The sequence below is a fragment of the Streptomyces sp. NPDC028298 genome, from assembly GCF_055565895.1.
In genome coordinates this window covers 207,240-264,910 of record NZ_JBVHTL010000005.1, presented here as the reverse complement: position 1 = coordinate 264,910, position 57,671 = coordinate 207,240, and the positions used below count along the sequence as shown (strand labels likewise).

Here is a 57,671-nt window from a genome sequence, read left to right as displayed (position 1 = left end):
AGATCCCCGGGATCACGGTGGGCGGCAAGACCGGTACCGCCCAGCACGGTGTCGCCAACAGTGAGAAGCCTTACGCGTGGTTCATCTCCTACGCGAAGCTCCCCGACGGCAGCTCCCCGGTCGCCGTGGCGGTCGTCGTCGAGGACGGCAGCGCCAGCCGCGACGACATCACCGGTGGCGGTCTGGCCGCCCCCATCGCAAGGGACGTGATGAAGGCAGTCATCGACAGCAAGAAGTGACCCCGCTCACGTCCCCATCACATCGGTGCACGTTGCGATACCGGTCCTGTCACGGGTGACGGTCTAGGCCAGGTCACAGAAGCCGATCCGGGTACGGTATGCCCGGACAGCACACCGCCGGACCACACAAAGGTGCGGTCGGGACCGACGGAGAGGGCTGGTAGGTAGCTATGGAAGAGCCGCGTCGCCTCGGCGGCCGGTACGAGCTGGGCCACGTGCTCGGCCGTGGTGGCATGGCCGAGGTCTACCTCGCGCATGACACCCGGCTCGGCCGTACCGTGGCGGTGAAGACGCTGCGGGCCGACCTCGCACGCGATCCGTCGTTCCAGGCCCGGTTCCGCCGGGAGGCCCAGTCGGCCGCCTCGCTCAACCATCCCGCGATCGTCGCCGTCTACGACACGGGTGAGGACTACATCGACAACACCTCCATCCCGTACATCGTGATGGAGTACGTCGACGGATCCACGCTGCGCGAGCTGCTGCACTCGGGACGCAGACTGCTGCCCGAGCGGTCCATGGAGATGACCATCGGCATCCTCCAGGCCCTGGAGTACTCGCACCGCGCCGGCATCGTCCACCGCGACATCAAGCCCGCCAACGTCATGCTCACGCGCAACGGCCAGGTCAAGGTCATGGACTTCGGCATCGCCCGCGCCATGGGCGACGCCGGCATGACGATGACGCAGACCGCCGCGGTCATCGGCACGGCCCAGTACCTCTCTCCCGAGCAGGCGAAGGGCGAACAGGTCGACGCCCGCTCGGACCTCTACTCCACCGGCTGCCTGCTCTACGAGCTGTTGACCGTGCGGCCGCCGTTCGTGGGCGACTCCCCGGTCGCCGTCGCGTACCAGCACGTCCGCGAGGAGCCCCAGCCCCCGTCGGTCTTCGACCCCGAGATCACGCCCGAGATGGACGCGATCGTGCTGCGGGCCCTCGTGAAGGACCCGGACTACCGCTACCAGTCCGCCGACGAGATGCGCGCCGACATCGAGGCATGCCTCGACGGCCAGCCCGTCGCGGCCAGCGCCGCCATGGGCTCGGTCGGTTACGGCGGCTACGGCGACGACCAGCCGACCACGGCCCTGCGCTCCACGGACGCCCAGGCCACGTCGATGCTGCCGCCCATGAACCCGGACGACGGCGGCTACGGCTACGACGACCGCCCCGACCGGCGCCGCCAGAAGAAGAACAACACCTCGACGATCCTCCTGGTCGTCGCGGGCGTCCTGGTGCTCATCGGCGCGATCCTGATCGGGAAGTACGCCTTCTCGGGCAAGGGAACGGCCAGCGACTCGTTCAAGGTGCCCAACTTCGTGAGCCAGACGTACAAAGACGCTCAGAAGATGGCGGACAACCGCGAGCTGAAGCTCGCCCCCACCCGCAAGCCGTGCGACGAGGAGCCCAAGGGCAACGTCTGCTCGCAGGACCCGGCCTTCGGCTCGACGGTGAAGAAGGGCGACACGATCAACATCGTCGTGTCCACGGGCGCGCCGAAGGTGGCGGTGCCCGACGTGACGGGCCTCACCTTCGAGAAGGCCAAGTCCCAGCTCGAGGCCAAGGGATTCACGGTCGAGAAGAAGACCGAGGAATCCGACCAGAAGCCGGGCGTGGTCATCTCCCAGGACCCCACGGGCGACACGGACGCGGAGAAGAAGTCGACCGTCACCCTGACCGTGGCCGCGGAGAAGAAGCAGTCCACCGTCCCGGACGTCACCGGGAAGAGCTGTGACGAGGCCAAGGCGCAGATGCAGGCCAACAACCTCGTCGGTGAGTGCGTCGACACGGAGACCGACGACCAGAACCTGGTCGGCAAGGTCATCAAGACGACCCCGGCGGCCAACACGCAGGCGGACCCCGGCTCCACGGTGCAGATCCAGATCGGCAAGGCCAAGCAGCAGGCGACGGTGCCGAACGTCTTCGGCAAGACCGTGGCCGAGGCGAGGCAGATCCTGCAGGGCGCCGGCTTCAACAACATCCAGTTCGCCCAGGGCAGCGACGCAAGCGACGACGCCAAGGTCATCGGCCAGGACCCGCAGGCCAACAGCCCGGCCAACGGCAGCCCGGACAACACCACCGTCACGCTGACGACGATCAAGATCGGCGGCAACAACAACGGCGGTAACAACAACGGTGGCGGCGGCCTCTTCGGTGGCAACAACGGATAGGCCCCACCGGTAGCCGTACTCGGGCGACCGAACGGAAAGGGCCCCCGCACTCTCGAGTGCGGGGGCCCTTTCCGTCGTCTCGCCGTCACCCCGGTGCGGAGCGACGGTGCGGAGCGACGGTGTGGCGCGACGGTGTGGCGCGACGGCGGCTACGACGTCAGCGCGGTTCTGTCGGCGACGTCAGCGCAGTTCCTTCGGCGGGGTGCGGGCGTTGTCGACCTTCTCCACTCGCTCCAGTTCGCCCCACACCACGTAGCGGTAGCGGGAGGTGTACACCGGGGTGCAGGTCGTCAGGGTGATGTAGTGGCCCGGCTTCGTCTTGCCGGACTGCTTCGGGACCGTCTGGAGAACCTTGACGTTGTACTTCGAGGTCTGCGGAAGGATGTCGAAGACCTTGTAGACGTACCACTTGTCCCGGGTCTCGAAGACGATCGCGTCGCCCTTGGCGATCTTGTCGATGTTGTGGAACTTGGCGCCGTGGCCGTCCCGGTGGGCGGCGAGCGTGAAGTTGCCGTCCTTGCCGGTCATCGGCAGGGACGACTTGACGGGTTCCGTGTAGTAGCCGGCGACACCGTCGTTGAGGATCTTCGTCGCCGTGCCCTTCTCGACCAGGACCTCGCCGTTCTTCATCGCCGGGACGTGCAGGAAGCCGATGCCGTCCTTGGTGTCCAGAGCGCCGGGACCGCTCGGCGACTGCGCCCAGTGGTCGCGGACCTTGTCGCCCTGCTTGTGCGCCTCGCGGTCGGCCACGACGTTCGTCCACCACAACGAGTAGACGACGAACAGGCCCAGCACCAGCCCCACCGTGATGAGGAGTTCGCCGAAGAAGCTGACCGTCGTCGCGAACCATCCCATGGGCCGGCGCCCGCCGCGCGCGTCACCGGAGACCGCGAATCCGGCGTCCGATCCGGCGCGTTCGTCGTGGTCGATCCTCGCTGCCACTGTTCATCTGCCCCGTCTGGTCTGTCTCAGGTTGTCTCTCGTGCACGTCCCGCCCGCGCGGGTCCGCCCCCGTGCGTACCGGGCGCCGGCGTCCGGACTCAGTCCATCAGCGCGTCGGGCTTGCCCTTGCTGCGCGGCCGGTCCTCGACCATCTTGCCCCAGACGATCATCCGGTACTTACTGGTGAACTCCGGTGTGCAGGTGGTCAGCGTGATGTAGCGACCGGGTCCGGTGAACCCCGAGCCCTTGGGGATCGGGTCGAGCACGCTCGTGTTGCTCGGACTCGTCACCGGCAGGATCGACGCCATCTTGTAGACGTAGTAGTCGTCCTGCGTCTCGACGACGATCTCGTCGCCCGGCTTGAGGCGGTTGATGTAGCGGAACGGTTCGCCGTGGGTGTTGCGGTGCCCGGCGAGCGCGAAGTTGCCGGTCTTGGCGTCCGGCATCGCCGTCTTGAGCGGCGCCTCGCCGTAGTGGCCGACCATGCCGCGGTCCAGCACCTTCGTCTTGCTGATGCCCTCCGCGATCGGCGCGACCACGTCCAGCTTCGGGATGTGCAGGATGGCGAAGCCCTGCCCGGGCGAGAACGTCCCCGGATTGCGCTTGCCGTTCGCCCAGTCCTGCTGAAGGCTGCTCGCCTCGCTGCCCGCCTGCTGGTGCGCCCGCACGTTCGACCACCAGAGCTGGTACGTCACGAACAGCAGCATCAGCACGCCGGTGGTGATGAACACCTCGCCGACCATCCGGCTCACGAGAACCGCCGCGCCCGGTTTCGAGGCCCGTGCCGCGCGCCGGGCGTCCATCCGGCTCCGCGGGGTCCCAGCGGCCTCCTGAGCCGTCTCCTGGGGCTCGTGGGGGTCCTGTGGCCCTCCGGGCCGCCCGTGGCGTCTGGCGGCCTTACGGCGGGCCGCACGCCCCCCGACGGCGGAGCCGGTGCCACCGTCGGCCGCACGCGCGCGGCGCTCCGCCCGCGCCGGCGAGCCGGGAAGGCGCAACGCGACCGTCTCGTCGTCGAACGGCAGGCCCGGCGCGACCGGGTCCGGCGCGGGAGCCGCGACGGGCGCGGCCACCGGTCCACGCGTGTGGGGCACCGCGGGCTCCTGGTACGGCGGGGCGTACTCCCGCTCGTACTCGTCCGCGTACGAGGGTGCCGCCGCCGGGGCGGAAGGCATCGCCTGCGTCTGCGTCTGTGCCCGGACCGCCTGCGCTCGGGCCTGAGCTGCCTGAGCCTGGGCGTGCGCCTGGGCCTGGGCCTGGGCCGCCTGAGCCTGCGCCGCCTGTGCTTGGGCCGCCTGGGCTTGGGCATGCGCCTGGGCCTGGGCCTGGGCCTGAGCGGCGTACGCCTGCGCCGCCTGGGCCTGCGCCGCCTGGGCCTGAGCCGCCTGCAGGTGAGCCGCCTGCATCCGTGCGGCCTGCTCCTGCTGCTGCGCCGCGTACCAATCGGGGCCGTACCCGCCCTGGCCGTAGCCCTGCTGCGGGACTCCCTGCTGCGGGACTCCCTGCTGCTGTACGCCCTGTTCCTGGCCGGGGAGCGGATCCGTCAGGGGGTCCGCGAGACCTCCGACCGCCGCCTCGAACGCGCCGGCGCCCCCGTACGCGGCCTCGCCGCCGTAGGGGGAGCTGTCGCGCTCGGGGCGCAGCGCGGTCACGCCGTGGCCCTGCCCACCACCGGGGCGAGCCCCGCCGACCTCGCCACGGCCACCTTGTCACCGCACTCGAGCAGCCAGTTGGCGAGCATCCGGTGGCCGTGCTCGGTCAGCACCGACTCCGGGTGGAACTGCACGCCCTCGACCGGCAGTTCACGGTGTCTCAGCCCCATGATGATCCCGTCGTGGGTGCGGGCCGTGACCTCCAGCTCGGCCGGAACGGTCTCCGGCTCGGCCGCCAGCGAGTGGTAGCGGGTCGCCGTGAAGGGCGACGGCAGTCCGGCGAAGACGCCCTTGCCCTGGTGCTCCACGAGCGAGGTCTTGCCGTGCAGCAGCTCGGGCGCCCGGTCGACCACGCCTCCGTACGCCACCTGCATCGACTGCATCCCGAGGCACACACCGAAGACGGGGACCCCGGTCGCGGCGCAGTGGCGGACCATGTCGATGCAGACACCGGCCTGTTCGGGAGCACCGGGCCCCGGGGACAGGAGCACACCGTCGAAGCCGTCCTGGGCGTGCGCCGTCGACACCTCGTCGTTGCGCAGCACCTCGCACTCCGCGCCCAACTGGTAGAGGTACTGGACCAGGTTGAAGACGAAGCTGTCGTAGTTGTCCACGACGAGGATGCGCGTGCTCACTGGCTGTCCACCGTCACATCGTTGAAGGGCAGCAGTGGTTCGGCCCACGGGAAGACGTACTGGAAGAGCACGTAGACCACCGCCAGGACGAGGACGAGTGCGATCAGCGCCCTCACCCATACGCTCCCCGGCAGATGCCGCCAGATCCAGCCGTACATGCCGTCCCTTCCGTCGCCGTACGCCAACAGACTAACGGCGCAGAGCCGCCGGTTTCCCTGCCTCCACAGGCTGTGTGGAATCAAGATGTGCCCAGACGATCAACCGATGGCTGTGCCCCCACTCCGGATCGCACGTGGTCAGCGTGAGATAGCGTCCCGGACGCGTATACCCGGACTTACGTGGCACAGGGTCGATCACCTCAACGTCGGAGGGCACTGTTTTGTAAGGGCCTTTGTCGATCCGATACGTGAACCAGGTCGTCCCGTCCGTCAGCACCACCGCGTCACCCCGCCGGAGCTCGGGAAAGTCCTTGAACGGATCGCCGTACGTACGCCGGTGGCCCGCGACCGAGAAGTTGCCCTCCTGGCCGAGCTGCGCGGTCCCGCGGTAGTGACCGAGCCCCTTCTTCAGGACCTGCGTGGCCGTGCCTTCGAGCACGGGCTTGTTCCACGTGAAACCAAGACGCGGGATGTACATGACCGCGAACGGGCCGCCGTACTTGTAGGGACCCGGCGCCTTCGGGCTTCCGGCGGCGGTCCCGCCGCCGCTGCCGGCGCCCCCCGACGCGTCCGGGCCGGACTCCGGCGACCGGGCAGCCGCACCCTTCGACCACTGTTTCTGGAGCACTTCGATCTGGTGGTCCATCGCGCTGTCGGCCTTGACCCCCGTCCAGAACAGCACGTAGACCACGAAGAGCACGATCAGGGTGCCGACGGTCAGGCACAGCTCACTGATCGTCCTGACGAACACTCGCACCGACACAAGGCCCCCCGGCGGCAGTTCGCTCCACGGGCTTCGCCCCCTGCTCCGCGAGGTCCGGGCGCCTACTCCACGGGCTTCGCGTAGTGGAGATCCACTGTGCCCGAGTAGCCGGGAAGAGTCACCGTCCCGTTCTCCTCGACTTTCCAGCCGAGCCCGTAGACGTTGACGTACACCATGTAGTTCTGGATCGCCGGGGAGGCGGCGAGCGACTTCTGGAGCTTCGCCGGGTCCCCGATGGCGGTGATCTTGTAGGGGGGCGAGTAGACGCGGCCCTGGAGGATCAGGGTGTTGCCGACGCAGCGCACGGCGCTGGTGGAGATCAGCCGCTGGTCCATCACCTTGATGCCCTTGGCGCCGCCCTGCCACAGGGCGTTCACCACGGCCTGGAGGTCCTGCTGGTGGATGACGAGGTAGTCGGGCTGCGGCTCGGGATAGCCGGGAAGCTTGGCCGTCGCGTTCGGCGGGGCGTCGTTGAGCGTGACCGTGACGGCCTCGCCCTTGAGCTTCTGGGTGCCCGCGTTCTTCTCCAGCGCCGCGAGCCGGGCGTCGCCGGCCGCGCTGCTGCCGTCCTCGCTGCCGGCGAGGGTGTCCACGTCCCGGCGCAGGGCGCCGTTGGACTCGTCCAGCGTCGCGTTCTTGTGGCTGCGCTCCTGGATCAGGTCGGACAGCTTCAGCATCGACGAGTCCGTACGGATGTTCGTACCCTTGGCCGTGTCGAAGCTCGTGAAGAAGATGAGGCCCGCGAGGGCGAAGACGGCCACCGTGAGCACACGTACAGGCCGAAAACGGTGAGTACCGCCAGGACTGGAATTCGTCCCGGGGGAGTCGGCAGAATTGCTCAACGTACCCTTATCTCCTTCGGCGCCGCGGAAGCACTACGCTAACGGACGCCCGGGGGAGCGCTCAGTGTCCCCTTGTACGCTGCCCCGGAGCCCGCCCCAGTTCCCTGCGCGGCCACGCAGCGCATCGACAGGAGAGACCCTCGTGCCGAAGTCACGTATCCGCAAGAAGGCCGACTACACGCCGCCCCCGGCGAAGCAGGCGACCAACATCAAGCTGACCAGCAACACCTGGGTCGCACCGGCCATGCTGGCCATGTTCCTCATCGGCCTCGCCTGGATCGTCGTCTTCTACGTGACGGACGGCACCCTGCCGATCGACGCGCTCGACAACTGGAACATCGTGGTCGGCTTCGGCTTCATCGCGGCCGGGTTCGGCGTCTCCACGCAGTGGAAGTGACGGTCTTCCGGCACCCGGAAGCGCCGCGGGCACGAGCTCTGCCCACAGCTCTCCACTGAGTTATCCACAAGAGTTGTCCACAGGTGGAAAAGAAAGACGATCTGTGGATAACTAATGGGCGGTTGACGCCGGTGTGACTGGTCCACCAGCCCCCGCAAACCTGTTCGCCCCCTGTCCGACCTGGGAAAACCCGGGTCAGTGACAGGGGGCACAGCTGTTCCCGCAGCGCATGCACAAGATCCACCGTGATCTGTGGACAACATCACTTCTCAGGTGAGCCCGGCGCTCTCTCAGGTGAGCTGAGCCGTCCTGAGCAGGGTCGTGACGACCACCGCGGCCAGCATCAGCCCGGCCACCCCGTACTGGACGAGGTTCCTCCGCTCGCGCGGGGCGTGGACCATGGCGTAGCCGACGACCACACCGCCGATCAGCCCGCCGACGTGCGCCTGCCAGGCGATGTTGAAGCCGGGCGAGAAGCTGATGATCAGGTTGACCACCAGCAGGCCGATGACCGGGCGCATGTCGTAGTTGAGCCGGCGCATCAGCACCGCGGTGGCGCCGAACAGCCCGAAGATCGCCCCGGAGGCGCCGAGCGACGGCTGCTGGGGGCCGGCGAGCAGATAGCTGAGCGCGCTGCCCGCGAGGCCGGAGACGAAGTACAGGGTGATGTACCGGGCGCGGCCGAGCGCGGCTTCCAGGGGACCGCCGATCCACCACAGGCTGACCATGTTGAACAGGATGTGCATGACGCCGCCGTGCAGGAACATCGACGTCACCATGCGGTACCACTGGCCTTCGGCCACGCCCTGGACCTCGCCGGAGAGCCAGGCACGGCCGAAGAGGTCGAAGCTGTTGGTGAAGGCGTCCCCCACCGCGACCTGGACGAGGTAGAGGGCCAGGTTGAGGCCGATCAGCACCTTGGTGACGAGCCGGGGGTCGGACGCGACGGTACCGCCGGCGAGGGTGCGGGGCTGGTTGGCCGCCGGGGCGTGGCCGGTGCCGGAGCCGCCGCGGACGCAGTCGGGGCACTGGAAGCCGACGGACGCGCTGACCATGCACTCGGGGCAGATCGGACGCTCACAGCGGGTACAGCGCACGCCGGCCTCGCGGTCCGGGTGCCGGTAGCAGCCGGGCAGGCTCCGGGCGTCCTGCGGTCCCTGATCCGGCGGGCCCTGCGGGCTGCCGGGCGGCTGCTGGTCCATGGGGTCCCCTCATTCTCCGTACGGCTCGCACACGGTCTCGGCGGGTCCGGGTGCAACGCACCGCCCCGTCCATCCTTACGGATGAACGGGGCGTTTGGTTCCCTGCGGGATGCTTCGGACTCACGGAAGGGAGCCCGGCGCGGACTCAGCGTTCGCGGGTCTCGACGACGACCGATTCGATCACGATGTCCTGGACCGGGCGCTCCGTGCGCGGATTGGTCGGGGCACCGGCGATGGCGTCCACGATCTTCTGGCTGGCCGCGTCCGTGACCTCGCCGAAGATGGTGTGCTTGCGGGTCAGCCAGGCCGTCGGGGCGACGGTGATGAAGAACTGCGAGCCGTTGGTGGCGGGACCGGCGTTCGCCATGGCCAGCAGGTAGGGCCTGTCGAAGCGGAGGTCCGGGTGGAACTCGTCCTCGAACTGGTAGCCCGGGCCCCCGGTGCCGTTGCCCAGCGGGTCTCCGCCCTGGATCATGAAGCCGCTGATCACCCGGTGGAAGACCGTGCCGTCGTACAGCTTCTCCATGGATGTCACACCCGTCTCCGGGTTGACCCACTCGCGCTCACCCGTGGCGAGTTCGACAAAGTTCCGGACCGTCTTCGGCGCGTGGTTCGGCAGGAGCCGGATGTCGATGTCGCCTTGGCTGGTCTTCAGGGTGGCGTAAAGCTGCTCGGCCACGATCCGCCTTCCGTTGCCTTCTCTTGACGGCCCGATCCTCGCACGGACCGGGCCGCTCGGTCCCCGACCGCCACCCCCGGACGCACGTACGGATACGGGCCGCCCGACGGAACGCCGTACGGCCGGAACGCCGTGTGCACGGAAGGTCGCGCGTACGGAAGGCCACGCATAGGGAAGGCCACGCACACGGAAAGCCGCCCGTACGGAAGGCCGTCCCTACGGAAATCACGTCGAGTCGCGCCGGACGGGGGCGGGCCGGGACGATCCGTGGCATTGTCGACGACAAGCTCCCGTTGCCCCGTATTGATCCGCTATCTCACTTGATCGACACCTGACCGGCTCCGCCCCGGAGTCTCCGGGAGTCGGTATCCGTGACACGGATGCCCGCCCTCACATGCCCCGGACCCCATCGGCGGGCATGATCCCCCTAGGGGTGGAAAGGTGAACTGTGTGTCTTTGGGGGTACCTGGTACCCCCGACGTACGCCACCGAGGAGGAGGAAACCCGTGACCCGCATCGACAGCGTGCGCGCCGCGACCGGCTCGGCGAAGGACAGCGTGCTGCACGCCGCGGAAGTGGTGGCGCCTTACGCCGACACGGCCAAGGACAGGGCCTCGTACTACGCGACCGAAGCACGTGTACGGCTCGCGCCGAAGGTGTCGCAGGCCGCCGAACAGGCCCGCGTCCAGTACGACGCCCATCTCGCCCCGCGCCTTGAGCAGGCCCGTACCCATGTGCCGCCGAAGGTCGACCAGGTCGCTCAGGAGGCGGCCATCCGTACCCGCAAGGCGGCTCGTCAGGCCGCCGACTACTCGAAGCCGAAGATCGAGCAGGCGGTGGCCGCGACCCAGCCCGTCATGGACGAGGCCGCGGCCCGCAGTGTGGCGGCCTTCGCCGCTCTGCGCGGCCAGGTCACACCGCAGGAGATCCAGAAGCTTCTTCGCAAGCACGACCGCCGGGCCAGGGCCGGCCGTGTCGTGAAGACGCTGGCGGTGCTGGGACTTCTGGCGGGCGGCGCCTTCGCCGCCTGGAAGTGGTGGGACAAGCAGGCCAACCCGGACTGGCTCGTCGAGCCTCCGGCGGCGACCGAGGTGCCCGAAGGTGGGCACCTGTCAGCGGTCGACGGCAGCGGCCAGTCCGATCTGGACCCCGAGGTCCAGGTCAAGGAAGCCGAGGAGAAGGCGGCCGAGCGCGACGACCGCCACTGACCGGCCCAACATCGCGGGGGGGGGGGGGGGGGGGGGGGGTTTCCCCCCCCCCCCCCCCCCCCGCGATGTTTCACGTGGAACATCGGCGCGGGCGACCGTGCCACTCCGCGGAGATTTACCCACACCGCTCACGATGACGTTTGCAACGGCTCGCGTGTGCAGCATCCATGGAGATGTTGTTGACGGAATGCGTCGATCCGATCACCCGGCAGCCGGTGCGGCAGCTCACACAAGGGTCCCGACAGCCCCGGCACCCCCGCGGCCCCGCGTCGGCCGCACCCGCGGCGGGGCCGCGGGCCGTACGCCACCCCGATCGTTTGCGCAAAGAACTGCAACCCCTGCAAAGTCACTTCTGTGACTCAGGTCACTGGGGTCACCTCGCGAGCCACTCCCCGACGGCCCCGGCCGGCCCAAGAGCCGCTCCACCAGGGGCCGCGCGCTCGGGCACGGGGCATGCAAAAACCGGCCAGCCGCCGCTGTGGGCGTCTGACCGGTCCGGTGTGTGGAGCCTAGGGGAGTCGAACCCCTGACATCTGCCATGCAAAGACAGCGCTCTACCAACTGAGCTAAGGCCCCGTAAGAGGAGCGTCCGACCACAGGAACCATCCGTCGACGGGCGCCGCAGACCAGAGTACCGGGTCACCCGGGGGATCTCGCAAAATATTGGGGGTCCCCGTGGACGACCACTCTCCGTAAGATGCTCGACGTGGTTCGCTGTCGCGAACCGCGGTACTTGGGGAAGCGATGGGGAGACGCAATGGACGCCGCACAGCAGGAAGCAACCGCGAGAGCCCGGGAGCTGCAGCGGAACTGGTACGGGGAGCCGCTGGGGGCGCTCTTCCGTAGGCTCATAGAGGACCTGGGTCTGAACCAGGCGCGTCTTGCCGGGGTGCTGGGGCTGTCCGCGCCCATGTTGTCGCAGCTGATGAGCGGTCAGCGGGCCAAGATCGGCAATCCCGCCGTGGTCCAGCGCGTCCAGCTTCTGCAGGACCTGGCGGGGCAGGTCGCCGACGGAAGCGTCAGCGCCGCCGAGGCGACCGAGCGGATGGACGAGATCAAGAAGTCCCAGGGGGGATCGGTGCTCAGCAACACCACGCAGTCCACGACCAGTTCGGGAGCCCCGACGGTCAAGCGGGTGGTCCGCGAGATCCAGTCACTGCTGCGGTCGGTGGCGGCGGCCGGAGACATCATCGACGCGGCGGACACCCTCGCCCCGACCCACCCGGAACTGGCAGAGTTCCTCCGGGTCTACGGTGCCGGCCGTACGTCCGACGCGGTCGCGCACTACCAGTCCCACCAGAGCTGAGCCGAGCCCGGCCGCCGACCGCCCGGCGCTGGAGGCAGTGACACCTCCGGCCGCCGCACGTGATGCAGCCGGGCACCTCGGAAGAGGTCTCCGGACCGACCGCCGAAGGGGAGCGACGTACGACCATGGGTGAGGTCTTCGCAGGCCGGTACGAACTGGTCGACCCGATCGGGCGCGGGGGAGTCGGTGCCGTGTGGCGCGCCTGGGACCACCGGCGGCGCCGTTACGTGGCCGCCAAGGTGCTCCAGCAGAGCGACGCACACGCCCTGCTGCGGTTCGTGCGGGAACAGGCGCTGCGCATCGACCATCCCCACGTACTGGCTCCCGCGAGCTGGGCCGCGGACGACGACAAGGTCCTGTTCACGATGGATCTGGTCGCCGGGGGCTCCCTGGTCCATCTGGTCAACGACTACGGCCCCTTGCCCCCCGCCTTCGTCTGCGTGCTGACCGACCAGCTCCTCGCGGGTCTCGCCGCCGTGCACGCGGAGGGGGTGGTGCACCGTGACATCAAGCCCGCCAACGTGCTCCTCGAAGCCACCGGCACCGGGCGGCCCCGGTTGCGCCTGTCCGACTTCGGCATCGCCATGCGGCTGGGTGAACCGCGGCTCACCGAGACCAACTACGTCGTGGGGACGCCGGGTTACTTCGCGCCCGAGCAGATGCTGGGCTCCGAGCCCGACTTCCCCGCCGACCTGTTCGCGGTCGGCCTGGTCGCGCTGTACCTCCTGGAAGGCAGCAAGCCGGACGCCAAGGCACTGATCGAGTACTTCGCCGAGCACGGCACGCCGTCCGCGCCCCGGGGCATACCCGAGCCGCTGTGGCAGGTCCTGGCGATGCTGCTCCAGCCGGATCCGCACGCGCGGTTCCGGACCGCCACAGGGGCGCGCAAGGCCCTGGCCGCCGCCGTCGAGCTGCTGCCCGAGCCCGGGCCCGACGACGAGCTGATCGAGGTCTTCGACCAACTCGGTCCGCTGCCCGAGGGGTTCGGACCCACGGGCCCGTCGGGACGGGGGTCCGATGCGACGGGGGGTTCGCGGACCCTGTCCTCCCAAGGGTTTCCGGACACCACCGAGGCCGCCGACTCGCAGTTCGACGCGGACGACTCCGGTCTCTCCCTGTTCCATCCCGGCTCGACGTCCACGAGCGGCCCGCAGGAGGCTTCGCGCTCCGGGTACGGCTCAGGGACGAACACCCCCGAGGGGTCAGGGGAGTTGCGGGAGCGGAGGCAGGACGGGTCGGGAGACGTCCGGTCCGGTCCCGACACCGAGGACGGCCTGTCGGCACCGGAGGGCCTCGAGGAAGCGGGAGTTGAGCCCGCCCGGGAGCGAATACGGCCTCCGGCCGGCTTCGGCGACGTGGCCACCGGACCGACCTCCGGTGGCGTGCGGGCTCGCCCAGCCCCCGACGACGTACAGGCCGGGCCCGCCCCCGATGACGTACAGGATCGGCCCGCGTCCAGCGGCACGCGGCATCGCGCCGACTCCGAGGACGTACAGGCTCGCGCTCTCCCCGACGGCGTACCGCCGCGGCCCACGGACGACGGCGTACAGCCCGGGGCCCTCGACGGCCGGTCCCCCGCAGTGGACGCCACACCCCGGGACCCGGCCCCGGCGGTCTCCCCACGGCCGTCCTCGATGTCGGACACCGGAAGTTTTCACCTGCCTCCGCCGCGGCCCGCGCCCCCCGCCGACCCCCGGCGGCAACCGCAGACCGGGCCTTCCGGCGACCGGTCCTCGTCCGTGCGGACGCCCCACCTCCAGGCAGCGCGGCCGGACCAGGCAACGCCCACTCCCCCCACCTCGGTGCCGTTCCCCCCGTCGTCCGCGCCGTTCTCTCCGCCGGCTTTCGACCCGACCCCGACCCCGACCCCGACTCCCCCGACCGCGCCCCTTCCCGTGTACGCGTCCTCCCCGCACCGGTCCCCCGTACCGCCCGCCGCGATGCCGCAGCACACGTACGCCTCCACCGCTTCGTACACCGCCCGGTCCGTCCAGGTCCCGCCGGGGGCCTCGGCCCGTCCGGACCACCGCAGGAGACACACACGGCCGCGCCCGGGGCCGCCCGCCACGGTCGCCGTGCCGATGCTGCTGCTCGCACTGGCCTGTTTCGCGGTGGGGTTCTGGGCGCTGAGCCAGATCTGAGTGCCGAGAGCCGGCGGGCGAGCCGGGGCTACCGGCCTCGGGTCGCCCCGTGCTCCCAGGGGGCCGGAGCCGGCATCGGCAGGGAGGCGGAGGCCGTGTCCGCGTCCTCGGGTGCGGGCCGGAGGGTCCGCACCGCACGGCGGCGCGCGATCACGGTCCACAGCACCAGGGTGAGCGAGAGCAGGGTTCCGGCGCCGATGCCGCCCGCGGCGATCAGTTTCATGACCCCGTCGCCGTGGGTGTCGCCGCCGCTGTTCCCGGTGCCGGCAGGACCGTCCGCCGTCTCGTCGCCGGTCGCGTCGTCGGAGCCCGCCGCCGGGACGGCGAACACGTCCCGGGGCGTCGGTGTCCCGTCGTAGGCGGGCCCGTTGCCTGCCGCCAGCGCCACGCGTACCCGCAGGGTCAGCCCGAACGGCCCCTCGCCGAAGCGGTCGGCGACCTGCGCGGCGAGATGGACCACGAGATAGTAGGAGCCGGCGAACCGCATGCCGCTCACGCGGTCGTTGAGCGCGTAGCGGTTCTCGTAGGCGACGGGAGGCACGGGGGCGAGCGCGGCGGACCGCTGGCTGCCGTCGTACCCGGAGCCGACGTCCTCGACGAAGCCTCGTACCGGGTTGTAGAGGGACATGACCAGGGCCGTGCCGACAGAGCCCTCCCCGCCGCTCGCGCTGCCCAGGTCGGCGGTGGCGGAGATCTGCTGTCCCCAGTCGACGGGAACCCTGTAGAAGCGGGTCTCTCCCGGGCTGATGCCGTCCTTCCAGACTCCCTGTCGGAGCGTGGCGGCGGCGCTGAATCCCGCGCCGCCGACACGGTGCCGCGCCTCCCCGACCACTGCCTCGGGCGACGCGGAGTTCCAGCCCTCCGGAGCGCTCGTGGAGCCGGAGGCGTTCTTCAGACCGGGCTCCGACACATAACCGAGCTCCAGGTCCCAGGGACGCGACGCGGACGACTCCGTGCCCGACGGACCCACCGTACCGCTCGTCGCGCCCGCCGCTCCGGTGCGTTGGACGACCGCGTAGTACGTTCCCGCCGCCTGGCACGCGTACTGCTCGCCGCTCGTCTCGCGGGACGCCCAGGCGGCGATGGGGTGCGGGCTCTGGGTGGCGCCGAAGTGGACGGTGCCGCTGAAGGAGCAGTTGCGGCCGTTGGCGTCCTGGAGGGAGACCTTGAGGCCGTCCGAGTAGGAGACGGTCGCGCCGGGCCGGGGCACGGCGGTCACGGAGACGTACGCGTCGGAGACGGCGTCGAGTTCGAGGCGGTAGTACAGCCTGCCGTCCCTCCCCGCGACCCCGACCGAGCTCCTGTACGTCCGGCCGGGCCGCAGGAGTTCGGAGTCGGTCGTGTCGGACGTGCCCTTGACGGTGATGGCGTCCCGGGCGAAGGCGTACGGCCCGGAGGGACCGTCGGCGGCCGTGCTCGCGCCCTCCGCCGCCGTGTTCGTGCGTTCCGCGGTGGTCCGCGCGTCGATGGCCTGCGCTTCGGCGGTCCGCGCGTGGGCGGTCGTCCCGGGGGCGCTCGTCCCCGGGGCGGCGGCTGCCGGGCCCGCGGGTGCGAGGGCCACGCACAGCGCGGCCGACGCTGCCGTGACGGCAAGGATCCGGCCGTGCCACGACCTCGCGCACCGGCCCCCGGCCCGCCGGCCCTTCGTGCGCCGCCCCATCACGCGCCACCCCTCGTCGAAGCCCCCCTGGCGCGCCCCATCCTGCCCCGTCGGCCGCCGCGGCACCCGGGCTATCCGCGGGAGCGGCCGAAAGGAAGCGGCCGAACCCCCACCGGTCTCACCCCCGCAACCGATTCGCTCCGGTTCGCTTGCCTTCGTGAACCAGCCCCGGTGCCGGGAAACACAAAACCCCGACCGCGAGGCGGCCGGGGTCTGCTCCGAGACTGTTGTCGATCCTCACGAACCCGTGGGCACGGAGTCGGTCGCCTCCGTCCACAGATCCTGCTCGGCGCGATCCGCCTGGATCTGGCGGTACACGAGGAGCCCGCCGATGGCGGCCAGTGCGACCAGGAGAAGCTTCTTCACCGCGCGACCTCGTCTTTCGTTGACGTAGGGGACTTCTGGCGCCCGACTATACACACCGACCGATATCGATCGGTGACCTGGATCGGCCCTCAACTGCGGCCCCGCGCCCGGCGGTAGAGAGGGAGACGACCGCTCCGATCTCACGGTGATCACACGTCACAGACTGTGACTTTTACGGTCGCCTGTGGACTTTTCCGAGCACTTGCGGCCATCCGGGTGGTGTTCATCTGAACATCAACGCGCCACGGGCGCAGGTCCACCACTTCGCAGCCCGCATACACATCATGAGGAAAGTACGCAAATCGCCCGACCCGAAAGTGAGGGGCCGTGACCCAGAACAAGGTCATGAAGCTGTGGAGCGCGATCGTCACCGCCTTCCTGGCGCTGTGCACGACGCTCGGACTCGTCACCACCACCGCGGCCGCCGCGGTACCGCAGGCCGCGCCGACCCGCAACACCGAGACCTCGGTGGCGGCTCCGGTGATCGCCCCGGCCCCGGCCTCCTGGGCCTGGTCCTACAGTCGGGCCCTGCCCCCCACGATGAAGCAACGCATCCGCGCCGAGGCGCACGGTTCCTCGCCGAGCTGCCGCCACCGCGCACCCGCTGACGAGGCCACGGCGGACGCCGCCGCTCTCGGCAGTCTGGAAGGCCTCGCGGAGCCCGACGCCTGTTCAGGGCCGGAGGCCCTCGCGGCGCCCGGCACGGAGCCGCTGGGGGCCCTCACGCCGGTGACACAGCTCCAACGCTGAGCAAGGCACCGAAGCGGGCGACTCCACGAAGCGCTCGAAGACCGTGACGCTCCGGCTCCGTACAGCTCCGTACAGCTTCGTAAGGCCCCGTGAAGCCCCGGGATGCTCCGGGATGCTCCGGAAAGATCTCGGAAGCCCCGTGAAGCTCCGTGAAGCTCCAGCTCCGTAACGCTCTCTGAAGCTCCGTAACGCCCCGGCAGGTCCGGGACCCGACGGTGCTCAGCCTCTCTCCTCCTGCTGTTCCACCCGGCTGCCCACGCGGCCCGTCGCGCACTCCGCGGCGTGTGGCCCGTGACCCAGCCCGTGCCCCCCTCACAGACACCCTGAAGTAGCGGCGAACTTGCGTACAAAGCACCCAGGGCAAAGGCCCGGCGACTCGAAAGAGCCGCCGGGCCTTCGACATGCGCGGCTCCGACGGCACCGCACGGGACCGGGCGGGCTTCCCGCGCTCGAAGGGATCGCCGTCGCCACAGTGCCGGTAGGGGCGTCGGTGCCGGTCCCAGTGCCGATGTCAGCTCCGGTGCCGGTCCCGATACCGGCTCCAGCACCGCGGCTGTGGCTGTGGCTGTGGCCGTGGCTGTGGCTGTGGCTGTGGCTCCAGATCAGCATGACCATGGACGTCTACACGCACGTGGTGGGCTCCGACGAACGGGACGCCGTGGTGCTTCTGGCTGAGCTGCTGGAAGACCCACTCATCGGTTAGCGCTGGGCACCCATCGCCGCCGCGAACCCCACCATCATCACGATCGACGCGAGCACCACGAGGAGGCATCCACCCATGAAGATCCAGCCGCAGGATGCCCGATCGAGCTTCCCGCGTTCATACGGATCGTCGTAGCGGGGATCGACTTCATCGGGATCCGTCATCGCGCCTCTTGGTTGATGTCAGCTGTAGATGTCAAAGGCCCCCGGTCCGAGTGGACCGGGGGCCTTTGCACTGGTGGGGCTAACAGGATTTGAACCTGTGGCCTCATCCTTATCAGGGATGCGCTCTAACCAACTGAGCTATAGCCCCGCCGCGCTTTGCGGTGTGTGTCCCGCGCGCTGACCTCTGAAGATTAGCGCACGACGCGGCCAGTCCCAAAATCGATAGTCGGAGGGCGTTTGAACGCGCCCTCACTCGTCCTCTGCGAGGGTCAGCTCCACGCCGCCGACGAAGCCGGCGGAGAGGTTGTAGATGAACGCCCCCAGGGTCGCCAGAGCGGTCGCGAGGACCACGTCGATGACCGCGATGACCGACGTGAACATCAGGACGTGCGGGAGCGAGAGGAACGACTGGAGGTCGAAGCCGTTGGACTCGTTCGACCCGGTCGCCTCGGAGATCGTGCCGCCGACGGTCGAGAAGACGCCCATCGCGTCCATGACCATCCACAGCACCGCCGCCGCCACGATCGTGCAGATGCCGAGCGCGATGGAGAGCAGGAAGCTGACCTTCATCACCGACCACGGGTCGGCCTTGGCCACCCGCAGCCGTGCCTTGCGCACCCGCGGCGTCGTGCGCGCGCCGGTGCGGGGCCTGCGGACCGCGCCCGCCGGCTGCTGCTGCGCCGGGTACGCCTGCGGCGGGTGATACGGCTGGGCGGGCTGCTGCGCGTGGCGCTCGCCCGGCAGCGGTGATGCCGCCGCCGGCGGTGCCCCCGGCGGCGTGCCCGGGGCCACCGGGGCCCCGGCCGGGGCCGCCTGCCCGCCCGCGTGCTGCTGGGCCTGCTGGCCTCGGGTGTCCGTCACAGTTCCCCCCTGGGATCCATGAGAGTCATGGGAGTCAGTCCCGTCCATGGCGGTGCCACGGCCGCCGTCCGTTTCCGTACCGGTCGATCCGGCGCCCGTGGCTCCACTCACGACGACTCACTCCTCGCGCTACTCGGCCGAGGACGGCTCGCCCTCTTCCGTACCGACGGCCTCGACGCCTTCGGCGGTCTCGTCCACGGCTTCGTCACCGTCGACCTCCTCCGCCTCCCGGCCGGCCTCGGCGTTACGAGCGATGCCGACCACGGCATCGCGCTTGCCCAGGTTGATCAGTTGGACGCCCATGGTGTCACGGCCCGTCTCCCTGACCTCGTTGACTCGCGTACGAATCACACCACCGGACAGTGTGATGGCGAGGATCTCGTCGGTCTCCTCGACCACCAGCGCGCCGACGAGGGACCCGCGGTCCTCGACGATCTTGGCGGCCTTGATTCCGAGGCCGCCGCGACCCTGGACGCGGTACTCGTCGACGGCGGTCCGCTTCGCGTACCCACCGTCTGTGGCAGTGAACACGAACGTACCGGGTCGAACAACATTCATCGAGAGAAGCTCGTCGCTCTCGCGGAAGCTCATCCCCTTGACGCCCGAGGTCGCACGGCCCATCGGTCGCAAGGCGTCATCCGTCGCCGTGAACCTGATCGACTGCGCCTTCTTGCTGATCAGAAGCAGATCATCCTCTGCGGAGACCAGCTCGGCTCCGATCAGTTCGTCGTCGGATCCGTCCTCCGTCTCGCGCAGGTTGATCGCGATGACACCCCCGGCACGGGGCGAATCGTAATCCTTGAGCGGCGTCTTCTTGACCAGTCCGCCCTTGGTGGCGAGCACCAGATACGGCGCGGCCTCGTAGTCGCGGATCGCGAGGATCTCGGCGATCGCCTCGTCCGGCTGGAAGGCCAGCAGGTTGGCGACGTGCTGTCCACGCGCGTCACGGCCGGCGTCCGGGAGCTCGTAGGCCTTGGCGCGGTAGACCCGGCCCTTGTTCGTGAAGAACAGCAGCCAGTGGTGCGTCGTCGACACGAAGAAGTGGTCGACGATGTCGTCCTGCTTCAGCTTCGTGCCGCGGACACCCTTGCCGCCCCGCTTCTGCGAGCGGTAGTCCTCCGTCTTGGTGCGCTTGATGTAGCCACCGCGCGTGATGGTGACGACGATGTCCTCTTCGGCGATCAGGTCCTCGATGGACATGTCACCGTCGAAGGGCACCAGCTTGGAGCGGCGGTCGTCGCCGAACTTCTCGACGATCGCGGCGAGCTCCTCGCTGATGATGCCGCGCTGGCGCACCGGCGAGGCGAGGATCTCGTTGTACTCGCGGATCTTGGCCTGGAGCTCGTCGTGCTCCTGGATGATCTTCTGACGCTCCAGGGCGGCCAGTCGGCGGAGCTGCATCTCGAGGATCGCGTTCGCCTGGATCTCGTCGATCTCCAGGAGGCCCATCAGGCCCTCTCGAGCGATCTCCACGGTGTCGCTGCGCCGGATGAGCGCGATGACCTCGTCGATGGCGTCCAGGGCCTTCAGGAGGCCGCGCAGGATGTGCGCGCGCTCCTCGGCCTTGCGCAGCCGGAACTTCGTCCGGCGGACGATGACCTCGATCTGGTGCGTCACCCAGTGGCGGATGAACGCGTCCAGGGAGAGGGTGCGCGGCACGCCGTCGACGAGCGCCAGCATGTTCGCGCCGAAGTTCGTCTGCAGGTCGGTGTGCTTGTAGAGGTTGTTCAGGACCACCTTGGCGACGGCGTCCCGCTTGAGGACGATCACGAGCCGCTGGCCGGTGCGCGAGCTGGTCTCGTCCCGGACGTCCGCGATGCCGCCGACCTTGCCGTCCTTGACGAGGTCGGCGATCTTCTGCGCGAGGTTGTCGGGGTTGACCTGGTACGGGAGTTCCGTGACCACCAGGCACTGGCGGTTCTGGATCTCCTCGACCTCGACGACCGCGCGCATCGTGATGGAGCCACGGCCCGTGCGGTACGCCTCCTCGATGCCCTTGCGGCCCACCACCAGGGCGCCGCTCGGGAAGTCGGGGCCCTTGATGCGCTCGATCAGCGCGTCCAGGAGCTCCTCGTGGGAGGCCTCGGGGTTCTCCAGGTACCACTGGGCACCGGCCGCGACCTCGCGCAGGTTGTGCGGCGGGATGTTGGTCGCCATGCCCACGGCGATACCGGCGGAGCCGTTGATCAGCAGGTTCGGGAAGCGGGCCGGCAGGACGGTCGGCTCCTGGGAGCGTCCGTCGTAGTTGTCCGTGAAGTCGACGGTCTCCTCGTCGATGTCGCGGACCATCTCCATGGACAGCGGCATCATCTTGCACTCGGTGTACCGCATCGCGGCCGCCGGGTCGTTGCCGGGAGATCCGAAGTTGCCGTTGGAGTCCACCAGCGGCATGCGCATCGACCACGGCTGCGCGAGGCGGACCAGCGCGTCGTAGATCGAGGAGTCGCCGTGCGGGTGGTAGTTGCCCATGACGTCGCCGACGACGCGGGCGCACTTGTAGAAGCCCTTCTCGGGCCGGTAGCCGCCGTCGTACATCGCGTACAGGACGCGGCGGTGGACGGGCTTGAGACCGTCCCGTACGTCGGGCAGGGCGCGCGACACGATGACGGACATCGCGTAGTCGAGGTACGAGCGCTGCATCTCCGTCTCGAGCCCGACGGGCTCGATGCGCAGGGCGATATCGCTCTCTTCGGGAATGCTGGGAATGTTCTCGTCGGCCATTGCTGGTGAAGATCCTTTCTGACGCGGTCAGCTGAGACCGACTCAGATGTCGAGGAAGCGGACGTCCTTGGCGTTGCGCTGGATGAACGCGCGGCGGGCCTCGACGTCCTCGCCCATGAGGACGGAGAAGAGGTCGTCGGCCTGGGCGGCGTCGTCGAGCGTGACCTGACCGAGGACGCGGTGCTCCTGGTCCATGGTCGTGATGCGCAGCTCCTCGGCGTTCATCTCACCGAGACCCTTGAACCGCTGGATCGAGTCCTCGCGGACGCGCTTGCCCGCCTGGCGGCCGAGTTCGATGAGGGCGTCGCGCTCGCGGTCCGAGTACGCGTACTCGAAGTCGTCCCGGCCCCACTTGATCTTGTAGAGCGGCGGACGGGAGAGGAACACGTGCCCGGCCTCGACCAGGGGCCGCATGAAGCGGAACAGGAAGGTCAGCAGCAGGGTGTTGATGTGCTGGCCGTCGACGTCGGCGTCCGCCATCAGAATGATCTTGTGATAGCGGAGCTTCTCGATGTCGAAGTCCTCGTGGACTCCGGTGCCGAAGGCGGAGATCAGCGCCTGGATCTCCTGGTTCTGCAGGATCTTGTCGATCCGCGCCTTCTCGACGTTGAGGATCTTTCCCCGGATCGGGAGGATCGCCTGGTACTGCGGGTTGCGGCCGGACTTGGCCGAGCCGCCGGCGGAGTCACCCTCGACGATGAAGATCTCGCACTTGGTGGGATCGTTCGACTGGCAGTCGGAGAGCTTGCCCGGCAGGGACGCCGACTCCAGGAGGCCCTTGCGGCGGGTGAGGTCACGCGCCTTGCGGGCCGCCACGCGCGCGGTGGCCGCCTGGATGGACTTGCGGATGATGTCCGCGGCCTCGTTCGGGTTGCGGTCCAGCCAGTCGTTGAGGTGTTCGTAGACCGCCTTCTGCACGAAGGTCTTGGCCTCCGTGTTGCCCAGCTTGGTCTTCGTCTGGCCCTCGAACTGAGGCTCGCTCAGCTTGACCGAGATGATCGCGGTCAGACCCTCGCGGATGTCGTCGCCCGTGAGGTTGTCGTCCTTCTCGCGGAGCAGCTTCTTGTCGCGCGCGTACTTGTTGATGAGGGAGGTCAGCGCCGCACGGAAGCCCTCCTCGTGCGTACCGCCCTCGTGGGTGTGGATGATGTTGGCGAAGGAGTACACGCCCTCGCTGTAGCCGCTGTTCCACTGCATCGCGACCTCGAGGGACAGGCTCTTGTCCTTGTCCTCCGCCTCCAGGTCGATGACGGTGGGGTGCACCGCGTCTCCCTTGCGGGAGTTGAGGTACTTCACGAAGTCGACGATGCCGCCTTCGTAGTGGTACGTGACGGTCTTGACCTCGGCCTTCTCGTCGGCGCCCGCCTCGTCGGCGCCGGAGGTGGCCTTCGCCGACTCGCGCTCGTCGGTGAGCTTGATCGTCAGGCCCTTGTTGAGGAACGCCATCTCCTGGAAGCGCCGCGAGAGCGTCTCGAAGGAGTACTCCGTGGTCTCGAAGATGTCCGCGTCGGCCCAGAAGGTGACCGACGTGCCGGTGTCGGCGATCGCCTCGTGCTGGGCCAGCGGGGCGGTCGGGACGCCCATCTTGTAGTCCTGCGTCCAGCGGTGGCCGTCCGTCCTGACCTCGACGGAGACCTTGCTCGACAGGGCGTTGACGACGGAGACACCGACGCCGTGCAGACCGCCGGAGACCGCGTATCCGCCGCCGCCGAACTTGCCGCCCGCGTGCAGCACGGTCAGCACGACCTCGAGGGCCGGCTTGCCCTCGGAGGCGACGATGCCCACCGGGATGCCGCGGCCGTTGTCGACGACGCGCACGCCGCCGTCCGGGAGGATCGTGACCTCGATCGTGTCCGCGTGGCCTGCCAGCGCCTCGTCGACCGAGTTGTCCACCACCTCGTACACCAGGTGGTGAAGTCCACGCTCACCGGTCGAGCCGATGTACATGCCAGGTCGCTTGCGGACCGCGTCCAGACCCTCGAGGACGGTGATGGCACTGGCGTCGTACGAGGATGTGACCTCGCCGTTCGCGCCGGCGTCGGTGGACGGGATGTTCTCGTTGGGGTTGCCGGAATCGGCCACGAAGCGCCCTTTCTGGCACAGCACAAGCCGAACTCCCGGCGGGTGGCCGGAGCGGCTGCGGCGTGTTGCGGTGGTAAGCCTTAGTCAGCGTTGCTCGGTGCGTCCCACTAGTGGGGCGGGATTAGCTTCCAGTCTACCGGTAGCGCTGACAGTGATGGGGGTTTGCCGGTACCTGAGTCCGCATGTGCCGCCCTGAACCGGTCTCGCCCGACTCCCCATATGCGGACCCGGGCCCAAAGAGGCTTACAGCGGCACTCAGCCCTTCCGAGTGTCAACCCCCGACTACTGACGGGTCAGGTCGCCGTCGACGGTCGCGCGCGGGCACCGGAGAAGGCCCGCCGGAGCCCGCCGAGCGGCGTCCCACCAGGTGGGGAACACCGCCTTCGGGCGGGCATGGACAGGCCTCTGACCAGCGATTATGGGTGGTTTTCCGAAACACCGGGGAGAGGGTGCCGGGGAGGCTCGCACCCTTCGGGCGAGGGCCGGCGAGCAGCCGCGCGAACATGGGGCCGACCACGGGCCGGTTCGGCGAAACGTTCGGACGCGCGGTGGTCGGTCGCCTCCCGTGCCGCGCGGCGGCGGCACACACCGCGGAGCGGGGCGCGGCAGGGCTCGGCCCGGCATCGGACGACGGCCGGAAATCGTCCATCGTCGACGGCCCGGGGCGCCCACGATCTCCCGGACGGACAGACAGGCGGTCGGCCGACTCGGCCGACACCCCCCGGCCCCAGTGGTCACCGGCCTCGGCGCACTGCGCGGCCTGGGTGGTCGCCCGCCTCGGCGGACCGCGCGGTCCGACCGCTCACCCGGCGCCGCCGGTCACCCGTAGGTGTCGCCGGGCCCCTTGCTGCCCGGGGCGCGCAGCGGCCCGTAGCGGCGGGTGGGGCCCGTGGGCCCCTGGACCTTGATCAGGCGCACGGTGCCGTGCCCGAGGTCCTGGTTGAGCCGCGCGACGAGCTGCGGCGCCAGGAGGCGGAGCTGGGTGGCCCACGCGGTCGAGTCGCACTGCACGGTGAGCACCCGCTCGGACGGGTCGTCGTCGTAGCGCAGGGGAACGCAGTGCTTGGCCAGGTCGTCGCCGACGATCTCCGGCCAGCGGCCCATCACGCCGCCCACCGCGGCCGGGGTCTCCCAGCCGCGCTCGGTGAGCAGCCGGTTGATCGCGGAGCCGAGCGCCATGGGGTCGCGCCCGTCGGCTCCCGAACCGGAGCGCAGACCGCCGCCGCGACGCGCCTGCTTCTTCTGCTGGGCCGCGTCCCCACGCGCGCGTGCCTGTTCCTTCGCGGCACGCAGCGCCACGCGCGCGAGGTCGACGCCGGACGGCTCCGGGGTCTTCTTGCGGGGCGCGGCGCCCTCGGCACCGGCTCCCGGTGTGTTCTCCGTCATAGGCGCTCCACCGTGCCTTCGGACACGGCGTACCGCGCCCCGGTCAGGACATCCGGTACGTCGTCGTCCACGGCGGCGGTCACGAGGACCTGCTCACCGGGGGCGACGAGCTCCGCGAGGCGCTCGCGTCGGCGGCTGTCCAGCTCCGCGAACACGTCGTCGAGGACCAGCACCGGCTCGTTGCCCTCGGCCCTGAGCAGGTCGTACGAGGCGAGGCGCAGCGAGAGCGCGTAGGACCAGGACTCGCCGTGCGAGGCGTACCCCTTGGCGGGCAGCTGGCCGAGCTTGAGGACGAGATCGTCCCGGTGGGGACCCACGAGCGTCACCCCGCGTTCGATCTCCGCCTTGCGGGCCTCCTCCATGGCGGTCATGAGCTGTCCGTGGAGCTCCTCGCGGGCGTGGCCGACGACGCCGGGCGAGGACGCCCTGTACTCCAGGGCGAGGGGGCCGCCGCCGGGCGCGAGCTGCTCGTACGCCTTGTCGGCGAGCGGCTGGAGCGCGGCGACCAGGTCGAGCCGCTGGGCCATCAGCTCGGCGCCCACGCGCGCGAGGTGCTGGTCCCACACGTCGAGCGTGGACAGGTCCATGGTGCGGCCGCCGTGCCGGCGGGCCAGCGCGGCGGACTTCAGGAGGGTGTTGCGCTGTTTGAGGACCCGGTCGTAGTCGGACCGGACACCGGCCATGCGCGGGGAGCGGGCGGTGATCAGTTCGTCGAGGAACCGGCGGCGCTCCCCGGGATCGCCCTTGATGAGGGCGAGGTCCTCGGGCGCGAACAGGACGGTTCGTACGATGCCGAGGACGTCACGGGGCCTGACCTGGGAGGACCTGTTGATGCGGGCACGGTTGGCCTTGCCCGGGTTCAGCTCCAGCTCGATGAGCTGCTGGCGCTCTCCCTGGCGGACGTTGGCCCGGATGATCGCCCGGTCGGCGCCCATGCGTACCAGCGGCGCGTCCGAGGAGACGCGGTGGCTGCCGAGGGTCGCGAGATAGCCGACGGCCTCGACCAGGTTCGTCTTGCCCTGTCCGTTGGGCCCCACGAACGCGGTGACGCCCGGGTCGAGCGGGACCTCGACCCGGGCGTACGAGCGGTAGTCGGCCAGCGACAGATGCGTGACGTGCATGGTCGTTCGCCGACCTCCCCCAGCGTGGTGTTTCGGGTGTTGCGGGTTCTCCCCGGGGTCCGTGCGGACCCCGGTCCTCAGGTTCTTCCCCCGGCTGTGGACAACCGGGTCACCCCGGGTGTGGAGAACCCGGGGCCTCGATCAGGCCTTCTCGACGGCGTGGCCGCCGAACTGGTTGCGCAGTGCCGCGATCATCTTCATCTGCGGCGAGTCGTCCTGCCGCGAGGCGAAGCGGGCGAAGAGCGACGCGGTGATCGCGGGCAGCGGCACCGCGTGGTCGATGGCGGCCTCCACCGTCCACCGGCCCTCGCCGGAGTCCTGCGCGAAGCCCTTGAGCTTCTCCAGGTGCTCGTCCTCGTCCAGGGCGTTGACGGCGAGGTCGAGCAGCCAGGAGCGGATGACCGTGCCTTCCTGCCAGGAACGGAAGACCTCGCGCACGTCCGTGACGGAGTCGACCTTCTCGAGCAGTTCCCAGCCCTCGGCGTAAGCCTGCATCATCGCGTACTCGATGCCGTTGTGGACCATCTTCGCGAAGTGGCCCGCGCCGACCTTGCCGGCGTGCACGGCTCCGAAGTCGCCCTCGGGCTTGAGGGCGTCGAAGATCGGCTGCACCGCGGCGACGTGCTCGGCGTGGCCGCCGTACATCAGCGCGTAGCCGTTCTCCAGGCCCCAGACACCGCCGGAGACACCGCAGTCGACGAAGCCGATGCCCTTGATGCCCAGCTCGACGGCGTGCTTCTCGTCGTCCGTCCAGCGCGAGTTGCCGCCGTCCACGACGACGTCACCAGGCTCCAGCAGGGCGGCCAGCTCGTCGACGGTGGACTGGGTCGCGGCGCCCGCGGGGACCATGACCCACACCACGCGCGGGCCCTTGAGCTTGCCCACAAGTTCTTCCAGGCTGTGGACATCGGCGAGGTCCGGGTTGCGGTCGTATCCGATGACGGTGTGACCTGCGCGGCGGATCCGCTCGCGCATGTTGCCGCCCATCTTGCCGAGGCCGACGAGACCGAGCTCCATCAGTTGTTCCTTAGGGGTTGCGACGTGGCGTGAGGGCACTCTCGTACCTGGGTCCGAGCCTAGACCGGGGGGTACCACCCACGCCTTTCGGGCACCGGTGGAAACTCACGCACATCTGTGGGCATACCCGCTCAGACGTATGCCCGCCCGCGGTGTGCCCGCCGGCCCCGAGGACCGCCGGCCCCGAGGACCGCCGGCCCCGAGGACCGGCGGGCCGCGAGGTCAGCCGGACAGGCGCACCGGCATGATCAGGTACTTGTAGGCCTCGTCCGCCTCGGCGTCCACGGCGGGCTTGCCGCTGAGCAGCGCCGGCTTCGTGGACGTCGTGAAGGAGAGCTGGGCCACCGGGGAGTCGATGGCGCTCAGGCCGTCGAGCAGGAACGTCGGGTTGAAGGCGATCGAGACGTCGTCGCCCTCGAGCTGGGCGTCGACCCTTTCCACAGCCTGTGCGTCGTCGCTGGAACCGGCCTCCAGGATCAGCACGCCCTGCTCGAAGCTCAGCCGCACGGGGGTGTTGCGCTCGGCGACCAGGGCCACACGCTTGACGGCCTCCACGAAGGGGGCGGTCTCGATGACGGCGACCGAGTTGAACTCCGTCGGGAACAGCGAGCGGTACTTCGGGAGGTCGCCTTCGAGCAGACGGGTGGTCGTACGACGCCCGGCGCCCTCGAAGCCGATGAGTCCCTCGCCCGCGCCGGAGCCGGACAGCGCCAGGATCACGCTGTCGCCGCCCGTGAGGGCCTTGGCGGTGTCCAGGAGCGTCTTGGCGGGCACCAGGGCGACCGCGGACGCCTCGGGGTTCTCCGGCTTCCACAGGAACTCACGGACCGCGAAGCGGTACCGGTCGGTGGACGCCAGGGTGACCTTGTCGCCCTCGATCTCGATGCGCACACCGGTGAGCACCGGGAGCGTGTCGTCGCGCCCGGCGGCGATGGCCACCTGGGCGGCGGCGGAGGCGAAGACCTCACCGGGGACGGTGCCGGTCGCGGACGGCATCTGGGGCAGTGCCGGGTACTCCTCCACAGGCAGGGTGTGGAGTGTGAACCGCGAGGAGCCGCAGACCACGGTCGCCCGTACACCGTCTGTGGAAATCTCCACCGGCCGGTTGGGGAGCGCGCGGCAGATGTCCGCGAGGAGGCGGCCGGACACGAGGACCGTGCCCTCCTCGTCGATCTCCGCGTCCACGGAGACCCGGGCCGAGACCTCGTAGTCGAAGCTGGAGAGGCTCAGCGCGCCCTCTTCGGCCTTCAGAAGGAGGCCGGCGAGGACAGGAGCCGGCGGACGGGCCGGGAGGCTGCGTGCCGCCCAGGCCACTGCCTCCGCGAGTACGTCGCGTTCCACCCGGATCTTCACCGTTGCCGCCTCCGTCTGTTGCCGGCGCTCTCGCCCTGCTGGCCTTCGTCGTCTGACTCGGTGTCGTCCCGACTGGTTCGGGGAAGGACACCGGGGACCAGTCTGACGCACCGCGCTGACAGTCGTTGCCCCTCGGGGTCAAGTCGTGCCGAGCGGCAGTCGAGCCGCCGAGGGCAAGTTGTGCACAGCCCCCACTTCGAAACGATTCCCAGGCTCTCTCTAGTTGGTCTTAGTAGTAGGGCCTGTGGATACCGTGGATAACCCCGTTTTCGCAGCTCAGAGGCGATTTTTTGTCCACCGACCCTGTGGGTGGAGGCGGTGGACAACTCGGGGTCTCTGTGGAGAACAAAAAGTTCTGCACACTCGGTCCACAGCCGGGGGCGACTTCTCCCCAGCATCGTCCCCAGCTTTACCCCCGTTCCCCACAGGCCAATCCGGCACCTCGGTGTGACGCCTTTCACTCGACGCGGTGAGATGGCGCGGCGGGTTGCCGAACAGTGGACAGGCATGTGGAGAAGCTGGGGATCGCTGGGGACAACCGGCCCCAGCCTGTGGGTCGCCGGTGGACAACTTGGTGCACAGCCTGTGGATCTTCTCTTCGTCCACAGCCTGTGGAGAGTCTTCATCCACGAATCCACAGGCGGCTGACCTGGTCTGATGACCTTTCAACAGTGCTACCTGTGGAAACGATCTGGACAACTTCCCAGTCCCCAGGATGTGGAAGGAAAAAAGTCACCACATCTGTGGAGAGTGGCCGTAACCCGGCTCGGATTCGAACAGCAGATGTCGGATCGGTAGCGCCGATGACGGGCCCGGAACCCCCGGAAGCCGGCTCCAGAGCCCCCTGAACCCGGCCCCGGAGCTCTCGGGAGGCGGCTCCGGGGCCCGCGGGAGGCGGCTCCGGAGCCCACGGAGAGAACCCTGGGCATCCTCGTGGAGCGTGTGAACCGGTGCGGAACAGGGGCGTGCGCCGAGGGCGGGAAGACGGAACGGGAGCGGGAAACAAGAGCCGGAAGGGACCGAGGGAACGGCGAAGGGGGCCAAGGACGATGTCCCTGGCCCCCTTCGGGCGGTCTTGCTCCGCGGGCCGGCGCCGGCCCGCGTCAGCCGTTCTTGATGCGGTTCGTGAGCTCGGTGACCTGGTTGTAGATGGAGCGGCGCTCGGCCATCAGCGCGCGGATCTTGCGGTCCGCGTGCATCACCGTCGTGTGGTCGCGGCCGCCGAACTGCGCTCCGATCTTCGGCAGCGACAGATCCGTGAGCTCACGGCACAGGTACATGGCGATCTGCCGCGCCGTCACCAGCACCCGGCTGCGCGAGGACCCGCACAGATCGTCCACCGTGAGCCCGAAGTAGTCGGCGGTGGACGCCATGATCGCGGTCGCCGTGATCTCGGGGGCCGAGTCCTCGCCGCCGGGGATCAGGTCCTTGAGGACGATCTCCGTCAGACCGAGGTCCACCGGCTGCCGGTTGAGCGACGCGAACGCCGTCACCCGGATCAGCGCGCCCTCCAGCTCGCGGATGTTGCGCGAGATCCGGGACGCGATGAACTCCAGCACCTCCGGCGGGGCGTTGAGCTGCTCCTGGACCGCCTTCTTGCGGAGGATGGCGATACGGGTCTCCAGCTCGGGCGGCTGGACGTCGGTGATCAGACCCCACTCGAAGCGGTTGCGCAGCCGGTCCTCCAGGGTGACGAGCTGCTTGGGCGGCCGGTCGCTGGAGAGCACGATCTGCTTGTTCGCGTTGTGCAGGGTGTTGAAGGTGTGGAAGAACTCCTCCTGCGTCGACTCCTTGTCCGCGAGGAACTGGATGTCGTCGACGAGCAGGATGTCCATCTCCCGGTACCGCTTGCGGAAGCTGTCGCCCTTGCCGTCGCGGATGGAGTTGATGAACTCGTTGGTGAACTCCTCCGAGCTCACGTACCGCACCCGGGTGCCCGGGTAGAGGCTGCGCGCGTAGTGCCCGATCGCGTGCAGCAGGTGCGTCTTGCCGAGTCCCGACTCCCCGTAGATGAAGAGGGGGTTGTACGCCTTCGCCGGCGCCTCGGCGACGGCCACGGCGGCCGCGTGCGCGAAGCGGTTCGAGGCGCCGATCACGAACGTGTCGAAGAGGTACTTCGGGTTCAGCCGGGCGGTGGGCTCGCCAGGGGCCGACGCGGGCTGCCCGGACTTCGAACCGGGGGCACCGCCCGTGGACGGCAGCGAGGGGACGCCCCTGCGGCCCTGGCCGCCGTCGGCGGGGTCCTGCAGATCGCGGCGGTCGGAGCGCTGGTCGTAGTCGGGGCGCTGCTGCTCGTAGGACGGGCGCTCCACCGACTGCGGCCGGTAGTCCTGCTGCGGCGAGGCGTAGGGGTCGCGCTCGGGGAAGCCGAGGCGCTGCTGCTGCCAGCCGTAGTCGTCCTGGGAGTGGCGCGGCCACGCGCCCGGCTCCGGACGCTGGTAGTCCGGGTACGCGGGACGGGCGGTCGGGAGCTGGTCGCCGGGGGCACCGGGCAGCGGCTCGGCGCGCCCGCCGCGGTGGTCGTCGGCGCGGTGGCGGCCGTAGCCCTCGTAGCCGTCGCGACGGGAGTTGTACGGAGCACGCTCCTCGCGGCCCTGCGGTTCGTACCCGCCGCGGTCGTCACGGCCCTGGCCGGCGTCGTAGCCGCCCCGCTCGTCCCGTCCCTGGCCCTCGTAGGCCCCGCGGTCGTCCCGGGACTGTGCGCCGCCGTCGTAGCCGCCGCGGTCCTCACGGCCCTGGTTCTCGTACGGGTCGCGGCCCTGGGCCGGTCCGGCGGGGAGCTCGGGCTCCTCGTAGCGGGGCGGTGCGGGCACGGAGGGCTCGCCCGCGGAGTCGTCGACGGTGATGGCGATCCGGATGGGGCGCCCGCACTCGCGGCTCAGCGACTCGCTGACGATCGGGGCGAGCCGGCCTTCCAGTACGTTCTTGGCGAACTCGTTGGGGACGGCGAGCAGGGCGGTGTCCGCGACGAGGGCCAGCGGCTGGCACCGCTTGATCCAGTGCTCGTCCTTCCCCTCGACACCCTGCCCGCGGCCCTCACCCAGCAGTTGTTCCAGTACGCGTGGCCACACTGCGGCAAGATCGGCAGGTACGTCAGCCACGGGGCACGCTCTCTCACGGGTCCCACGAACGTGTGGTTCTGGGAACAGGTTGGGAAGTCAGTCGCTTGGGGCGGGGGGAACAAAACCGCTGGGGCGGCGAGAAGGGAACGAATCGGAGTTCAGCCACGGTAGTCAGGGCGACGGGTGCGGTTCAAGTTGTTGTCCCCAGCCTGTGGATAGTGTCCCCCGCCGGAGGTTGGTTTGACCGGATGGCGTAGCCGCGCGTACCGTAACCAGGTCGAGTTGTCGATGGCTGCTGCCGCCTGCCTCCGATGGGCACAGATCGCGAAGAGCGATTGGGAAGCGGTGCACTCGGGCGTAATGCGAGTTTCCTCGTGGGCGCACGGTGACAGCCAGGACGGCACCCCGCCACCACCGATTCTTTCTGGAGCCCCCGAGTGAGCAAGCGCACCTTCCAGCCGAACAACCGTCGTCGCGCCAAGACCCACGGCTTCCGCCTGCGGATGCGCACCCGTGCCGGCCGCGCGATTCTCGCGAACCGCCGTGGCAAGGGTCGCGCCAGCCTGTCCGCCTGATTACTCACAGGTCATGATCTCGTGCTGCCTACCGAGCATCGGCTGAGGCGGCGCGAGGACTTCGCGACCGCGGTACGCCGAGGACGCCGGGCCGGACGCCCGCTTCTCGTCGTCCATCTACGTAGCGGTGCAACGGACCCGCACGCGCCTGGGGAGAGCGCTCCCTCGACGCGTGCGGGTTTCGTCGTGAGCAAAGCCGTGGGAGGAGCGGTCGTCCGCAACAAGGTGAAGCGCAGACTTCGCCATCTGATGCGCGACCGAGTCGCCCTGTTGCCCCCCGGTAGCCTGGTAGTCGTACGAGCGCTGCCCGGTGCGGGTGACGCCGACCATGAAGAGCTGGCCCGAGACCTGGATGCCGCCCTGCAGCGGCTGCTGGGAGGGGGCGCGCGATGAAGTACCCACTGCTTGCGCTCATCAAGCTGTACCAGTGGACGATCAGCCCGTTGCTCGGGCCGGTCTGCAAGTACTACCCGTCGTGCTCCCGATACGGCTACACAGCCATCGACCGGCACGGTGCGATCAAGGGAACGGCACTAACCGCCTGGCGCATCCTCCGGTGCAATCCGTGGTCGCTCGGCGGTGTGGACCATGTACCGCCACGCAAGCGTCCGCGGTGGCACGAATTGCTGCGTAACGCCTGGCGTGCACGCAGGGGCGGGACCTCCGCCGCCGAACCGGCCATCGGGGAGCCCACTGCCCCGAGCCCGGCCGCCGAGACCCCGTCCCATGCTCAAGGAGCTTGATTAGTGGACACGATTGCCAGTCTTTTCAGCTTCATCACGACACCCGTTTCCTGGGTCATCGTCCAGTTCCACACGGTGTACGGCCACATTTTCGGCCCTGACACCGGGTGGGCCTGGGGCTTGTCCATCGTGTCCCTGGTGATTCTGATCCGCATCTGCCTGATCCCGCTCTTCGTGAAGCAGATCAAGGCGACCCGGGCCATGCAGACGCTGCAGCCCGAGATGAAGAAGATCCAGGAGCGCTACAAGAACGACAAACAGCGCCAGTCCGAAGAGATGATGAAGCTGTACAAGGACGCGGGCACCAACCCGCTCTCCTCGTGCCTTCCCATCCTGGCGCAGTCGCCGTTCTTCTTCGCCCTGTACCACGTGCTCAACGGCATCGCGTCGGGCGAGACCGTGGGTGTCATCAACCAGAGCCTCCTGGAGAGCGCGCAGAAGGCGCACATCTTCGGCGCCCCGCTGGCCGCGAAGTTCCTGGACAGCGCGGCGACCGTCGAGAAGCTCGGCGCCTCGCTGACCGACGTCCGTGTCGTCACCGCGATCATGATCGTGCTGATGTCGGGGTCGCAGTTCTACACGCAGCGCCAGCTGATGACCAAGAACGTCGACACGACGGTGAAGACGCCGTTCATGCAGCAGCAGAAGATGCTGATGTACGTCTTCCCGATCATGTTCGCCTTCTTCGGTATCCGCTTCCCCGTCGGTGTCCTCATCTACTGGCTGACCACCAACGTGTGGACCATGGGCCAGCAGATGTACGTCATCCGCAACAACCCGACCCCGGGCTCGAAGGCTCAGGCCGCGTACCTGGAGCGCCTGCAGAAGCACGTCACGACGCACGGCAAGACGCGTGGCCGGGGTGAGAAGGCCATCGTGAAGGCCATCGTCGCCAAGGGCCGCGACCGCAACGAGTTCGAGCGCAAGTTCATCACCGGCCTCACCAAGGCGGGCCTCGTGGCCCAGCCCGACGGCGCCGTGCTGGTCGGCGAGAACACGACGGTCATCGAGTCCGAGGACGGCACCACGACCACCGCGGCCGCCGTTCCCAAGCGTCAGCAGCCCAAGCGCCAGACCAAGGCGCAGCGTCAGTCGGGTGCGGCGTCCAGCAGCGCGCCGGCCGACGACGCGGAGCCGAAGACGTCGCTGAGCAAGTCCGAAGAGCCGCAGGACGCCAAGCCCTCCGCCGCTGCCAAGCCGGCCTCCGGGGGCGGCAACAAGCCCGGTACCGGCGCCCGCAGCAAGGCCCAGTCCGGACAGCGCAAGGGCCCGCAGCGGCCCAAGTCCCCGTCCAAGAAGTAAGAAGGAGTCCATCCCGTGACGGAAGGCACCACCTCCGCCGCCGCTGAGGGCGACACCCTGACCCGCCTGGAGCAGGAGGGCGAGATCGCGGCGGACTACCTCGAGGGTCTGCTCGACATCGCCGATCTCGACGGCGACATCGACATGGACGTCGAGGCCGACCGCGCCGCTGTCTCGATCATCAGCGACTCGGGCGGCCGCGACCTGCAGAAGCTGGTCGGCCGGGACGGCGAGGTGCTGGAGGCGCTCCAGGAGCTCACGCGTCTGGCCGTGCACCGGGAGACCGGGGACCGCAGCCGGCTGATGCTGGACATCGCGGGTTTCCGGGCCAAGAAGCGCGAGGAGCTCTCCGAGCTGGGTGCCAAGGCCGCCGCCGAGGTCAAGAGCTCCGGTGAGCCGGTGCGGATGGACCCGATGACGCCGTTCGAGCGCAAGGTCGTGCACGACGCGGTCAAGGCCGCGGGCCTGCGCAGCGAGTCCGAGGGCGAGGAGCCGCAGCGCTTCGTCGTCGTGCTTCCTGCCTGATCGGTACGTACGTTCCTTCGGCCCCGTCTGTTGCGCAGACGGGGCCGAATTTTGTCAGCCTGATAGTCCTGGTGAACAGCGCTCAGTGCGCTCAAGCGGTACGGAAGGACGGTCCCCCGTGACGGAGGCAGCGGAGCTTCCCCCCGCGCCCGAGCAGGCGCGCGAGGTATTCGGTGATCGCTTCGCGGATGCGGTCCGGTACGCGGAACTGCTGGCCGAGGCGGGTGTGCAGCGTGGGCTGATCGGCCCCCGGGAAGTGCCCCGGCTCTGGGAGCGGCATCTGCTGAACTGCGCGGTGCTCTCCGAGGTCGTGCCCGAGGGCGTGACCGTGTGCGATGTCGGCTCCGGTGCGGGGCTGCCCGGCATTCCCCTGGCGCTCGTCAGGGAGGACATCAAGATCACTCTGCTCGAACCCCTGCTGCGCCGGACGAACTTCCTCACCGAGGTCGTGGAACTGCTCGGTCTCGACCACGTGACCGTCGTCCGTGGCCGGGCCGAGGAGGTCATGGGCAAGCTCCAGCCGGTTCACGTGGTGACCGCCAGGGCGGTCGCACCGCTGGACCGGCTGGCGACGTGGGGCATCCCGCTGCTGCGCCCGTACGGCGAGATGCTGGCCCTGAAGGGCGACACCGCCGAGGAGGAGCTGAAGGCCTCCGCCACGGCGCTGAGCAAGCTCGGTGCCGTGGAGACGTCCATCCTGCAGGTCGGTGAGGGCATCGTGGATCCGATGTCCACCGTGGTGCGGGTGGAGGTGGGCGAGAGCCCCGGCGGTGTGCGCTTCGCGGCGAAGCGGGCCAAGGCTGCCAGGACGGGCCGGACGCGTCGTCGACGCTGATCCCGGGCGACACGAGCACCGCGACTCCCGGTTCCCCTGTGAGGGGGCCGGGAGTTCCGCGTTCGGCTCCGGGAAAGGGGCCGGAGCTCTCCGCGTGAAGGCGGGCTGCGGCGGGGAGTTTCTCTGTTCGGAGCCAGGAGTTGTTTCTCACTCCTGGCGGAATGATCCCGATGATGCGACCTATTGCGCAAAAGCTGCCAAACCTGCGCATATCGGAGTGTCGTGCCGTGATGATCCAGACGGCTCGGCATCGTGTTTCACGTGAAACGTCGCTCACTGTTGCACGGCATCATCAGTCGCGGCCGAGCTGCGGCCGAACCCCGCGATCGGAAGCCTCTCGGGTCGCTCGGAGGGGGCCCGGAGTTGTCCACAGAGGTGGATTTCTCCACAGAACAACGGGCCTCGCTGGTTCGCGACCCCAATGGCATGGGAGGCTCTGTTCATTGCGAGCCTGAAGTCGAGGAGAGTGAATCCTTGCGGTCCGACGCCAACATCGCGGGACCGATGACCGATCCGGTCCCCGGTCCCCGTACCGAGTCGATGGGGGACGATGTTTCACGTGAAACACCGCCCCCGATGGACGACACTCCCATCGGTCGTGCTGCCCAACTGGCTGTGGAGGCGCTAGGTCGCGCCGGCGAGGGCCTGCCACGGCCTGAGCAGACCCGAGTCATCGTGGTCGCCAACCAGAAGGGTGGGGTGGGTAAGACCACGACCACGGTCAACCTTGCCGCCTCGCTGGCACTGCACGGCGGCCGGGTCCTGGTGATCGACCTCGACCCTCAGGGCAATGCCTCCACGGCGCTGGGTATCGATCACCATGCCGAGGTCCCGTCGATCTATGACGTGCTGATCGACAGCAAGCCGCTCTCCGAGGTCGTCCAGCCGGTCCCTGATGTCGAGGGTCTCTTCTGCGCGCCCGCCACCATCGATCTCGCCGGTGCGGAGATCGAGCTGGTGTCGTTGGTGGCCCGTGAGAGCCGGCTGGAACGAGCGATCCTGGCCTACGAGCAGCCGCTGGACTACATCCTCATCGACTGCCCGCCGTCGCTCGGTCTGCTGACGGTCAACGCGCTCGTGGCCGGCGCGGAGGTGCTCATCCCCATCCAGTGCGAGTACTACGCACTCGAAGGCCTGGGGCAGCTCCTGCGCAACGTCGACCTGGTGCGCGGTCACCTCAACCCCGACCTCCACGTCTCGACGATTCTGCTCACCATGTACGACGGTCGGACCCGCCTCGCGTCCCAGGTCGCCGAGGAGGTGCGCAGCCACTTCGGCAAGGAGGTGCTGCGAACGAGCATTCCGCGCTCGGTCCGAATTTCGGAGGCCCCGAGTTACGGTCAGACGGTTCTGACCTACGATCCGGGTTCGAGCGGTGCTCTCTCCTACCTCGAGGCGGCGCGCGAGATCGCCCTGCGAGGAGTCGGAGTGGCGTACGACGAGCAACATGCCCACCTGGGCGGACAGAACGATCAGAACATGGTGGAGGGGATCCAGTGAGCGACCGACGACGGGGTCTGGGGCGGGGCCTGGGCGCGCTGATCCCTGCGGCTCCCACAGGTGACCGGCCGGGTGTTTCGGCGAGTGGGACACCCTCCTCGCCGTCTGCCGGACCGGTACTCACCGCGGAGCGCGGGGTCGCGGTGGCGAAGGTGACCACGCTGCCGTCTGTTTCACATGAAACGGAGGACGGGGCCAACGCGTCGCTGGAGACGCTTCAGGCTCCCGTCGGTGCCCACTTCGCCGAGCTGCCCCTCGACGCCATCACGCCGAATCCGCGCCAGCCGCGTGAGATCTTCGACGAGGACGCTCTCTCCGAGCTGGTCACCTCCATCAAGGAGGTCGGACTCCTCCAGCCCGTCGTCGTACGCCAGGTGGCTACCGGGCGCTACGAGCTCATCATGGGCGAGCGCCGTTTCCGGGCCTGCCGTGAGGCGGGGCTCGAGGCCATTCCCGCGATCGTGCGCGCAACGGAGGACGAGAAGCTTCTCCTGGACGCGCTCCTCGAGAACCTCCACCGGGCTCAGCTGAACCCGCTGGAAGAGGCGGCGGCCTACGACCAGCTCCTCAAGGACTTCAACTGCACGCATGACCAGTTGGCGGACCGGATCGGACGGTCGCGTCCCCAGGTCTCCAACACCCTGCGGCTGCTGAAGCTCTCCCCGTCGGTCCAGCGTCGTGTGGCGGCCGGGGTTCTCTCCGCCGGACACGCGCGGGCACTGCTCGCGGTCGACGACTCGGAGGAGCAGGACCGGCTCGCTCACCGCATCGTCGCGGAGGGGCTCTCGGTGCGGGCCGTGGAGGAGATCGTGACCCTCATGGGGTCCCGTCCGCAGACGGCTCAGCGCTCCAAGGGCCCGCGGGCCGGCAGCCGGGTCTCCCCGGCGCTGAGTGATCTGGCGACGCGTCTCTCCGACCGCTTCGAGACTCGGGTGAAGGTCGACCTGGGGCAGAAGAAGGGCAAGATCACTGTCGAGTTCGCTTCGATGGAAGACCTTGAACGCATCCTCGGCTCCCTCGCCCCGGGAGAAGGACCGGTCCTTCAGAAGAGCCTTCTGGACGACGACTCGGACGACACGGAAGCCTGAGTCGGCTTCCTGGTGGTCCGATGTCCGATCGGGTTCACCTGGAGAGCGGGCCGTGTCCGGCGTGTGCCGGAATACGGCCCGCTCTTTGCTTTCCGGCGGTATCGAGGCAATCGCTTCGTGGATACGATGCGATGGGTATGGCGCATCCACCTGGCAGCACCTTCATCGGGGAGGCGGGGGTCATGCAGACCGTGAGCCGTACCGGACTGGTGACCGCAGGTCTGGGTCTGGGAGCGGTCGGCGGGTTCGTCGGCAGCCTGCTCAGAGAGCGGAGCCATCTGACAGCCGCCCGTGACGCCGCGGGCGAAGGAAGCGAGGAACAGCCTTCATGGGGCGTCGGCTCGTACCGCTCACGCTGGACAACCTTGCGGACCTTCCCCAGCACTGTCGCACGTGCGTCTTCTGGGAACTGGATCCTGTCCGCGGTGAAGCCGCGCTGAAGGCGGGCACGAGCGCCATGGAGAAGGAGGCGTGGATCTCCTCGGTGCTGCTGGACTGGGGGTCGTGCGGCCGGGTCGCCTACGTGGACGAGGTGCCGGTGGGCTATGTGCTCTACGCGCCGCCCGCCTATGTCCCCCGTTCCACGGCGTTCCCCACAAGCCCCGTGGCGCCGGACGCGGTTCAGCTCATGACCTCGTTCATCACGCCGGGCTACCAGGGACAGGGACTGGGCCGGGTCCTGGTCCAGACGGTGGCCAAGGATCTGCTCCGTCGTGGATTCAAGGCGATCGAGGCTTTCGGGGACGCCCGGTGGAAGGAACCCGCCTGCGTGCTCCCCGCCGACCATCTCGTCGCGGTTGGCTTCAAGACCGTCCGCCCTCACCCCAGATACCCCCGCCTGCGGCTGGAACTGCGGACCACGCTTTCCTGGAAGGAAGACGTGGAGTTGGCGCTGGACCGTCTCCTCGGAGCGGTGCAGAAGGAGCCTGCGCTCCGTCCTCTGTGACGACGGCCCCCTTGGGCAAAGCGAATGGGCCAGCCCGACCGGGCTGGCCCATTCGTGTTTCACGTGAAACAGGCGCCGCATGCGCGGCGGTCACCGACTACTCGGCGATGAAGTCCTCGAGGTCCCGCACGATCGCGGCCTTCGGCTTCGCACCGACGATGGTCTTGGCGACCTCGCCACCCTGGTAGACGTTCAGGGTCGGGATCGACATGACGCCGTACTTGGCGGCCGTCGCCGGGTTCTCGTCGATGTTGAGCTTGACGATCTCGATCTTGTCGCCGTGCTCGGCGGCGATGGCCTCGAGCGACGGAGCGATCTGGCGGCACGGACCGCACCAGGCGGCCCAGAAGTCCACCAGGACGGGCTTGTCGCTCTTGAGGACGTCCTGCTCGAAGGAGTCGTCGGTCACGTTCTTGAGGGTGCCGGCCACGGCGGGCTCCTTAACTTGTTGGTGCGGTGGGGAGGAGGGAGGTGATCAGACGGTGGCGGCCGCGGTCTCGCTGTCCGCGAGGGCGGCGAGGTAGCGCTCGGCGTCGAGGGCGGCGGAGCAGCCGGTACCGGCCGCGGTGATCGCCTGGCGGTAGGTGTGGTCGACGACGTCACCGGCGCCGAAGACACCCGTCTGGTTGGTGCGGGTCGAAGGCGCGGCGACCTTCAGGTAGCCCTCGCCGTCCAGGTCGAGCTGACCCTTGAAGAGCTCGGTGCGCGGGTCGTGGCCGATCGCGATGAACAGACCGGTCACCGGCAGCTCCGACGTCTCGCCGGTCTTCAGGTTGCGCAGCGTCAGACCGGCCAGCTTCGGGTCGCCCTTGATCTCGGCGACCTCGCTGTCCCAGATGAACTTGATCTTCGGGTCGGCGAAGGCACGCTCCTGCATCGCCTTGGAGGCGCGCAGGCTGTCCCGGCGGTGGACGATGGTGACGGACTTGGCGAAGCGCGAGAGGAAGGTCGCTTCCTCCATCGCGGTGTCGCCACCACCGATGACGGCGATGTCGTGGTCCTTGAAGAAGAAGCCGTCACAGGTCGCGCACCAGGAGACGCCGCGCCCGGAGAGCGTGTCCTCGTTCGGGAGACCGAGCTTGCGGTGCTGTGAGCCCGTCGTGACGATGACGGCCTTGGCGCGGTGCACCGTGCCGGCGGTGTCCGTGACGGTCTTGATCTCGCCCGTCAGGTCGACGGCGACGACATCGTCCGGGACCAGCTCGGCACCGAAGCGCTCGGCCTGGGCGCGCATGTTGTCCATGAGCTCGGGGCCCATGATGCCGTCCTGGAAGCCGGGGAAGTTCTCGACCTCGGTGGTGTTCATCAGCGCACCGCCCGCGGTGACGGCGCCTTCGAAGACCAGCGGCTTCAGCGACGCGCGCGCGGTGTAGAGCGCCGCCGTGTAGCCGGCGGGCCCAGACCCGATGATGATCACGTTACGGACGTCGCTCACGGCTTGATTCCTCGTCTCTGGAGACTGCAGCGTTCCGGTGGGAGCATCTCTCAGTACTCTCACCCCACCCAACGGATCCTAAGGGGCTTCAATTCCCGCTGTGTCGGGGCACACGGAGACCGTTCAGGAACGCCCGTAGGACCGGGTCAGGAGGAGCTTGCCCGGCGACGGGGCGGACTGCTTCTCACAAGCGGCGTCGACGAGGTAAGCGGTGACCTTCGTCTTGTCGGCGGCGTCGGACACCACGAGGAGATAGACGTTCTTCCCCTGGAACGAACCTGTCTTGGCGGCGAGGAGCACCCCGGGGTCTCCGGTCCCCTGCTGGACGCACTCGGGAACCGCGGGCGTGGGGGTGATCAAGGTCTTCACCCCGCCCGAGTCGGTTCCGGCGTCCTGCGACTCGGCACTCCAGGGCTTGGCGCTGGGAGAGCCGTCACCCGAGGTCTTCTTCTTGGTGAGAAGGTCCGAGACCTCCCCCTTCAGCGTCCCCTCGGAGAACGCCGTCGGTGATCCCGAAGCGTTCTGGGTCGCCGTCTGGGCCGTCTTGCCTGAGCCGTCGCTGTCCAGCGACTGCACGAGGATCGCGCCCAGCCCCAGGGCGGCGGCTGCGAAGGCGGCGGTGAGGAGGACCGTCCTGCGACGGCCGTGACGGGCCCGATGGGAGCGGCCGGGGCCGGTGGCCCCACGAGGACGTCCGGAAGGACTGCCGGCGGGCGACGGGGGAGGCGGGGGCGATGCGGGCGATGTTTCACGTGAAACATGAGCAGCGTCGGCATCGGCGTCGGCCGTCTCGTCGGGAGCCGTGGAGCTCAGCAGCGCTTCCGCGGCCAGAGCGGCGTCGATGCGTCCGGCGACATCGTCCGGCATGCGCGAGGGGCCCGGCAGGGTGCCGAGAAGGCCGCGGATCTCCTCCAAGGAGTCGTAGACCTCGGCGCAGAGCTCGCACTCGTCGAGGTGCCGGCGCACATCCTCGGTACGGGAAGGCGAGAGAAGACCTTCGGTGAGGTCGGAGATCTCCGCGACATCCGGGTGTCCGGCCTTGTCCGTCGTGGATGTCACGTCCGCCCACCTCCGCCCTTCACAGCCGCTGAATCGCTTGGCCCCGCCTCGCGGGCACCCGACGAGCGAGGTCCCGCTGCGGGTGGGACGGATGTCCCCTGCGTCCGGTTCCGTCCGCCGCCCGACTTCTTCTTCTCCTCGTCACCCGGGTTCTCCGTGCGGAGATGGGTGAGCAGGGGGAGGAGTCTGGCTCTGCCGCGCGCGCAGCGGCTCTTCACGGTGCCGGTCGGCACGTCGAGCATGCGGGCCGCCTCCGCCACGGGGTAGCCCTGCATGTCCACCAGGACGAGGGCGGCGCGCTGGTCGGCGGGGAGGGTGCCCAGGGCGCCTATGAGCTCACGGTGGAGGTCGTTGCGTTCGGCGGGAGCGGCGGCGGACTCGTGCGGTTCGAGAAGCTGCTCCAGGCGCTGGGTGTCGTCCACGGGGGACGTCTTCCTGGAGGCCGCCTTGCGGGCGCGGTCCAGGCAGGCGTTCACCGTGATGCGGTGCAGCCAGGTCGTGACGGCCGACTGGCCCCGGAAGGTGTGGGCGGCCCTGTAGGCCGAGACGAGCGCGTCCTGGACCGCGTCAGCGGCCTCCTCGCGGTCTCCCAGCGTCCGCAGGGCCACGGCCCACAGGCGGTCGCGATGGCGCCGCACAAGCTCACCGAAGGCGTCCGGATCGCCTTCGACGTGGCGGGCCAGGAGGTCCTGATCGCTTGCTTCGCCGTGTTCGGCTTCATCGGCCATCGGACCCCCCTCCCCTCCGTCGACGAACGTCAGCCGCTGAACTTCACATCCGTGATCGCCTGCTTGAAGCCGGCGCCGCTGTAGCCGTCGCTGGGAGCGTTCGGCACATCGGTGATCCACAGCAGCACGTACTGCGTCTTCACGGACTTGGACGCCTTCACGTTCAGGCTGGTGCCGCTCGTGGTGGCGGTGCCGATCTCCTTCATCCCGTCGACGGACGTCGTGGGCGACAGCGCGTCGGCGGCGTACAGATGGATCGTGGTGTGGTCGCCCGCATAGCGAAGCCCTATCGAGGCGTTCTTGAGCGACTGGGCCGAACCCAGGTCGTAGACGATGCCCACGCCGGGCTTGTACGGCGCCAGCTTGGGACCGGCGTTGTACCGCTTCGTACGCCAGAACGTGGTGCTGTTGCCGTCGAAGGTCTTGTCGACGTCGTCGGCCGCCTGGGGAGAGCCTTCGACCACGTACTCCGAGGCACCCTTGATCGCGATCGGCTTGAGTGGCATGGGCTTGGTGCCGCCCTTCTCGTTGCCGTCCGTCGTCTGGGTCTTCTTGGTGTCCTCGGGCTTGTCGTGGTCCATGAGCGCGTCGGCGAGCTGCCAACTGCCCAGGCCCAGTGCGGCGATGAGGAGAGCCGACACGGCCCACTTCAGGGCTGTGCCGGTACGGCTCTGCAGCGGGGGCGGCGGAGCCGGCAGGACCTGGGTGGCGCCCGGACGCGGCGACTGACGGCCGTAGGTGCCCTGCTGGTACGTCGTGCGCTGGTACTCGGGCGGTGCGGTGAACGCGGGCTCCGGCGGGCGGATGCGGGGCATCTCGCCGATCGCCTTCACCAGCTCCTCCGGCGTGGTGCAGGGGGACTCGTGGCGGGAGGCGGTCGCGCCGTCGTTGGCGAGCGCGCGCATGGCGAGCTCCGACAGGCCGCGGTGGACGCCGGCACGCACCTGGTCGGGTGCGATCAGTCCGACGCCCTTGGGAAGCCCCGACAGGCCGTACGCGTCGCTCTCGTACGGCCAGCGCTGGGTGAGGGCGGCGTACAGGAGTGCGCCGATCGCTTCCGTGTCGGTGCGCTGCGGGGTCTCCGAACTGATGCCGCGCAGCGCCGCGTTCACGGCCAGCCCGCGGATGCGCCACTGGCCCGTGGACGTGCGCAGCACGGCGCCCGGGGTCAGCTTGAGATGCGCGAGGCCCTCGCGGTGCGCGGCGGCCATGGCCCCCGAGACCTGACTGACCATCTGGTAGGCCTCGTGCACCTCGAGGGGGCCCGAGGCGAGGAGGGCGGTGAGCTCCGTGGCGTCGGGCAGCCACTCGTGCACCACGTACACGAGGTCGTTCTCCTCGACCGCGTCCAGGACCTGGACGAACCGGGGATCGCCCAGCAGGGCGGAGGAACGCGCCGCCGCCAGGACGGAGCGGGCTCGCGGATGATCGGCGGGCAGCAGATGCACCCCGACGGCACGACGGAGCTTCTCGTCCATCGCGCGCCAACTGCTGAAACCGTCCAGTCGGGTGACGCACTCTTCGAGGCGATAGCGCCTGGCGAGTTTGTGACCACTGTGCAGTTCGGGCGGTGAGGCCTTTCCGGGACCCTCGGTCCCGCCGCTCCCCTGTGCCTCTTCGCTGTCCGTTTCCCGCTCCCGGTTGAGGGCCACCCCGTCGGACGTGGTCTGGTCCGCCTTGGCGGTCAGCGGCTCGTCACCGCTGTTGTCTGCCACGTCGACGGCAGCCGTGCTCCGTTCCGCCACCGTCGTCCCTGCCTCCCCATCCATTGCGCGCTGTCCGACGCAGAAACCAATTGTGCCCACAGTCCGGCGCTATGCACGACACACGGCGACGGACGATGGTTGTGCGCGTACCCCCGCCTCAGCGCCCCAGGCGCCCGCGGACCATTCCGACCATTGAGTTGAGTTCTTCGATGCGCATCTTGCGCGCCGCGACGTAGAAGACACCGAGCAGGGCGATCGATCCGAGGACGAGCGCCGCGATCGAACCGAACACGCCGTACCCGAGGACTCGGGTGATCGCGAAGCCTACGGCGCCGCCCACGACGGCGCCAGGGACGGAGGCCAGGCACAGACGGGCGTACGTGCGCAGCACACGGGCGCCGTCCAGGTCGCCGCCCAGCCGCCTGCGCAGTCGCTGCCAGGCCACACCGACGCCCACCGCGTACGCCAGCCCGTAGGCGCCGGCCATGCCGACGACCGCCCACTGCGCGGGCAGGACCATGTAACAGGCGGCCGAGGCCGCCGCGTTGACGGCGGCCACGATGACCGTGTTGTAGAACGGCGTGCGGGTGTCCTCGTAGGCGTAGAAGCCGCGCAGGATCACGTACTGCACCGAGAACGGGATCAGGCCGAGGGCGAAGGCCATGAGGACGTAGCCCTGGGACTGGGCGGACTGCAGGCCGCTGGAGCCGAAGAGCAGGGTGCACATCGGGATGCCCAGGGCCAGGAACATGAAGGCCACCGGGACGATCGCGACGGCCGAGGTCCGCAGCCCCTGCGAGATGTCGTCGCGGACGGCTCCCGGGTCTCCGTCGTGGGCCGCTCGCGAGATCCGCGGAAGCATGGCCGCCATGACGGAGACCGTGATGATCGCCTGCGGCATGCCCCAGATGAGCTGGGCGTTGGCGTAGGCCATGATGCCCGCGCCGCTCTTGCCCGAGGCCTTGCCCGCCGCCGTGGCGAGCTGGGTGACGACGAGGACGCCGGCCTGGTTGGCGAGGACGAAGAGCACGGTCCACTTGGCGAGCTTGATGGCCTTGCCGAGGCCGTGGCCCCGCCAGTCGAAGCGCGGACGGAACCGGAAGCCGGCCTCGCGCAGGTACGGAACCATCGCCGTGGCCTGGACGACCAGGCCGAGCAGGGTGCCGATGCCCAGCAGGCGGACGCCGTCCGGCGGGATGTTGGTGACCGTCATCCCGGAGTGGCGGGCGGTGCCGTAGACCCAGAGGAACATGCCGAACGTGAAGATCATGACGATGTTGTTCAGGACCGGGGTCCACATCATCGCGCCGAACTTCCCGCGGGCGTTGAGGATCTGGCCCATGACCACGTGCACGCCCATGAAGAAGATCGTGGGCAGGCAGTAGCGGGCGAAGGTGACGGCCACGTTGTTGGCCGCGGGGTCGTCCGCGATGGGCGACGACATCAGCTTGATCAGCAGCGGCGCGATGAAGACCGCGGCGGTGACGATCACGCCGAGGGCGACCATGACGAGGGTCAGCAGGCGGTTGGCGTACGCCTCGCCCCCGTCGTCGTCCTCCTTCATGGACCGCACGAGCTGGGGCACGAAGACCGAGTTGAGGCCACCGCCGACGGTGAGGATGTAGATCATCGTCGGCAGGGTGTAGGCGACGGTCCAGGCGTCACCGAGGGTCGCCGCACCCAGGGCGGCGGTGATGATCATGGTCCGTACGAAGCCGGTGAGACGGGACACCAGCGTGCCCGCCGCCATCACGGCGCTCGACTTCAGCAGCCCGGAGGCACGGCCGCCGGACTTCGCCGAGGCGGCCGCGGGCGGCTGAGGGGCTGCCGGAGCCGGCTCGGGGGCCGGTGCCGGGACCGCGGCGGAGGGGGCGTAGCCGTGGCGGGCGCCGCCCTGCTGCTGGTCGCGGAAGAGATGAGCGAAGGCGTCCGGCTCGTGCTGTTGCTCGCCGGCCTGGGTGACCAGATCGTCCACGCCCACGTACTGGGTGGTCCGGGCGTCGTCGCCGTACGGCAGGTGACGCGTCGGCCCGGCCGGCTCCGGAGGGGGCGTCTGGGCCCACAGCCGCGGGTCGGGCGCGTATTGCGCCGCGGGCGGCTGTCCGTAGAGCGGCTGCTGGGGGGCGTAGGAGCCCGGCGGCGGCGGAGGGTGCGCGGCGCGGTCGTAGAGCGCCTCCGTCACCGGGTCCTGGGCCGAGAGGTCCTGAGCCCGGTACGGATCCTGGTCGTAGGCGTCCTGGAGGTACATGTCGGCGGGAGAACCCTGGGGCGTCCGAGCGTTCTCAGGCGTGCCCTCGGGGTGGCCGGAGCGGCCCGCGGCATGGTCCGGGTAGTCCTCGGGGTAGCCCGAGGATCCCGCGCCCTGGCCGCGGTCACCGTCGTACGGCGCGTTCATGGTTACCCCACCTCATCGTCCCCGGGCCCACCGGCCACGACATCGCTCAACGGTCCACTCTCTCACCCGTGCCGGACGGGTCGGCGCTTTCCGGTGCGGTGTCCGGTGTCGGGTCACTCGGCTGCTCCGGGTCGTCTGCCCCGGACTCCGGGGCGGAAGCCCGTTCGGGACCGGCCTCGGAATCCTCGGTGGAGTCAGTGTCCACGGTGGCTCCGGCGTCCTCGCCGTCGCCCCCCGTCTCGGGACCGTCCTCCGCGCCCTCCCCGGCCTGCCGGGCCGCCGCGCGCTTACGCTGCGTGTACATACGGAAACCGGCGAGCACGAGAAGCAGGACACCGCCGCCGATGACGAGCATCACGGTGGAGGTGATCTCGGTGACCTTCACCTCGAAGGGGACCGGGTCCCCGTAGGGCTGACCGTCCTCCGTGTAGAGCTGCGCGACGACCTGTACCGGGCCGTTGGCCTTGGTGGACGTCGTGAACTTGACCGACTGGCTGTGCTCGCCCGCGACCTGGATCGGCTGCTCGTCGTACGGGCCGTTGCCGATCTTGAGGCGGGTGGGCTGCTGCGAGGTGAGCCGCAGCATCAGATGGCCGACGCCCTGCACGAGGTTGTTCTGGACCGTCACGGGGATCGTGGCGCTGCGCCCGGACAGCTTCGCGTCCGACTTCTGGATGAGATGCACCAGGCCCATGAGCCCGTCGAGGTAGGTCTCCACCCCCTGCCGGAACTCAGCCGCCTCGGCGGTCCGGCCGCGCCAGGACGAGGACATCCCCCGCTCTATGGCCCGTCCGAACGGTGTGACCACACGGGACTCGTCGGTCAGGATCACGCGGAACTTGTCGAGCTTGGCCTGGGTCGCCTGGATCCGCTCGAACGCCGAGCGCGGCAGCTCCCGGTGGCGCAGCGCCGACGGGTACGAGGACGAGGAAGGAACCTTCGTGGTGGCGCCGGGGTCCGGCTTGGCTTTGGCGGCCTCGGTCAGCCCCTGGGACTGCGACCAGTTGCCCTGCTGGAGCGCCCGCAGTGCCTCGGCCATGGACTGCGCCTGGCTCGCCGTGGGCACCCGCTGCGGAGCGACGACGATGCTGCGCTCCTTCTTCGGCTCCTGCAGGTTGATCATCAGGCTCTGCGCGAGGAACCGCTGGACGGCGAGGGTCGAGGTGTCGGCCTTCATCATGTCGCCCTGGAACGCGGTCGACATCCGCTCGTCCGCGACCACCGCGGTGGTCCCGCCGCCGATGGGGCGGGCGGCGCTGGGCGTGTAGGACAGGCCGCCGGTCTCGCGGAGGCTGTCGCTGCGGGCGATCACCTTGTCCGCGCCGGCCGACGTGGCCACCTTGATGATCGACGGGTCCACCGCGCCGTCCGCGGGCCAGGCGAACTCCGTGCTCGGCTTCACGTGGACGATCGTCTCCACCGTGTCGGCCGCCACATCGGTGGCGTCCTTGAGGTGGCTCAGGGAACCGGTGACGTCCTTGCCGTGGTGGGCCAGCGACGCGAGATCGGGGTCGGCGAACGGGAGGGCGACCAGGCTCTGGCCCTGGACCGTCTTCTCCAGCTTGTCGAGCCAGGCGTTGGCCACCGCCTGGTTCTTCCCGGCGACGGTGGTGCCGTTCTCCTGCTGGATGCGGTAGCCGCCCCTCATGGCGTCCACGGAGGCCAGCAGGTCCGGGTCGAGGACCCAGGTGACGTCGAGCTGGCTGCCCAGCGACAGGAGCTGGTCCAGGCGGCCGCCCGGGGCGATCTCCTTGGCCAGGTCGTCGTTCTTGAAGACCGGCGTCTGCTGCGCGTCCGAACCCGTCTCCGCCGTGAGGTGGACGGTGGAGATGAGGGGCCAGAGGTAGGTGGTCTTCGTCTTCGTGTCCGCGGCCTCGGGCTGCCAGGGCAGGAAGGTCCGCTCGATGCCGAGGACCTGGTCCCACGGCTGCGCGGTGGTCCGGCCCGTGATCGACACCCCGAGCTGGTAGACCCCGTCGGAGCCGAGGTCGAGATCCTTGACCGGGACCGAGATGGAGAAGTGCTGCGAGCTGCCGCCGGCGAGCTTGGTGACCTTCGCGACGTACTTGCCGCCGATCTCCAGCGGGTCGACACCCGGCTGGAAGCTGCTGCGCTTCGCGACCGTGTCGATGGCGGTGCGGGTGTTCAGGGACGGTCCGACCCGGACGCCCACGTGGGCGTCGGTGACCGTCTGCTTGCCCGTGTTGGTGACCGAACCCGAGACCGTGACCGTGTCGCCGTCGGTGGGAACGCTGGGCGTCAGCGAGTCGAGACGGACGTCCACGGGGCCGGAGGACCCCGAGGCGGTGGCCGCGGACTCGGCGGCGGTGGTCGCGGAAGCCTTCTCGGCGGCCTGTGAGGGCGTACTCAGGGGGAGCTGGAGCAGCCCGGCCAGCAGCGGCGCCCCGGCCAGCAGTGCACCGCTGCGCCGGAGCCACCGGCGGGCAGGTGAGGGACTGGTCCCTTGGAAGTCTGCCGCCTCGGCCACGCGCTCGCCCGTCCCTCGTCGTCGTCAGTGGTCGTCGGAATGTGCGTCCACGCATGGTAACGAGGTGCGCTGAGAGTAAGTGCCGCGGAGTGGTCCACAAGATCAGGGATGAGGACCGACTGTCCTGTATGTGCGTCTATTCTGCCGCGAAAAGATGTGGGGCACCGGTGTGGGATTTATCCGGGCGCCCCCCACCGCCTCGGCCACGTACCCTTTTCTGTTGTGCCGAACGCCAACGAAGACAATTCCAGTGCCCTGAGCCAGGTGCAGCGCCGCGCGGTGAGTGAACTGCTGCGGGTGTCCCCTGTCGCCGACGAACTCGCCCGCCGTTTCCAGGAGGCCGGGTTCTCGCTCGCCCTGGTCGGCGGCTCGGTCCGGGACGCGCTCCTCGGCCGGCTCGGCAATGACCTGGACTTCACGACGGACGCCCGGCCCGAGGACGTACTGAAGATCGTCCGGCCCTGGGCGGACGCCCTGTGGGAGGTCGGGATCGCCTTCGGCACCGTCGGTGCGCAGAAGGAAGCCCGCGTGGGCGATGTGGAGCAGTCGTTCCAGATCGAGATCACGACGTACCGCTCCGAGGCGTACGACCGGACCTCCCGCAAGCCGGAGGTCTCCTACGGCGACTCCATCGAGGATGACCTCGTGCGTCGCGACTTCACGGTGAACGCGATGGCCGTCGCACTGCCGGAGAAGGAGTTCATCGACCCGTACGGCGGTCTGGACGATCTCGCCACCCGCGTGCTGCGCACCCCCGGCACCCCGGAGGCGTCCTTCTCCGACGATCCGCTGCGGATGATGCGGGCCGCGCGGTTCGCCGCACAGCTCGACTTCGAGGTGGCACCCGAGGTCGTCGCCGCCATGACGGACATGGCCGGGCGCATCGAGATCGTCTCCGCGGAGCGGGTGCGGGACGAACTGAACAAGCTGATCCGGTCCGCCCACCCGCGCAAGGGTCTGACGCTGCTCGTGGACACGGGGCTCGCCGATCACGTGCTCCCCGAGCTTCCCGCCCTGCGTCTGGAGCGGGACGAGCACCACCGGCACAAGGACGTCTACGAACACACGCTGATCGTTCTGGAACAGGCGATGGCACTGGAGGAGAACGGGCCCGATCTGACGCTCAGGCTCGCCGCGCTGCTCCACGACATCGGCAAGCCGCGGACGCGCCGCTTCGAGCAGGACGGGCGGGTCTCCTTCCACCACCACGAGATGGTGGGCGCCAAGATGACCAAGAAGCGGATGACGGCGCTCAAATACTCGAACGATCTCGTCAAGGACGTCTCACGTCTGGTCGAGCTGCATCTGCGCTTCCACGGGTACGGCACGGGCGAGTGGACCGACTCCGCCGTCCGCCGCTATGTGCGTGACGCGGGCCCGCTCCTCGACCGTCTCCACAAGCTGACCCGTTCCGACTGCACCACGCGCAACAAGCGCAAGGCGACCGCCCTGTCCCGCGCCTACGACGGGCTGGAGGAACGCATCGCCCAGCTCAAGGAGCAGGAAGAGCTCGACGCGATCCGTCCGGACCTCGACGGCAACGAGATCATGGGAATCCTGGGCATCGGTCCCGGCCCCGCGATCGGCCAGGCCTACAAGTTCCTGCTGGAGCTGCGGCTGGAGAACGGGCCCATGGAGCACGACGCGGCGGTCGCGGCCCTGAAGGAGTGGTGGGCCGAGCAGGGCTGAGAGACGGCCGGCCCGCCATGTTTCACGTGAAACATTGAGCCGGGCCACGCGAAGGGGCGGTGTTTCACGTGAAACACCGCCCCTTCGCGTCTGTGCCGGGTCCTACTTGGAGGCGAGCTCCTCCAGGCAGAGGGTGAAGTCGTTCTTGCCCGTCTCGGTGTACTCGGCGTACTTGGTGCGGTCGCAGCCGGAGTTGTCGGTCTTCTTCTGCGCGACCTTGTACTTCGCCTTGGCGTCGCCGCAGCCCACGACCTTCAGGCCCGGGTCCGTGGTGCTGTCCGGGTTGCTGATGCTCATGCAGTCGCCGACCTTGGCGGTGTCCGGGTCGTGCCGGCTCGCGAGGTAGCCCACGCCGGCGGCTATCACGGCAACGACTACGACGGCGCCGCGCAGGTACTGCTTGATGCCGCGCTTCGGGCGCTGCGGCGGGACCGGGGCGAAACCGGCGGCCGGCTGCTGCGGGAACCCGGACTGGCCCGGCTGCTGCGGGTATCCCTGCGGGGCCTGGCCCTGCGCGAACGGGTTGCCACCCTGGGGCGGCTGCCCCTGCGCGTAGGGGTTCTGACCCTGAGGCGGCGGCGGAGTTGTCACTGGAGGTTCCCCCTGGAACGTAGGTGCGTGACGCGAACGTAAGACGCACGTAAGTTATCGGTCCCCTGTGACAACGGAGTAGTCAGAAGTGGCTCTGTGGCATTGATGTGACACTTACTGAAGCTCAAAGCGGGCCATAGCAGCCGCAATTGATGCGTAGACCGCCGCCACGGTGAGGACGAGGGAAACGGACCGTCCGTCAGAAGGCAGCATCAGCGCGGCGACCGCGGCCGCGCCGACGAACGCGACGTTGAACAGGACGTCGTAGACGGAGAAGATCCGGCCGCGGAAACCGTCGTCCACGGCGGACTGCACGATGGTGTCCGTGGCGATCTTCGCGCCCTGGGTGATCACGCCCAGCACGAAGGCAGCGCCCAGTGTGGGCGCGGGGGCGAAGGGCAGACAGAGCGCCGGCACCAGAACGGCGGCGGCGCCTGCGCAGACGGCGATCCAGCGGCCCGGACCCAGCCGTCCGGCCGCCGAGGGCGTCACCACGGCGGCGACGAAGAAGCCGGCCCCCGAGACACCCACGGCCAGCCCCAGGAGCGCGAGCCCGTCGTCCGAGCCGGACGCCCACGCGTAGCGGCAGAGCATCAGCACCATGACCGTCAGTGCGCCGTAGCAGAAGCGCATCAGGGTCATGGTCATCAGAGCCCAGGCCGCCTCCCGCCGCGGGAGCTCCGCGAGATGGCGGACTCCGCCGGCCAGGCCCCGCGCGGTACCGGCGAGGGCCGTGCCCACGTACGGGCGGACCAGGTCCTGGTCGGGCCCGAGGATCTCCGGGGCGATACGCAGCGAGGCGAGGGCGGCGCACAGGTACAGCCCCGCCCCCACGAGGACCACCGCCGCGTCGGAGTCCGCGACGAGGAGTCGTACGGCGAACGCGAGCGCCGCGCCCGCGGTGGCCGCGAGCGTTCCGGCGGTCGGTGAGAGCGAGTTGGCCACCACCAGCCGGTCCGTGTCGACGACGCGCGGCAGGGCTGCCGACAGCCCGGCCAGGACGAAGCGGTTGACGGCGGTGACACAGAGCGCGGAGGTGTAGAAGAGCCAGTCGGGTGCCGGGCTCAGCATCAGCAGGGCCGTCACGGACGCCAGCGCCGCGCGCAGCAGATTGCCGTACAGAAAGACCTGCCGCCGCCGCCACCGGTCCAGCAGGACGCCCGCGAAGGGGCCGACGAGGGAGTACGGGAGGAGGAGCACCGCCATCGCGGAGGCGATGGAGGCCGCCGAGGTCTGCTTCTCCGGTGAGAAGACCACGTAGGTGGCCAGCGCGACCTGATAGACGCCGTCGGCGCCCTGGGACAGCAGCCGTACACCGAGCAGGCGTCTGAATCCCTGGAAGCGCAGGAGGACGCGCAGGTCACGCACGACGGCCATGGGGCACAGCCTCACATACGAGGAGGGTCCCCGGGCAGTAAGCCCGGGGACCCTCCCCAGCGGTGCGCACCGAATCGTGCTTAGCGCTCGACCTCGCCCTTGATGAACTTCTCGACGTTGGCGAAGGCCTCGTCGTCGAAGTACTGGACCGGCGGGGACTTCATGAAGTAGCTCGACGCGGAGAGGATCGGGCCGCCGATACCGCGGTCCTTGGCGATCTTCGCGGCGCGCACGGCGTCGATGATGACACCGGCCGAGTTCGGGGAGTCCCAGACCTCGAGCTTGTACTCCAGGTTCAGCGGGACGTCGCCGAAGGCACGGCCCTCGAGGCGGACGTACGCCCACTTGCGGTCGTCGAGCCAGGCCACGTAGTCCGAGGGACCGATGTGGACGTTCTTCTCGCCCAGCTCACGGTCGGGGATCTGCGAGGTGACGGCCTGCGTCTTCGAGATCTTCTTGGACTCGAGGCGGTCGCGCTCCAGCATGTTCTTGAAGTCCATGTTGCCGCCGACGTTGAGCTGCATGGTGCGCTCAAGACGGACACCGCGGTCCTCGAACAGCTTCGCCATCACACGGTGCGTGATGGTCGCGCCGACCTGCGACTTGATGTCGTCGCCGACGATCGGGACGCCCGCCTCGGTGAACTTGTCCGCCCACTCCTTGGTGCCGGCGATGAAGACCGGGAGAGCGTTGACGAAGGCGACCTTGGCGTCGATGGCGCACTGGGCGTAGAACTTCGCCGCGTCCTCGGAACCGACGGGCAGGTAGCAGACGAGGACGTCGACCTGCTTGTCCTTGAGGATCTGGACGACGTCGACCGGCGCCTCGGCGGACTCCTCGATGGTCATGCGGTAGTACTTACCGAGACCGTCCAGGGTGTGACCGCGCTGGACCGTGACGCCCTTGTTCGGGACGTCGCAGATCTTGATGGTGTTGTTCTCGCTGGCACCGATGGCGTCGGAGAGGTCGAGGCCGACCTTCTTCGCGTCGACGTCGAACGCGGCGACGAACTCGACGTCACCGACGTGGTAGTCGCCGAACTGGACGTGCATCAGGCCGGGCACCTTGGTCGCCGGGTCGGCGTCCTTGTAGTACTCGACGCCCTGAACCAGCGAGGCGGCGCAGTTGCCCACGCCGACGATGGCTACGCGAACCGAACCCATTCCGGTTGCTCCCTGTGTCTATCGGTGAAACCCCGTGCGGGGTCTCACGTGGCGGTGTCGTCGGACGGATCCGGCCGGGGGCTGTCCCGGTGCCGGGGCAGGCCGCCCGTCTCTCCAGATGTGTTGTCCTGCTGAGCGGTGCCTTCGAGGCCGGGACGTTTGACGTCCCGGCCGGCCCGCTCACTCTCGATGAGCTCGTTCAGCCAGCGCACTTCGCGCTCCACGGACTCCATTCCGTGGCGCTGGAGCTCAAGCGTGTAGTCGTCGAGGCGCTCCCGGGTGCGCGCCAGCGAGGCGCGCATCTTCTCGAGGCGCTCCTCCAGACGGCTGCGGCGACCTTCCAGTACGCGCATGCGTACATCGCGTGACGTCTGCCCGAAGAAGGCGAAGCGAGCCGCGAAGTGCTCGTCCTCGTACGCGTCGGGACCCGTCTGCGCGAGAAGCTCCTCGAAGTGATCCTTACCTTCCGCCGTCAACCGGTAGACGATCTTGGCGCGACGCCCCGCGAGTGTTGCCGACAGGGCGTCTTCGGGTGTGGATCCTGTTTCCTCGATCAACCAGCCGTTGGCGACCAGCGTCTTGAGGCAGGGATAGAGCGTTCCGTAGCTGAAGGCACGGAACACACCCAGTGACGTATTGAGTCGTTTGCGCAGCTCATAGCCGTGCATCGGGGACTCGCGGAGCAGACCGAGGACGGCGAACTCGAGGATCCCGGCACGCCGGCTCATCGTCGCCTCCTCTCTGTCGCTGTCCCGTCGGCACGGTCTTTATGCCGCACTGATGTATCGACTCGATACATCAGCACGATAGAACGGCCCTGCGGATGCGACAAGAGGGAGCAGAGTGAACGGCGTCACATCACCGATTCATACGAAGCAAGTTGCCTGATTTGGGGTGAACTTCGACGCTCGGTGGGTTTTGGCGGTGCGTACTCTGTGCGGGATGGACACCACCGGGAACCGAGTGACGTCTGAGAACGTCAACGTCTTTGGTGCAGTACGGGTGAATGCGCGATCGACCGCATCCGTACTTCGGGGGGACCGGAAACCAGCCGCCGTTTCCAGGCGCGCAAAGGTGCGCCTGCCCGAGGAGTAATCGTTCGATGAGCGAGCACCGTCGCAAACCGACGCAGCCGCAGGGCGGCGGACGTGCCGCGGCCCGGCGCGGCCAGCCGCAGGCAGGCCCGTCCGCAGGCCGCCGCGATGCACCGCGAGACGCCACCGGGTCTCCTTCCGCTCCGTATGGGCCGGGAGGTGAAGAGAGCCCGTTCGGCAGCCGTGCCGAGGCGCGGCGTGCCATGCAGCGCGGAAACGGCGGAGGCCGGCGCAGAGCCGCCGACGGCGCGGGTCACGGCGGCGGCCCCGGTGGAGGGGGCGGCCGACGCGGTGGTCCCCAGGGCCCGGGCGGTCCCGGACGCGGCCGTGGCCGCGCTCCCGAGCCCGCCAAGAAGCGCATCATCGACTACCCGCGCGCGGGCCGGTACGGCGCCGCGCGCTGGGTGCCGTCCTGGAAGCTCGTGACGGGCGTGTTCATCGGCTTCTGCGGCAGCATGGTCGCGGCCGCCGGTGTCGGGTACGCCCTCGTGGGCATCCCGGACATCGGCAAGACCGCCAAGGCGCAGAACAACGTCTACTACTGGGCCGACGGCAGCGAGATGGTCGCCACGGGCGGTGAGGCCAACCGTCAGATCATCAGCTACGCGCAGATCCCCAAGGAGATGCGCTGGGCGGTGATGTCGGCCGAGAACAAGACGTTCGAGACCGACAGCGGCGTCGACCCGACGGGTATCGCCCGCGCCTTCGTGAACATGGCCAAGGGCGGCCAGACGCAGGGTGGCTCGACCATCACCCAGCAGTACGTGAAGAACGCGATGCTGGAGGACCAGTCACAGACGGTCTCCCGCAAGCTCAAGGAGCTGTTCGTCTCCATCAAGGTCGGCGCCAAGGTTCCCAAGGAACAGATCATGGCGGGCTACCTGAACTCCGCGTACTACGGGCGCAACGCCTACGGCATCCAGGCCGCGGCCCACGCGTACTTCGACAAGGACGCCACCGACCTGAACCCGAGCGAGTGCGCGCTCCTGGCGGCGGTGCTCAAGGGCGCCACGTACTACGACCCCGCGGGCGCCGCGTCGATCGACGCGGTCAACGCCACGCCGCAGAAGAACCGCGCTCGTGCCGAGGAACGCTGGCGCTGGATCCTCGACGAAGAGGTCAAGGACGGCCGTCTGGACGCGGCCACGCGCGGCAAGTACACGAAGTTCCCCGCGACCCAGCCGCCGCGGTCGAACGCCGCGCTGGGCGGGCAGGTCGGCTACCTGGTCGACCTCGTCAACTCGTACCTGGTCAACAACAGCAAAGACACCGGGATCACCGAGACCAAGCTCCGGCAGGGCGGCTACCAGATCCACACGACCTTCGACAAGAAGAAGGTCAACGCGCTCAAGGCCGCGGTGGAGAAGGTGCAGAAGGCCAACATCAAGCCCAAGCTGCGTCCGAAGAACGACAAGTACGTCCAGTTCGGCGGGGCGTCCGTCAACCCGGACAGCGGCGCGATCGAGGCCATCTACGGCGGTGAGGACGCGACCAAGCACTTCACCGACAACGCCGACCAGACCGGTGCCCAGGTGGGTTCGACGTTCAAGCCCTTCGTGCTGGCCGCGGCCATGTCCTGGGGCGTCCGGGATCCCGAGGGGCCCGCGGAGCAGGCGCAGGACGAGCGGACGAAGGTCTCTCCGAAGAGCTTCTACAGCGGCAAGAACAAGCTCAAGATCAAGGACTACGACCGCAGCGACTGGACGGACGACAAAGGCAAGGAGTGGCTGCAGACGAACGACGGCGGCCAGTCCCTCAACCCGCCCACGTACAAGATCGACCTGCGTGAGGCCATGCGGGAGTCCGTGAACTCCGCCTATGTCCAGCTCGGCATGGACGTGGGTCTGGACAAGGTGAAGGACGCCGTCCTGCGCGCGGGCATCAAGGAGTCGAGCCTCGCCAGCTCCAGGTTCCCGTCGTTCTCCCTGGGCACCTCCTCCCCGAGCGCGATCCGTATGGCCGGCGCGTACGCCACCTTCGCGGCCAGCGGCAAGCAGCGCGACCCGTACTCGGTCGAGAAGGTGACCAGCAAGGACGGCACCGTCTTCCAGCACGACAAGATCGCCAAGGCGGTGGAGGCCTTCACCCCCGCGGTCGCCGACAACGTCACCGACGTGCTGAAGACCGTGGTCGAGAAGGGCACCGGTACGAACGCCCAGCTCCCGGGCCGCGAGGTGGCCGGCAAGACCGGTACCACCGACGGCAACAAGTCCGCCTGGTTCGTCGGCTACACCCCGCAGCTCTCCACGGCGATCGGCATGTACCGCCTGGACGACGACGAGACCAAGAAGAACCGCGAGTTCCTGCAGATGTACGGCACGGGTGGCGAGAAGACCATCCACGGTGCCTCGTTCCCGTCGCAGATCTGGCGGGACTACATGATGGTGGCGCTCAAGGGTGAGAAGGCGGAGTCCTTCCCGGTGCCCGAGGAGATCGGCGAGGTCCTCAACGACACCCCGAGCCCGACGCCGACGCCCTCGGCCACCGAGAGCGCGACGGAGAGCCCGAGCCCGACCCCGAGCGCGACGCTGACGTCTCCCACGCCCTCGGCGACCGAGACCTGCCGGAAGTTCGACTTCAACTGCAACAACAACGGTGGGACGGACAACGGTGGGACCGGCACCGGTGGCACGGACACCGGCGGCCTGGACACCGGCGGCACGGACGGTGGTGTGAGCACCTCACCATCGGCCACCACCAGTACCGGCAGCAGCAGAGGAAACGGCAACGGCAACGGAGGCCTCTTCGGAGGCTCCGGCTGACGGTCGCCGACCACGGCTTCGGGGGGGGGGGGGGGGGGGGGGGAGGGAAGGAAAAAACGATCGGGGGGAAAGAAGCCAGAAAACAGGTCCCCCTCCTC

The 57,671-nt window shown here is 69.1% G+C and carries 48 protein-coding genes and 2 tRNA genes (1 of these 50 only partly in view); 19 read left to right on the top strand and 31 right to left on the bottom strand.

Features of this window, described 5'->3' with window-relative positions; translation table 11 throughout:
- Together ACZ4TO_RS23880 and pknB are read left to right on the top strand one after the other, a co-directional pair.
- Positions 1-239: the final stretch of a peptidoglycan D,D-transpeptidase FtsI family protein gene (locus ACZ4TO_RS23880; RefSeq protein ID WP_382783370.1), read on the top strand. The gene continues 1,243 nt to the left of window position 1, outside the view; the window shows 239 of its 1,482 coding nt (coding positions 1,244-1,482); its start codon lies beyond the left edge, outside the window; its stop codon occupies positions 237-239.
- A gap of 170 nt (positions 240-409) precedes the next feature.
- A complete protein-coding gene (gene pknB / locus ACZ4TO_RS23875) occupies positions 410-2,404 on the top strand; it encodes a Stk1 family PASTA domain-containing Ser/Thr kinase (RefSeq protein ID WP_468025155.1) in 1,995 nt (664 codons plus the stop codon).
- A gap of 180 nt (positions 2,405-2,584) precedes the next feature.
- Here pknB and ACZ4TO_RS23870 read toward each other — a convergent pair whose 3' ends face one another.
- The 5 genes from ACZ4TO_RS23870 to ACZ4TO_RS23850 all read right to left on the bottom strand — a co-directional run bounded on the left by ACZ4TO_RS23870 (position 2,585) and on the right by ACZ4TO_RS23850 (position 7,393).
- On the bottom strand, positions 2,585-3,346 hold the full coding sequence (locus tag ACZ4TO_RS23870; RefSeq protein ID WP_382783366.1) for a class E sortase: 762 nt from the start codon (positions 3,344-3,346) through the stop codon (positions 2,585-2,587).
- A 98-nt stretch (positions 3,347-3,444) separates the two neighbouring features.
- Positions 3,445-4,518, bottom strand: coding sequence for a class E sortase (locus tag ACZ4TO_RS23865; RefSeq protein ID WP_468025309.1), 1,074 nt, complete (start codon positions 4,516-4,518; stop codon positions 3,445-3,447).
- A 473-nt stretch (positions 4,519-4,991) separates the two neighbouring features.
- Complete coding sequence (locus ACZ4TO_RS23860) at positions 4,992-5,630, bottom strand: aminodeoxychorismate/anthranilate synthase component II (RefSeq protein WP_261703708.1); 639 nt, start codon at positions 5,628-5,630, stop codon at positions 4,992-4,994.
- A gap of 189 nt (positions 5,631-5,819) precedes the next feature.
- Positions 5,820-6,545, bottom strand: a complete 726-nt coding sequence (locus ACZ4TO_RS23855) for a class E sortase (RefSeq protein WP_382783361.1) — start codon at positions 6,543-6,545, stop codon at positions 5,820-5,822.
- A 68-nt stretch (positions 6,546-6,613) separates the two neighbouring features.
- A complete protein-coding gene (locus ACZ4TO_RS23850) occupies positions 6,614-7,393 on the bottom strand; it encodes a DUF881 domain-containing protein (protein ID WP_382783359.1) in 780 nt (259 codons plus the stop codon).
- A 142-nt stretch (positions 7,394-7,535) separates the two neighbouring features.
- Between ACZ4TO_RS23850 and crgA the strand changes: the two genes are divergently transcribed.
- Positions 7,536-7,790, top strand: a complete 255-nt coding sequence (gene crgA, locus ACZ4TO_RS23845) for a cell division protein CrgA (RefSeq protein ID WP_326786732.1) — start codon at positions 7,536-7,538, stop codon at positions 7,788-7,790.
- 290 nt (positions 7,791-8,080) lie between these two features.
- Here the strand turns inward: crgA and ACZ4TO_RS23840 are convergent, their stop codons facing one another.
- Entirely contained in the window at positions 8,081-8,992 is a 912-nt protein-coding gene (locus ACZ4TO_RS23840) for a rhomboid family intramembrane serine protease (protein WP_382783355.1), read from the bottom strand.
- 145 nt (positions 8,993-9,137) lie between these two features.
- Positions 9,138-9,671, bottom strand: coding sequence for a peptidylprolyl isomerase (locus tag ACZ4TO_RS23835; RefSeq protein WP_382783352.1), 534 nt, complete (start codon positions 9,669-9,671; stop codon positions 9,138-9,140).
- 506 nt (positions 9,672-10,177) lie between these two features.
- On the opposite strand from ACZ4TO_RS23835, the gene ACZ4TO_RS23830 reads away from it, so the two are divergent.
- On the top strand, positions 10,178-10,879 hold the full coding sequence (locus tag ACZ4TO_RS23830; RefSeq protein ID WP_382783350.1) for a DUF5324 family protein: 702 nt from the start codon (positions 10,178-10,180) through the stop codon (positions 10,877-10,879).
- A gap of 503 nt (positions 10,880-11,382) precedes the next feature.
- On the opposite strand, the gene ACZ4TO_RS23825 is transcribed toward ACZ4TO_RS23830, so the two are convergent.
- Positions 11,383-11,455 (bottom strand) — tRNA-Ala (locus tag ACZ4TO_RS23825).
- Between the two features lie 181 nt (positions 11,456-11,636).
- Between ACZ4TO_RS23825 and ACZ4TO_RS23820 the strand changes: the two genes are divergently transcribed.
- Both ACZ4TO_RS23820 and ACZ4TO_RS23815 read left to right on the top strand, forming a co-directional pair.
- Positions 11,637-12,185, top strand: a complete 549-nt coding sequence (locus ACZ4TO_RS23820; protein WP_037614940.1) for a helix-turn-helix domain-containing protein — start codon at positions 11,637-11,639, stop codon at positions 12,183-12,185.
- Positions 12,186-12,310: 125 nt separating this feature from the next.
- Positions 12,311-14,326, top strand: coding sequence for a serine/threonine protein kinase (locus ACZ4TO_RS23815; RefSeq protein ID WP_468025154.1), 2,016 nt, complete (start codon positions 12,311-12,313; stop codon positions 14,324-14,326).
- 28 nt (positions 14,327-14,354) lie between these two features.
- Here the strand turns inward: ACZ4TO_RS23815 and ACZ4TO_RS23810 are convergent, their stop codons facing one another.
- Positions 14,355-15,887 carry a hypothetical protein gene (locus tag ACZ4TO_RS23810; protein ID WP_468025153.1) on the bottom strand — a complete coding sequence of 511 codons (1,533 nt, stop codon included), beginning with the start codon at positions 15,885-15,887 and terminating at the stop codon, positions 14,355-14,357.
- A 336-nt stretch (positions 15,888-16,223) separates the two neighbouring features.
- Positions 16,224-16,352: a DLW-39 family protein gene (locus ACZ4TO_RS23805; RefSeq protein ID WP_003999697.1), complete on the bottom strand. Its 129-nt coding sequence runs from the start codon at positions 16,350-16,352 to the stop codon at positions 16,224-16,226.
- Positions 16,353-16,679: 327 nt separating this feature from the next.
- Here ACZ4TO_RS23805 and ACZ4TO_RS23800 point away from each other — a divergent pair, with 327 nt between their 5' ends.
- Positions 16,680-17,102 carry a DUF6344 domain-containing protein gene (locus ACZ4TO_RS23800; protein ID WP_468025152.1) on the top strand — a complete coding sequence of 141 codons (423 nt, stop codon included), beginning with the start codon at positions 16,680-16,682 and terminating at the stop codon, positions 17,100-17,102.
- Positions 17,103-17,610: 508 nt separating this feature from the next.
- Complete coding sequence (locus ACZ4TO_RS23795) at positions 17,611-17,805, top strand: hypothetical protein (RefSeq protein ID WP_468025151.1); 195 nt, start codon at positions 17,611-17,613, stop codon at positions 17,803-17,805.
- Here ACZ4TO_RS23795 and ACZ4TO_RS23790 read toward each other — a convergent pair.
- The 10 genes from ACZ4TO_RS23790 to dnaA form a co-directional block, all read right to left on the bottom strand.
- Positions 17,802-17,969: a hypothetical protein gene (locus tag ACZ4TO_RS23790; protein WP_382783335.1), complete on the bottom strand. Its 168-nt coding sequence runs from the start codon at positions 17,967-17,969 to the stop codon at positions 17,802-17,804. The two genes, ACZ4TO_RS23795 and ACZ4TO_RS23790, sit on opposite strands and share 4 nt — an antisense overlap.
- Before the next feature lie 71 nt (positions 17,970-18,040).
- A tRNA-Ile gene (locus ACZ4TO_RS23785) sits at positions 18,041-18,117 on the bottom strand.
- 101 nt (positions 18,118-18,218) lie between these two features.
- The gene (locus ACZ4TO_RS23780) at positions 18,219-18,941 is read right to left on the bottom strand and encodes a DUF3566 domain-containing protein (RefSeq protein ID WP_468025150.1); all 723 of its coding nucleotides are present in this window, start codon (positions 18,939-18,941) and stop codon (positions 18,219-18,221) included.
- 18 nt (positions 18,942-18,959) lie between these two features.
- On the bottom strand, positions 18,960-21,551 hold the full coding sequence (gyrA, locus tag ACZ4TO_RS23775; protein ID WP_382783330.1) for a DNA gyrase subunit A: 2,592 nt from the start codon (positions 21,549-21,551) through the stop codon (positions 18,960-18,962).
- A gap of 42 nt (positions 21,552-21,593) precedes the next feature.
- A complete protein-coding gene (gyrB, locus tag ACZ4TO_RS23770; RefSeq protein ID WP_468025149.1) occupies positions 21,594-23,657 on the bottom strand; it encodes a DNA topoisomerase (ATP-hydrolyzing) subunit B in 2,064 nt (687 codons plus the stop codon).
- A gap of 795 nt (positions 23,658-24,452) precedes the next feature.
- Positions 24,453-25,019, bottom strand: coding sequence for a DciA family protein (locus tag ACZ4TO_RS23765; RefSeq protein ID WP_382783326.1), 567 nt, complete (start codon positions 25,017-25,019; stop codon positions 24,453-24,455).
- Positions 25,016-26,140, bottom strand: a complete 1,125-nt coding sequence (gene recF / locus ACZ4TO_RS23760) for a DNA replication/repair protein RecF (protein ID WP_382783322.1) — start codon at positions 26,138-26,140, stop codon at positions 25,016-25,018. Before recF ends, ACZ4TO_RS23765 begins: the two co-directional genes overlap by 4 nt.
- 141 nt (positions 26,141-26,281) lie before the next feature.
- The gene (gene gnd, locus ACZ4TO_RS23755; protein WP_382783318.1) at positions 26,282-27,157 is read right to left on the bottom strand and encodes a phosphogluconate dehydrogenase (NAD(+)-dependent, decarboxylating); all 876 of its coding nucleotides are present in this window, start codon (positions 27,155-27,157) and stop codon (positions 26,282-26,284) included.
- Positions 27,158-27,379: 222 nt separating this feature from the next.
- Entirely contained in the window at positions 27,380-28,510 is a 1,131-nt protein-coding gene (gene dnaN, locus ACZ4TO_RS23750) for a DNA polymerase III subunit beta (protein WP_037614956.1), read from the bottom strand.
- 1,103 nt (positions 28,511-29,613) lie between these two features.
- A complete protein-coding gene (dnaA, locus tag ACZ4TO_RS23745) occupies positions 29,614-31,611 on the bottom strand; it encodes a chromosomal replication initiator protein DnaA (protein WP_382783314.1) in 1,998 nt (665 codons plus the stop codon).
- 398 nt (positions 31,612-32,009) lie between these two features.
- Here dnaA and rpmH point away from each other — a divergent pair, with 398 nt between their 5' ends.
- The 9 genes from rpmH to ACZ4TO_RS23700 all read left to right on the top strand — a co-directional run bounded on the left by rpmH (position 32,010) and on the right by ACZ4TO_RS23700 (position 39,086).
- A complete protein-coding gene (gene rpmH / locus ACZ4TO_RS23740) occupies positions 32,010-32,147 on the top strand; it encodes a 50S ribosomal protein L34 (RefSeq protein WP_006381191.1) in 138 nt (45 codons plus the stop codon).
- Between the two features lie 21 nt (positions 32,148-32,168).
- The gene (gene rnpA / locus ACZ4TO_RS23735; protein ID WP_382783311.1) at positions 32,169-32,540 is read left to right on the top strand and encodes a ribonuclease P protein component; all 372 of its coding nucleotides are present in this window, start codon (positions 32,169-32,171) and stop codon (positions 32,538-32,540) included.
- A complete protein-coding gene (gene yidD / locus ACZ4TO_RS23730; RefSeq protein WP_355768753.1) occupies positions 32,537-32,890 on the top strand; it encodes a membrane protein insertion efficiency factor YidD in 354 nt (117 codons plus the stop codon). The genes rnpA and yidD overlap by 4 nt, the downstream gene beginning before the upstream one ends.
- Before the next feature lie 3 nt (positions 32,891-32,893).
- Positions 32,894-34,192 carry a membrane protein insertase YidC gene (gene yidC / locus ACZ4TO_RS23725; RefSeq protein ID WP_382783306.1) on the top strand — a complete coding sequence of 433 codons (1,299 nt, stop codon included), beginning with the start codon at positions 32,894-32,896 and terminating at the stop codon, positions 34,190-34,192.
- 15 nt (positions 34,193-34,207) lie between these two features.
- Positions 34,208-34,717, top strand: a complete 510-nt coding sequence (locus ACZ4TO_RS23720) for a Jag family protein (protein ID WP_382783303.1) — start codon at positions 34,208-34,210, stop codon at positions 34,715-34,717.
- A gap of 118 nt (positions 34,718-34,835) precedes the next feature.
- On the top strand, positions 34,836-35,552 hold the full coding sequence (rsmG, locus tag ACZ4TO_RS23715; protein ID WP_382783300.1) for a 16S rRNA (guanine(527)-N(7))-methyltransferase RsmG: 717 nt from the start codon (positions 34,836-34,838) through the stop codon (positions 35,550-35,552).
- Between the two features lie 426 nt (positions 35,553-35,978).
- Positions 35,979-37,052 carry a ParA family protein gene (locus ACZ4TO_RS23710; protein WP_382784242.1) on the top strand — a complete coding sequence of 358 codons (1,074 nt, stop codon included), beginning with the start codon at positions 35,979-35,981 and terminating at the stop codon, positions 37,050-37,052.
- Positions 37,049-38,140, top strand: a complete 1,092-nt coding sequence (locus ACZ4TO_RS23705; protein WP_382783297.1) for a ParB/RepB/Spo0J family partition protein — start codon at positions 37,049-37,051, stop codon at positions 38,138-38,140. The genes ACZ4TO_RS23710 and ACZ4TO_RS23705 overlap by 4 nt, the downstream gene beginning before the upstream one ends.
- A gap of 328 nt (positions 38,141-38,468) precedes the next feature.
- Positions 38,469-39,086: a GNAT family N-acetyltransferase gene (locus ACZ4TO_RS23700; RefSeq protein ID WP_382783294.1), complete on the top strand. Its 618-nt coding sequence runs from the start codon at positions 38,469-38,471 to the stop codon at positions 39,084-39,086.
- 97 nt (positions 39,087-39,183) lie between these two features.
- Here the strand turns inward: ACZ4TO_RS23700 and trxA are convergent, their stop codons facing one another.
- From trxA to ACZ4TO_RS23665, 7 genes are all read right to left on the bottom strand, one after another.
- Positions 39,184-39,516, bottom strand: a complete 333-nt coding sequence (gene trxA, locus ACZ4TO_RS23695; protein ID WP_326786756.1) for a thioredoxin — start codon at positions 39,514-39,516, stop codon at positions 39,184-39,186.
- A gap of 45 nt (positions 39,517-39,561) precedes the next feature.
- Positions 39,562-40,521 carry a thioredoxin-disulfide reductase gene (gene trxB / locus ACZ4TO_RS23690; RefSeq protein ID WP_382783291.1) on the bottom strand — a complete coding sequence of 320 codons (960 nt, stop codon included), beginning with the start codon at positions 40,519-40,521 and terminating at the stop codon, positions 39,562-39,564.
- 123 nt (positions 40,522-40,644) lie between these two features.
- Positions 40,645-41,580 carry a hypothetical protein gene (locus tag ACZ4TO_RS23685; RefSeq protein WP_468025148.1) on the bottom strand — a complete coding sequence of 312 codons (936 nt, stop codon included), beginning with the start codon at positions 41,578-41,580 and terminating at the stop codon, positions 40,645-40,647.
- Positions 41,577-42,308, bottom strand: coding sequence for an RNA polymerase sigma factor SigM (sigM, locus tag ACZ4TO_RS23680; protein ID WP_385042846.1), 732 nt, complete (start codon positions 42,306-42,308; stop codon positions 41,577-41,579). Before sigM ends, ACZ4TO_RS23685 begins: the two co-directional genes overlap by 4 nt.
- A 29-nt stretch (positions 42,309-42,337) precedes the next feature.
- On the bottom strand, positions 42,338-44,053 hold the full coding sequence (locus ACZ4TO_RS23675) for a protein kinase family protein (protein WP_468025147.1): 1,716 nt from the start codon (positions 44,051-44,053) through the stop codon (positions 42,338-42,340).
- A gap of 118 nt (positions 44,054-44,171) precedes the next feature.
- Positions 44,172-46,409 carry a murein biosynthesis integral membrane protein MurJ gene (gene murJ, locus ACZ4TO_RS23670; protein WP_468025146.1) on the bottom strand — a complete coding sequence of 746 codons (2,238 nt, stop codon included), beginning with the start codon at positions 46,407-46,409 and terminating at the stop codon, positions 44,172-44,174.
- Between the two features lie 46 nt (positions 46,410-46,455).
- Complete coding sequence (locus tag ACZ4TO_RS23665; RefSeq protein ID WP_468025145.1) at positions 46,456-48,897, bottom strand: DUF6049 family protein; 2,442 nt, start codon at positions 48,895-48,897, stop codon at positions 46,456-46,458.
- A 222-nt stretch (positions 48,898-49,119) separates the two neighbouring features.
- Between ACZ4TO_RS23665 and ACZ4TO_RS23660 the strand changes: the two genes are divergently transcribed.
- Positions 49,120-50,586 carry a CCA tRNA nucleotidyltransferase gene (locus ACZ4TO_RS23660; RefSeq protein WP_382783273.1) on the top strand — a complete coding sequence of 489 codons (1,467 nt, stop codon included), beginning with the start codon at positions 49,120-49,122 and terminating at the stop codon, positions 50,584-50,586.
- A gap of 102 nt (positions 50,587-50,688) precedes the next feature.
- Here the strand turns inward: ACZ4TO_RS23660 and ACZ4TO_RS23655 are convergent, their stop codons facing one another.
- The 4 genes from ACZ4TO_RS23655 to ACZ4TO_RS23640 all read right to left on the bottom strand — a co-directional run bounded on the left by ACZ4TO_RS23655 (position 50,689) and on the right by ACZ4TO_RS23640 (position 54,445).
- Positions 50,689-51,177 (bottom strand): LppU/SCO3897 family protein, encoded by a 489-nt coding sequence (locus tag ACZ4TO_RS23655; protein WP_468025144.1) that lies wholly within the window; start codon positions 51,175-51,177, stop codon positions 50,689-50,691.
- Between the two features lie 114 nt (positions 51,178-51,291).
- Positions 51,292-52,554: an MFS transporter gene (locus tag ACZ4TO_RS23650; RefSeq protein ID WP_382783268.1), complete on the bottom strand. Its 1,263-nt coding sequence runs from the start codon at positions 52,552-52,554 to the stop codon at positions 51,292-51,294.
- 80 nt (positions 52,555-52,634) lie between these two features.
- Positions 52,635-53,717 carry an inositol-3-phosphate synthase gene (locus ACZ4TO_RS23645; protein WP_382783265.1) on the bottom strand — a complete coding sequence of 361 codons (1,083 nt, stop codon included), beginning with the start codon at positions 53,715-53,717 and terminating at the stop codon, positions 52,635-52,637.
- A gap of 44 nt (positions 53,718-53,761) precedes the next feature.
- Positions 53,762-54,445 carry a PadR family transcriptional regulator gene (locus ACZ4TO_RS23640; protein ID WP_382783261.1) on the bottom strand — a complete coding sequence of 228 codons (684 nt, stop codon included), beginning with the start codon at positions 54,443-54,445 and terminating at the stop codon, positions 53,762-53,764.
- Between the two features lie 374 nt (positions 54,446-54,819).
- On the opposite strand from ACZ4TO_RS23640, the gene ACZ4TO_RS23635 reads away from it, so the two are divergent.
- On the top strand, positions 54,820-57,573 hold the full coding sequence (locus ACZ4TO_RS23635; protein ID WP_468025143.1) for a transglycosylase domain-containing protein: 2,754 nt from the start codon (positions 54,820-54,822) through the stop codon (positions 57,571-57,573).
- The last annotated feature ends 98 nt before the right edge of the window (positions 57,574-57,671 follow it).

Coding starts and splice junctions, on each gene's coding strand:
- ACZ4TO_RS23700 (WP_382783294.1), top strand. CDS start 38,469: ATGGGGCGTCGGCTCGTACCGCTCACGCTGGACAACCTTGCGGACCTT.
- gyrA (WP_382783330.1), bottom strand. CDS start 21,551: ATGGCCGACGAGAACATTCCCAGCATTCCCGAAGAGAGCGATATCGCC.
- ACZ4TO_RS23840 (WP_382783355.1), bottom strand. CDS start 8,992: ATGGACCAGCAGCCGCCCGGCAGCCCGCAGGGCCCGCCGGATCAGGGA.
- gnd (WP_382783318.1), bottom strand. CDS start 27,157: ATGGAGCTCGGTCTCGTCGGCCTCGGCAAGATGGGCGGCAACATGCGC.
- ACZ4TO_RS23815 (WP_468025154.1), top strand. CDS start 12,311: ATGGGTGAGGTCTTCGCAGGCCGGTACGAACTGGTCGACCCGATCGGG.
- ACZ4TO_RS23640 (WP_382783261.1), bottom strand. CDS start 54,445: ATGAGCCGGCGTGCCGGGATCCTCGAGTTCGCCGTCCTCGGTCTGCTC.
- ACZ4TO_RS23865 (WP_468025309.1), bottom strand. CDS start 4,518: ATGCCTTCCGCCCCGGCGGCGGCACCCTCGTACGCGGACGAGTACGAG.
- ACZ4TO_RS23710 (WP_382784242.1), top strand. CDS start 35,979: ATGGGAGGCTCTGTTCATTGCGAGCCTGAAGTCGAGGAGAGTGAATCC.
- murJ (WP_468025146.1), bottom strand. CDS start 46,409: ATGAACGCGCCGTACGACGGTGACCGCGGCCAGGGCGCGGGATCCTCG.
- ACZ4TO_RS23790 (WP_382783335.1), bottom strand. CDS start 17,969: ATGACGGATCCCGATGAAGTCGATCCCCGCTACGACGATCCGTATGAA.
- recF (WP_382783322.1), bottom strand. CDS start 26,140: ATGCACGTCACGCATCTGTCGCTGGCCGACTACCGCTCGTACGCCCGG.
- ACZ4TO_RS23635 (WP_468025143.1), top strand. CDS start 54,820: ATGAGCGAGCACCGTCGCAAACCGACGCAGCCGCAGGGCGGCGGACGT.
- ACZ4TO_RS23650 (WP_382783268.1), bottom strand. CDS start 52,554: ATGGCCGTCGTGCGTGACCTGCGCGTCCTCCTGCGCTTCCAGGGATTC.
- sigM (WP_385042846.1), bottom strand. CDS start 42,308: ATGGCCGATGAAGCCGAACACGGCGAAGCAAGCGATCAGGACCTCCTG.
- pknB (WP_468025155.1), top strand. CDS start 410: ATGGAAGAGCCGCGTCGCCTCGGCGGCCGGTACGAGCTGGGCCACGTG.
- ACZ4TO_RS23820 (WP_037614940.1), top strand. CDS start 11,637: ATGGACGCCGCACAGCAGGAAGCAACCGCGAGAGCCCGGGAGCTGCAG.
- yidD (WP_355768753.1), top strand. CDS start 32,537: ATGAAGTACCCACTGCTTGCGCTCATCAAGCTGTACCAGTGGACGATC.
- ACZ4TO_RS23765 (WP_382783326.1), bottom strand. CDS start 25,019: ATGACGGAGAACACACCGGGAGCCGGTGCCGAGGGCGCCGCGCCCCGC.
- ACZ4TO_RS23645 (WP_382783265.1), bottom strand. CDS start 53,717: ATGGGTTCGGTTCGCGTAGCCATCGTCGGCGTGGGCAACTGCGCCGCC.
- ACZ4TO_RS23795 (WP_468025151.1), top strand. CDS start 17,611: ATGTCAGCTCCGGTGCCGGTCCCGATACCGGCTCCAGCACCGCGGCTG.